The organism is Puniceicoccales bacterium (assembly GCA_031283585.1).
GTDB lineage: Bacteria > Verrucomicrobiota > Verrucomicrobiia > Opitutales > LL51 > JAIRTH01.
The window spans coordinates 1-57,671 of record JAITBP010000003.1; the positions used below are offsets into that span (position 1 = coordinate 1).

The following is a 57,671-nucleotide window of genomic DNA, read 5'->3' on the forward strand; positions in this document are numbered from 1 at the left end:
GAGGGAGAAGGTGCTGGTCTAGGGTTTGGCAAGTCGAATCGCAACATGTTGAGTGCGGTGATCGGTGGCCATGTGGAAAGCGACCTATCTTTCGGAAGAGTCTTTGCTGAAGTGGGTTACAAGCGTGAGCTCTGGCGGAAAAACAAGATCGACGACTTCAGTTACGCGGGTCTAGAGTACGCTCCGACCATCGGGACGGCTTCGAAAAACCTCTGTATCGTCCGACTCGGCTACGATTTTTCTCGGGACAAATGGGGCCTGGGAATCGGCTTAGAAGGCCAGTTTAGCAACAATTGGAAGGATTATCTCGGCAACATCGTGGCCACCTATTCGTTCTGATTTTTCCAGTTTTTTTAGTTTTTTCACTTTTCATTTTAGTTACCTATTCGGCGTCGGTTCACCTCTCGGACCGGCGCTTTTTTATTGAACTTTCCAGGCCTCTTTAGCAGAATTTTCCCAGGTACCTGGATTTTTTTATAATTTTTTGGGATTTTTTGATCCAGTAGGGATATTTTTGGCAAAATAGGAATCATTCAGGAACTGAAAGTCACTGGGCCGAAGTATTACTGCAGGTTTTGTAATATTGTTCATATTTTTTATTTTTTTTCTTGCGCAGTGCTGTAGATATGAGAATATGTCAAAATGGTGTGTTGGTTAGATTTAGCCATAGCGCCAGATTATATTAGATAGAAGGAATATAGAGAGGTTATATATGAATAATAAAAGAATTAAAGAAATGTTAGAACAGCGGCTGAAGCAGCTTGGATTGCTGGGTGTTTTAGGCCTAGGTTTTGGTGTCCTAGGTACTGTAAGTTCCCAGGCGGCGTTGCCTGCTAGCGTTAATGATCAAGGCGTTACGTCCGCTGATCTTAATGCCACCACTGGTGCTGTGACCTATAATGCCAGCGCAGCTGATAAATTTGCGGTGTTGAATCTAAGTGCACCTGCTACTATAGCTGGCAATGACGTAACACTTAGTGGTCCGGGTACCATCGGTATGACTTTCGCTGCCGCTGGCGAATACGGGCTTGGTGGTTCTGGTAAGGCTGTGAAGATTGCTGGCGATCCGAAGTTATTGTTTTTTAGCAATGTGGCCAATGGTGATGTGACGATTAAAGGTGATAATATCGATGATTCGGTTTCTAAGGCTATCCGGCCTTTGCTCCTCACAACCGGTGAAAATAAATTGATTTTCGGATCATTGAGTCCTAATGGTGGCGATTCTCTGCGTATTATAAGCGGGAAAGCTGGTCTTATCCAGATGATAGCTCCAGAGGGTGTTAATGTTAAGGCATTGGTGCTTGGTGCGGCGGCCGAAGAAAAGGTGCCAGTGGTTAGGTATAAAGTCGGTGTGGCTGGAACTATTGAGATCACCGAACAGCCGGCTTCCGGTGGTAATCTGCTGGTTATATCTGGTGGAGCCAGCAAGAGTGTCCTGGCTTCGGAAGGTGGTGTGGTCTATGGTGAAAGCTCGCTGAAGATCGGTAATGCTAATGCAGTAAACAATGTGCTGAATCTGGGCAGAGACCTGGTGGTAACCGAGGGCGCAATCCTGACCCTGGCCGGTACGGATATGACTGGTAACACAGCTAGTTCAATTACAATCAAGGCTTCGAAGACTTTGGACGGCAGTGCGTCGGCGGATAAAAGTGGCAATATAGTTATTTCCAAGGGTGCTACGGTAAGATTGCTTAGCAATGTGATTCTGAGCGATACGACTGGCAAAAAGCTGACCAGTGGCTTTGTGCTAAGCGGTGACGACGATGCGGAAAACAAAACCATCGCCAAGCTGTTGGCCGACGGCGGAGCTCGCACGATTACCATTCAGAACGAATCCTCGGTGCCGGTGATCCAGGTGGCCGATGGCAGTGCCGGTTTGATCGGCGGCAATCAACCATTGATACTGAGTAGCGTCGATGGTAAGGATGTGTTGGTACAAGTGGGTGCCGGTGGTATGCTGAAGATCGATGGCTTAGTTACATTGGATTCCAAGGCACGGAACGAAGGCTCTTTTCAGGTTAAAGATAAGGCCACATTGGTGTTTATCAATGCGCCCAAATCACAATTAAATGTCGGTGCGAATGATAGGATAGTTTTTGCAGCTAAATCTGGAGGTATTTCCTTTGATGCTCCGGAAAAAGGTTCAGATGTCCCCCAGTTGATATTGGCAAGTGTTGATAGTCTTGTTAACGTTGGTGATACCAAAATCCCCATTGATCTAGAAGGTAAATCATTCATTGATTTAGGGTTGGAAAGCCCAGGTAAACATGATTACAAGGTCGTATTAATCGGTCTAGGTGATGGTAAATTTGATGATTTGATGAATAAAATCGATTGTGAAAAATTTTCCAACAGTATAGTCGCCGATGTCAATATTGGTGTAATTGGTCAAAACCTGTACGGCATCAATGGTTATGAATCCATTGCCTATGGTGATGCGTTGGCTGATAATGCTGAGTCTGTCTCAGGTATATCCGAAGATTTTGTTGATGTCATTGAATCTATGCAGGGAGCTGGAAAGCCGACAACTAATCGTAAAAAACTTTTCGGTATGTTGACAGCGAGATACGATGAAGAAGAAGAAGGGTTCGATAATGGTGACCTAGCGCGTTCAATATCACGCAGTACGGCTGCCGAGCGTAATCGTGTGACCATGGCAATTGCCAATATGGCTCGCGGTGCTGCCTATTCCCATATGTGCCGAGAAATTGGTGATAAGGAGCTATGGGCTGCTGGTATGGGCGATCTTCTTCGTCAAAAAGAAGTCAATGGCTACGGTATGCGTGCCGGATTATGGGGCCTGGCCATAGGCTACGACATGAACCTCTCGGATGAGTCGGTACTTGGTCTGTTAGCTGGTTATGGGCATGCTAAAATGAAATACAATGGGTCGACGTTACTCGATGGCAATAATGGAAGTCAACGGTCATTCTTTGGTGGTGTCTATGGTGAATGGAATTCTCTGGAAAATGCCATACGTACCAAATTTTCCGCATTAATGGGTCGTTCAAAATATAAAGAGTGGGGAAATAGACCTGTGCCTGGCACGAAACAGGAAGACTATTCGGCCGAAATAGCTAGATTCTCATCCTCTCACAGAGGCTATTGGGCATCTCTTAACGTAGATTGTGTTTATTTACCATGGGAATATAACAACATAAAGTTTGGTCCATGGGTTGCTTTGACCTATGATTATGTGAACCAAAAGAATGGGTCAGAATCCGTGGATGCAGGGCTTGATGAATCTGATGATAACCCCACCGAGCCAACCGCAACCAGCCCAGGGGCAGAAACAGCAAAATCTGATAATAATGTTGCCAAAGAAAGTGAAGACTGGGATCCGGCAGATGGGCTTATCTATAGCAAGTCCAAATGTCATATGTTGAGTCCTGTGATCGGTATTCATGCCGAAACGGATCTTTCTTTAGGTAAAGTCTTTGCTGAAGTTGGCTATAAACGCGAGCTTTGGAAGAAAAATAAAGTCGGTACCGTGGAGTATTACGATGAAGAATATTCTCCTGCCCTAGGAAATGTAGGAAAGAATTCCTGTGTAGTCAGGCTTGGCTATGGGTTAACAAAAAATAACTGGGGCTTCGATCTCGGCTTAGAAGGTCAATTTAGTAAAAACTGGAAAGATTATTCAGCCAACATAGCTGCGACCTATTCATTCTAATGAATAGTTAGATTATATTAGTGTGTTTTGTAGCACCATCCATCAGCGGGTGGTGCTTTTTTTGATGTGATGGCTTTTGATTGACAATACCTGTGGTTTGGTTGTATATTGTGCACCATTCTATGAAGTTCGTAGCTAATAAGGAAGCCGTGTTAGCGGCATTGCAACAGGTATCTAATATTGTTGGAAATAGACCGGCCATGCCCATTTTATCAAATGTACTAATAGAAGCAGACCTGGATAAAGGTGTTGTTTTTTTTACAACTACAAATCTTGATATCGGGATTCACTGTGGCATAAAATCAGAAGTTTTGGCAATGGGTGGAATTACATTGCCGGCAAAAAAGCTATCTATGATCGTCAAGTCATTGCCGGGTAATGAGTTGAGTGTTGAACTAGTAAATGATCTCAAGGTCAAGATTTCATCAAATGGTTCTGTTTTCATACTATCCGGCCTGGATCAATCTGAATTTCCTAGATTGTCAAAAATCGATGAAACTAATGGCATTACGATGAAGCAATACGATTTTGTATCGATGCTTAAGAATGTTTCCTATGCCCAGTCAAAGGATGAAAATAGGTATGTTCTAAATGGGGTGTATTTTTCGACGGAAGATGATAGGGTCAACCTTGTTGCTACCGACGGCCGGCGCTTGAGCCTTATTTCTAGAAAATTCGATGGGGCAATCAATTTCAAATCTGTTATAATTCCGGCGAAGACTGTGCTGGAATTGGAACGTATGCTTATCTTTGGTAGTGATGTAAACATCTATTCGGACGATAGGCAGATATGGTTTAGGATCCAGGTGGATAGGGAAGACAATTCCGGATTGACTGGAGACATCAGTGTTGTTTCGAAAATCGTTGAAGGCAAATACCCTAATTATAAGCAAGTGATACCAGTCACCACGGAACATCGAATAAGGTTGGATCGGGAAAGGTTTCTGGAAATGGTTCAAAGGGTTTCAATTGTTGCCGATGAGAGAAATTGTTCCATAAGATTTAAAATAGCTAATAATTCAATAGAAGCACGTTCGTTCAGCCAGTCCTGTGGTGAAGCCAATGAATCTTTGTCTATTGCCTATGAAGAAGTTCCAATAGAATTAGCCTTCAACCCGAAATTTGTGGCAGATCCACTCAGGGCTTTATTGAAGGACGAGGTGTATTTTGAGTTCAAAGATGAGCTTAGCCCCGGAGTGTTTAAAGATACCGACGGCCTGGTATGCGTTGTTATGCCATTGAGACTTAACTAGTTATATGGTACGTAGATGGGTTAGCTATGGCCGAAACGCTCATTGGTCTTGGTTATGTGTTATTGCTGATGACGGTTTTTTCCAATTTATTTAGGACACCGTTCGAGATTGGTAAAAATCGATGTCCATTGCCGGCTATTAGGATTAGCCAGGCCAGTGTTTTTATTGCTTTGATATCTTTTGCCCTGTACACTTTTCTAGGACATTTATCTTTTAAGCTGCATGAAAGTGTATTTCATGTCGAAGTCGACGAGATGACGAAGCGCTTGGTTTGTGGAACCGTTACCTATATCTGTGTGTTGGCTTTAGTTATTTTTATAATAAAAAAAGAATCTCTTACAGAATTTCTGATCCAGGATTTTGACCATTTGACCAATAAAATCTTCTCGGCCATTGGCTGTGGTCTGGTTGGTTTTTTTGTGATGGCGCCTCTGGTTGTTATTAGTATGAAGTTGACGACGCTCTTGATAGAGTCTGTAACCCACCGGAGTATTGCCCAGGAGATTGGTTCGCAGTATCTTGTTCGTCACTATTCCGATATTAATTCGATTTTCAAAAAATGTCTATCCTGGATAAATCTAATCCTATTGGCTCCAATGGTCGAAGAAATTGTTTTTAGGTTTTTGTTATATAGATTTCTTAGATGGCGAATGGTTCCCTGGGCGGCAATGCTCATCAGCTCGATGGTATTTTCCTCCATGCATGATGGCCCACGAGCCCTGTTTCCTTTGTTTATAATGGGCCTATCATTGGTGTTTATTTATGATCGTTTTGGGAATATACTTGTGCCGATGGTAACCCATGCGCTCTTTAACGCGTTTAGCATAATTTTCCTAATCCCTAGTATAACCACAGATAATTTTAACGGTATTTAGCTATGGATGTTATTAATAGGTTTCTTTCTGGCTATGAATCCAATTCCATTGAGGAAACTATCGAAGCTGGCAGGATTTTTGGAAGTATTATTGCAGAGAATTCGGTGGTTTCTATGCGTGGCGATCTCGGCGCAGGCAAGACCACATTTGTGAAAGGTATAGCTGAGTTTTTCGATATCAGTGATAATATTACCAGCCCAACTTTTAACATATTTTCACTTTATTCTGGGCGGATCAATCTATTACATGTGGATGCCTATCGACTGAATGATCCAAAAGAAGCCGAAGATATTGCTTTGGAAGATTTTTTAATACCTCCATTCCTGATGTTGGTTGAATGGCCAGAGAACCTTGGTCTATTGAATGATTGTGATTATCTGCTGAATTTTTCCCTAGGTCCTGATTGTCACAGGACAATAACCTTAGAAATTGACGAAACGTCATTACAATGTAGCATAAACTAATGGATAGGGATTTTTTCAGAAAATATTTTTGGAATGAACAACTCGGAATTGGTGTGGACCTAGGCCGTATTCGAAATTATTCAAGTACCTACACGGATCTAGAACAGAAGATAACCAAGGCTTTTAATGCCATGGCTGCACTGGAAAGCGGTGGTATTGCCAACCCGAGTGAGAACCGGATGGTTGGCCATTATTGGCTTAGGAATCCTGGGCTGGCTCCGACCGTGGAGATAAAATCCGAAATAGAAAATAGCATTACCCAGATCGAAAGGTTTGCCCAGGCTGTGCATAAGGGTGATATTGTTGGCCAGGATGGTCGTTTTGAAAACATTTTATGTCTTGGAATCGGCGGTTCTGCGCTTGGCCCAAGATTGATTTCCTCGGCCCTTACGGAGCCAATAAAGGATAAAATGAAGCTGTATTTCATTGATAATACCGATCCGGATGGCATCGATTATGTGGCAAAGGTTTTAGATGGAAAACTGGGAAAAACCCTGGTGATTGTGATGTCAAAGTCTGGTGGTACTCAGGAGACGAAAAATGCGATGCTTGAAGTCGAGCATCTGTATTACAATCATAAGATTACGTTTTCAAGACAGGCCGTTGCCGTGACCTGCAAGGATAGTAAATTGGACAGGCAATCCAGGGCAGATGGCTGGCTAAGTCGCTTCCCCATGTGGGACTGGGTTGGTGGTCGGACCAGCGTTACGTCGGTGGTTGGTCTACTGCCGGCGGCGTTGCAAGGTCTCGATTTTAAGAAATTTTTGGCCGGTGCCCGGGATATGGATTCGCTTACCCGTCGGCCTGGTCCGGATAATCTGGCAATGGTTTTAGCCGTGGCCTGGTATTCGGCTTCCCAGGGCCAGGGTAAAAAAGACATGGTGGTGATTCCCTATAAGGACAGGCTATCATTGTTTACTTCCTATTTACAACAATTGATAATGGAGTCACTTGGTAAGCGTAACGATATTAATGGACTGGAGGTACATCAAGGGATTTCCGTCTATGGAAATAAAGGATCAACGGATCAGCATGCCTATGTGCAACAGTTGAGAGACGGTCTGGATAATTTTTTCGTTACATTCATCGAGGTACTGAAAAGCAGGGTTGGCGAGTCCATCGATATTGAACCCGGCGTTAAGACCGGTGATTATCTCGAAGGATTTTTACTTGGCACACGGCTTGCTCTGTCCGAATCTGGCCGCGAATCGATTACGCTGACAATCCGCGAAGTGAATGCCTATTATATGGGTATTTTGATTGCTTTATATGAGCGTGCCGTAGGGTTTTATGCGTCGCTGATCGATGTAAATGCCTATGACCAACCAGGTGTCGAAGCCGGAAAGAAAGCGGCAAATGAGGTGTTACATACTCAACAATTGCTGTTGGAATCCCTGTCATCAAAACCTACTCCCATGACATCCGAGGAGATTGCAAAGGCCATTGATGCTGATAATGAATTGGTGTTTAAATTACTAGAATACTTGGCTGCCAATGACCGTGTGGTCCGTGAATCCACCGGCGATATCCGTAGCATAAAATATATGGCAAAAGTTGGTAATTAGCCTTGACATTATCGCTGGTGATCTAATCTTAAAAGCGATTTGGAGGTTAAATAGGTGTCAGTTCGTATTATTTTGCGTAAAGGTGAAACGGTGGTGAATGCACTGAGGCGTTTGAAAAGATGGCTCGATGTTGAAAATGTTTTCGCAGATGTGCGTGGAAGACGTTATTATGTGAAGCCTTCGGAAAAAAATAGGAAGAAAAAGAAAGATGCCATATTCAACAACAAGGTGAGGATGCGTCGCGAGGACGGTTATGAAAGTCCCTATGGCAAGAATATCAAGAAGAAAAAAGTTGCCAGGTCTGGCAATACATTGCGGATGCGGCGTGAAAATACCTATGGCACTTGATGGCTGGTTCTTTAAGATCGAACTTTTAAATTTGTTGTAATAGGCGCTGTAATCTGTATAATCAGCATTGTTAGGATGCGGATATTGGTGACAGGTGGCGCTGGATTTTTAGGAAGATGTTGTGCAAAAAGATTATCGTCCGTTGGCAATCAAGTCGTTGTTGTTGATAACTTTAGCAATTGCAATCGCGGTTTTATCGACGCCAATGTAAGGGTTTACGAAGGAGATTGCGGTAATATAGCGTTTATACGGTCGATTTTGAAAAATGATGGCATCGATTGCGTTATACATTTGGCTGATTATAACGATGTTAGTGAATCTAACCAGTTGCCACTGAAGTACTATATGAACAACCTTGTGTGTACAATGTTTTTGCTTCAGGCCGTTGTGAATGAAAATGTAAAAAAATTTATCTTTGCTTCCTCGGCCCAGGTCTATGGAAACGCCAGTGATCACCTTATTACCGAAGATACTGCTGCGGAGCCAATCAGTGTATATGGTGAGACTAAGTTGTTTTGCGAGAAGATGTTACGCGCGATTGCCCAGCAAAATAATATCAATTACGCAATATTTCGGCATTTTGATGTGGCTGGATCCTATTGTACCCGTGACCTGGCTCCTGTTAAAAATGGCCAGGATTTTAAAATATTTGGGACGGACTACAATACAGTTGACGGCACCAAGGAACGGGATTATATCCATGTGGACGACGCCGTTGAGCCCTATGCATTGGTCCTGCCGCTTCTGTCAACTTATAGATTTGCAAGTATTTATAATCTGAGCACCGGTCGATCCACATCGATGAAAGATCTGGTAGACATTACGACCAGAGCCGTTGGATTTGAGGTGAAGGTGCTTGAAAATGCCAAAAATGTTCTCGAGCCGGCCCGGTTGGTTTCTGAACCAAGAAAGGCCCAGAAAGAACTCGGTTGGCACTTGAACCACAACAACATAGACGCTATTGTCCGATCAGTGTTTGAGGCTGGAAAATAAAATACATGGTACTGGTTGGTGCTAGGGTTAGTTCCACCGATTGCTTGTATTTATGTGAGCCGATGGCGACGGTTTCGCTGAAGCCAAGATTGCCCACGTTGGTTCCTCCAAAGATGGATGAGTCGGTGTTCAGTATCTCCAGCCATCGGCCATTTTTTGGTACGCCTATTCTGTAACCTGTTCGTGTAACAGGAGTTAGATTGCAGACAACCAGCATGAATTCGTCAACGGTGCCCTTTCTTAGGAAACTCAGCACGCTGTTGTTGTGATCGTCAACCACGAGCCACTCGAAGCCATGGCAGCTGAAATCGCCTTTGGCCAGAAATGGATAGTTTGTGTATATGGTATTTAGCGATTCTATCAATGCCTGAATTCCCGAATGGTCTTGGTATTGAAGCAAGTGCCAATCAAGGCTTTGGCGATAATTCCATTCGCTGGATTGGCCAAATTCGCAGCCCATGAATAGGCATTTTTTCCCTGGCCAGGCGAACATCAAACCATACAAAGATCGAAGATGATTGGCCTTTTCAGTCATGTTGTATCCGGGCATCTTGTGTATCATAGCTTTTTTGCCATGAACGACTTCGTCATGCGAAAACGCCAGTATGAAGTTTTCCGAGTATTGGTAGAGTATGCCAAATGTGAGCTCGTTATGGTGGTGCTTCCTAAAAATCGGATCTTTCGAAAAATAATTTATCGTGTCATGCATCCAGCCCATGTTCCACTTGAGATCAAAGCCCAGGCCATGAAATTCTGTTGGTCTGGTGACTCCACCAAAGGACGTGGATTCCTCAGCGATGCTGATTACTCCGGGGAAGTTGTTGTGAATCAAATTGTTAGTTTCCCGCAAAAATTCTATTGCGGCGATGTTTTCGTGGCCACCGTACCTGTTAGGGACCCATTCGCCAGGGTTACGTGAGTAGTCCAGGTATAGCATCGATGCCACGGCATCAACCCGTAGGCCATCTATGTGAAATTTATCCAGCCAGAATAACGCGCTGCCTGTCAAGAAGTTGCGAACTTCATGTCTTTCGTAATTGAAGATCAATGTGTCCCAATCCTGGTGGATTCCCTGCTTTGGGTCCGAGTGTTCATACAAACAGGTCCCGTCGAAATTTGCCAGCGCAAAGGAATCTTTTGGAAAATGGCCAGGCACCCAATCCATGATCACGCCAATGCCGTTTTGATGAAAATGGTCGACCAAAAACATAAAATCCTTCGGATTTCCATACCTACAGGTTGGGGCGAAAAAGCCAGTAACCTGGTAGCCCCAGGATCCAAGATAGGGATATTCTGTAATGGGCATGAGTTCTATGTGTGAGAAGCCCAATGACTTAACATAGGTGCATAGCTGTATGGCTATTTCACGATAGGTCAATGGCCTGTGGTTTTCCTCCAGAACCCGCTTCCAGGAATCCAGATGTACTTCATAGATCGAGATCTTATTTTTTTTGAAATCCGTTGCTGCTCGCAGGAAAAGCCATTCGCTATCATTCCATTTATAATCATAGAGTTGGGTAACTATCGAAGCATTGTTCGGTGGTGGTTCAAAAAAGTTTCCGTAGGGATCAGTCTTAAGCACTAGCGATCCATCCCGGCATAGTATTTCGTATTTGTACCTAAAATTTTCCAGGTTTGTTGGCAGAAAAATTTCCCATATGCCAGATAACCCGATTGGTCGCATAGGGTTATATCTTCCGTCCCAGTTATTGAAATCACCAACAATCGACACACGCCTGGCATTGGGAGCCCAGAGGGCGAAACTAGTACCAAGCACTCCCTGATGTGTAATCAGGTGAGCGCCAAGCTTTTCGTAAATTTTGTGGTGATTGCCTTCGTTAAATAGATGGGTATCGAGATCTGACAGAGTCGGTAGAAATGTATATGGGTCGAAGCATTCGTAGTACCTACCTTCTTTGGTGGTGATTTGCAGTTTATATCTGAATGGATTTTTAGTATTTTTTATAAATACCTCAAAAAATCCAGTTTCGTGAATTTTTTCCAGCTCCTGGGATTGACCGGAGTCAAGATTCAGCACTTGGCAACTTTGGGCGTTCTGTAAATAGGCACGAATTACCATGCCAGTGGACCCATCATTGCTGCTCACTTCATGGATGCCAAGCAGGTCGTGGGGTGCGGAATTTTTTGCAGCAACAAAAGACGCTAATTCATCCCTGCTTATGATCATGTGTAACAGTAAATAAAAAAATAGAGTATTGACCAGATAGTTTTTTTGATCTGGAAATAAAATTATCTCAAAATTCTTCATGCTTGCGTTTGCCATAGGATTTTTAGAAGAAATCCGTGCAGGTTGGTGAAAAGATTTTTGTGCCGGAACATGTTGCCATAGTTATGGATGGCAATGGTCGCTGGGCAAAAGCTCGTGGATTTGAACGTATCTATGGCCATTATAATGGAGTCAAAGCTGTCAAGTCTGTCATAAGGTCAGCTAGGAAATTTGGTGTAAAATTCCTAACCTTGTATGCATTTTCTACGGAAAATTGGTTGCGGTCAGAGGACGAGATACGCGGCCTTATGTCATTGTATGGCAGGGTAATGTTGAAATATTCCAGGTCATTGGTTAAACAGAATATACGGTTCGGAACCATAGGCGATTTGCCAGGGCTACCCCAGATACTTCGTGACAGGATAGATTGGCTGAAAAAATATACCGCCCATTGCAATGGCTTGCTATTAACGGTTGCGTTGAATTATGGAAGCCGTGACGAGCTGCTGAGGGCGATAAATAAAGCCAATCAGGCCGGTGTGAGAACTTTTTCAGACTGGAGTGAATTTGAGAAATATTTAGATACCAGCGGACTCCCGGACGTCGATTTATTGATCCGGACATCCGGCGAGCAGAGAATTAGCAATTTTTTATTATTGCAGTCTGCCTATGCCGAACTATATTTTCCAAAAAAATATTGGCCTGATTTTTCGGATGAGGATTTTTTTGAAGCAATTAGTGAGTTCCAGCACAGACAACGTAGATTTGGAAGGGTAATAGATGCTGAGTAGGTTTTTAAGCACCATAGGTTTGTGGTTTGTTGTTTTTGCAACTTTATATTTATTTGGAGTACAAGGTGGCTTTTTTCTGCTAATTTTGGCATCAATCCTGACCCAACTTGAACTATATGCACTATTAAAAAAGATGGAATATAATTCCCTCGGCTGGGTTGGATTAATAATCGGAGTAGTAATGCTTATTGTTCCTATCTTCCTATCCAGTCCCTATGATTGTTTCGAAGTAATGGTTTCATGCTTTGTTATTTCGATTGTACTGATATTGTCATATATAGTTGTGGTAGGAACACCGTCATCGATACTGGAAGTTTTTGTTCCAACGGTACTTGGAATAGTTTACGTGCCGCTGATGTTTTCGTTGCCTGTGGCGTTCATTCGTTATATAGAGTTTATCCATGGAAGCGGCAATCCGGCTTTATATATGATAGTTTGGATGGTTGCCGTGGCAAAATCCAGCGATATTGGCGGATTGGTCATTGGCTCTCTGATAGGCGGAAAAAAGATGTCTCCCTATTTTAGTCCTAACAAGACCGTCGGAGGACTGGTCGGTGCAATTCTGTTTGCTGTAACAATTGGTGCCACAGCTCAACTGGTTATGATGCGTAACCTTGGTGTGTTTTCGATGAAATGGGCGGTGATCATTTCCGCCGTGTTGTCCCTGGTTGCCGTGGTTGGTGATTTGATAGAATCTGCACTGAAAAGACTGGCCAATGTCAAGGATTCCGGGAAAATTATACCTGGTATAGGTGGAGTTTTCGATCTGACCGATAGTGTCGTTCTGTCATTGCCGGTTGGTATTATATTAGTTAAGTGGTTGGTATTGTGAGAGATAGCGGAAAGCTATTTGTAATTTCCACACCCATTGGCAATCTGTCCGATATTACTCTACGAGCCATCGATACATTGAAATCCTGTGACCTGGTTGCCTGTGAAGATACCCGCAACACAAAGATTCTGCTAGATCATTTTAATATATGCACGAAGCTTCTGAGTTACCATGAACACAATGAAATCACAAGAGCTGCCGAGATCGTTGCCAGGATCAAAACAGGTATGAGCATCGGCCTGGTCTGTGATGCCGGAACTCCAACCATTTCTGATCCGGGGTTCAGAGTGGTGCGTGAGTGCCGGAGAAATAGTATAGAAGTTATTCCAATTCCAGGAGTTAGCGCCTTCGTCGCCGCTTTATCCGTGGCCGGGTTGCCAACGAGTTCATTCCTATTTTCAGGGTTTCTTCCTACGAAAAGTGTCCAAAGGATCAAAGCCCTACATAAATACAAAGCCAGCGATATTACGATTATATTCTACGAATCTTGCCATAGAATTTCAAGGTCCCTGAATGATATGTTATGTGTCTATGGCCCCGGGAGAGTTATTTCTATCTCTAGGGAAATAACAAAATTACATGAATTTACATTTGTGGGCTGTATTTCTGAAGCGGTAGAACGATTTACTGGTGAACAGCGAGGTGAATTTGTTATTGTTGTTTCTTCGGAAGATTATAGCCTATAGCTCATTGTGCTAGGGTTAGATTTTTCTGATTTTTTAAAATACATTGAGGTTCATAGAGGACTATCGATCAACACCATAAATACCTATAAAATTTCTCTGGAGCAGTTTGTGAAGTTCCTGGGTAGAAATGGTGTTGTAAAGAAATGGAGCGATGTGCGCAATTCTCACCTAAGATCGTTCATCATCTATCTTATGGCTGAACATAGCCGTTCCTCGGTTCTCACACGTCTTTTCGCAGTGCGTGCCATGTTTAAATTTATGCAGACGAATGGTGTTATTCAGGACAACCCAACGGATAACCTGGTCCTGCCAAAAAAAGAAAAGTCTCTTCCGAAATTTTTGTCAAAGAGCGATGTGCTGATTTTGTTAGAAAAACCCCTTGCTATGCTGGCAAGTAAGAAAATTACCGAATTTTTGGCCTACCGGGACAGTCTAATTCTGGAACTGCTATATGGTGGAGGACTGCGTGTTAGCGAACTGGTTAACCTGAAGTACAATGACATAGATTTTGAACAAGGTGTGGCCCGGATCACCGGTAAGGGTAATAAGCAGAGGCTTTGTCCCCTGGGTCGCATGGCTATCAAAGCAATAGAACGCTTCCTGGCCAAGTTCCAAATAAATACCGTAGGTAACATTGTCCGCTCTACAACTAGCAATAAATTAACAATCAGGCAGGTACAGAACCGTCTAAAGTTTTACCTAGCCGCCTGTGGGCTTCCGGCAGATATATCGCCACACAAGATCAGACATAGCTATGCCACCCATCTGCTAAATAATGGGGCCGATTTGCGTATGGTGCAGGAACTGCTTGGTCATGAAAACCTTTCAACGACCCAGATCTATACCCATGTGGAGTTCGACAAGCTGAAGGATATCCATAAAAATGCCCATCCACGAAGCTAGGTCCTATTCATAGCGCTTCCAAAAGGTTGGAGCAAATATCAGTAGGGCTGCATATATTTCTACTCGGCCTATTATCATCACTGCACTGAGAAAAAATTTGCCCAGGTTGGAAATGGTCGCGTATCTGGCTGGCTGGCTTAGTTCTCCAAATTCGACGCCGGTATTAAAAAAATTTGACGTGATGATGGAAAATATGCCCTCCAGGCTGATTTGTCTCTCTAGGAATGAAAAGATGATCACCAAAATTGAAAGCAACGCAAAGCTTGTTACACAATAATTGAAAACGGAAACCTGGTCCTCGGGCTGTATTATCTTACCGTTGATGTAGGTTTGCCGTACGACTCTTGGGCGAAATATTTTTTCCATATGCTCTGTTATGCCCTTTAGCATTATCACCACCCTCGAAACCTTCAATCCGCCGGAAGTTGATCCAGCGCAACCGCCTATGAACATCGTTGTGATTAAAATTATCTGGGCTGCCGGCACCGATATGTGGTAGTCATGAGCCGAAAAACCGGTGGACGTCAACACCGAAGAGACTGTAAACAGGCTCTTCTGGATGGAATGGAAGCCATTGGCTGGGCCTCCATTGCCTAGCTGCACCAGAGTTAGCGCCACGCTGGCAAATCCTATGATCCCCAAATAGGCCTTCAATTCTGAGTTTTCGCGAATTTTTTCATACTTTCCGGTAAAAAGATGTGTCATTAATACGAAATTTATCCCACCAAGTGTCATGAAAATAGTCAAAATAATCTCTATATATACGGAATTAAAATACCCAATGCTTTCGCTGTGGGTACTAAAGCCACCGGTGGCCAGTGTGGTTAGGGAATGACATAGGCTGTCAAACCAGTCCATGCCAAATAATCTGAGCATTAGGATACATAATCCGGTCAATATCAAGTAGATACGTATTATGGTCAATACATTGTCGCGCAGATGTCCAAACTCAAATTCCTCCACCAGTGACACCGCATCGTTGGAGTATAAAAATTTAGTTCCTGGTCCAGAAAATGGCACCAATGCTATGAAAAATACAACTATTCCCAGTCCGCCAATCCATTGACTTACCGATCGCCATAGTAGTATGCATTTGGATAGAGCCTCCGGGTGAGAAAATATGGTCGATCCGGTGGAAGTTAGTCCGGCGGTGGATTCGAAAAACGAGTCGGCCAGGCTGCAATCATTTACAAATAGATAGGGTAGGGCACCGAAAAAGCAGGCTAGTAGCCAGGATAACCCTATGGTTGCCAAGGCTTCTCGGCGGAACATATGCTTCTTGTAGCCGATGGATGCAGCATAAAATGCGCCCGAGGCAAGGGATGTTATAAAGATCGACTTTGCCCAGCCGATGGCGTTCTTGCATCCAGAAAACCCATAGAAGCCAAGTAAAAAACATAGTAGAAATGTTATGGCTAAAATCAGCAAAACGCTGGACAATGTCCTGGCGATTATTTTGAGGTTCATCGAGGCCAATCAAATGCGAACCGTTGGATTGTTCAAGTAATAAATTTGATAGAAATTGCTTGAAAAATTATTCCATAGTGTAATCTATCCAGCCAGTTGGTGATGATTGCATCGCCGAGTGTTTTATATCATGTCAAAGGTAAGTTATTTAGATAAGAGTAGTGTGATTAGTGGCTATAAAACCCATGCGAGCGATACCGGTTCGAGTGAGGTCCAGGTTGCGTTGTTGACGGCTAGAATTAATCATCTGACAGAACATCTTAGAACCCATACCAAGGATTATCATACCCGTCGAGGTCTGATTGCAATGGCAAACCGTCGTAGAAAATTGCTTAATTACATAAAAAGGTCTAATTTTACCAAATATAACGAGATGCTTCAACGCCTTGGTCTACGTCATTAATTTACCGTTTACCGATCTCATCGAAATGAGGTAGGACCTGGGGCTGTTCTGTGGAGAAGCATGAGCAGGATGTTATCGTCGTTGGAGCTGGCCATGCCGGCTGTGAGGCCGCTCTTGCTGCAGCTCGATGTGGGGCAAAGGTTCTGCTGCTCACAGGCAATATGGATAACATTGCCCAGATGAGTTGTAATCCGGCCATAGGTGGCCAGGCAAAAGGTCAAATAGTGCGAGAAATTGATGCCCTTGGCGGTGCGATGGCTATCAATGCTGATTTGACGGCCTTACAGTTTAAACTTTTGAACAGATCGAAGGGTTCTGCGGTGCAATCACCCAGGGCCCAGTGCGATAAAAAGGCCTATCAGCTTAGGATGAAACACATCCTGGAGGCCGAAGAAAACCTTGGGCTGTTCCAGGCTATAGTTACTGAGCTAATCATAGACACAGATAAAAATGTTGTCATCGGAGTGCGTACAAACCTCGGAGTTGATTTCCATGGCAAGACGGTGATTCTTACCACCGGCACATTCCTGAATGGCCTCATGCATGTTGGCCGAAGCAAAATAGAGGGAGGACGGTTGGGAGATTTTTCTTCCAAGTCTCTGGCCGATAGTTTGGCAAGAAGTGGTATCTCCATTGGCCGCATGAAAACTGGTACGCCTCCACGGATACTTGGACGTTCGATAGATTTCTCCAAATGCGAGGAGCAGCCAACGGACCAGGACGCAGTCAGGTTCGGATTTTATGATACAAGAGATGGATCCTGGGACGATGAAGATCCAAGGTCCTGGGTCGATAAACAGGATCATTCCTGCTGGATAACCTATACATCAAAAGAAACCAGGGAATTGATCCTTCATAATTTGGACAAATCGCCACTATATTCCGGGGAAATATCTGGCATCGGGCCGAGGTATTGCCCAAGCATAGAAGATAAGTGTAAAAAATTTGCCGATAGGGAAAGGCATCGATTATTCCTCGAACCGGAAGGGTGTCGGACCGATGAATGGTATATAAATGGGCTGTCGACAAGCCTGCCATTGGAGATTCAGCAGGAGATTTTGAAAACAATACCCGGTCTGGAAAACGCTATCATTGTCAGACCGGCCTATGCCGTGGAATATGATTACCTGCCACCAACCCAGCTGATGCGTTCGTTGGAGTCGAAGATTGTGCAGAATTTGTTCTGCGCCGGCCAAATAAATGGCACATCGGGTTATGAAGAGGCTGCCTGTCAAGGACTTATCGCAGGTGTGAATGCGGTCGCTAGGATAAATGGTCAGCCGCCGATGGTTTTAGGCCGAGATCAGGCCTATATCGGTGTCCTGATAGATGATCTGGTCACCAAAGGTACCTTTGAGCCCTACCGGATGTTCACCAGTCGAGCGGAGTATCGGTTGCTGCTGAACCATGGTAGTGCCGAATTGAGATTATTAAATGTGGCAAGGAACTATTCACTGCTGACCAGTCAGCGTATTTCTAGAATAGAAAAAAAATTAAAGTCAGTGGAGTTTTGGACCCAGGAGTTTTGCCATATCAGATCCGATGGCGAAAGGTTATTTGACATAGTGAAAAGACCAGATTCGGAGCCATCCTATCCGGGAGAATTTGTAGCGCTTACAAGAGAGATCAAAGACGAGGTATTGTACAGGGTGAAATTTTCTGGCTATCTCAGCCGAGAGCTTAAGCAGGTCCATAAAATGAAGGAGATGGACAGGGTCCCGATTCCGTTGAACTTTAACTATGATTCGGTGAAAAGCCTCCGGATTGAGAGTCGTCAAAAGTTTAGTAGCCTTAGGCCGGAAACCATCGGCCAGGCATCCAGGATCAGCGGCGTCAGCCCGGCCGACGTAAATTTGCTTTGGATGGCAATTGAACTGGCAAAAGCAAAAAGTCATGAAAAGTCATGAACAATGAAACAAAATTGACTGCAAAAATTTTTTTTACATAATAAATCCATGAGTCTGGATGGGTTGATTCCGTCAAAACGTGTCAGTGCCGAGGTGATGCGCGATTTCAGTGAAGATGGAAGCGCTGCCCGGGTATTTTTTGATAGTCTTAGGGCCAACGCACTGGATTGTTTTCGTAGTGGAGACAAGGTGGCATCCGATAACATATGGAAGCTCTATGATTACGTTGCTTCTTTAGACATAACAACCAGGGACTTGTTTATTGCCACCGATCCGGCCTGGCTATTATCAAAAATGATAGATAAATTGATGCCGGATTCCCAGGAAGCCCTGTGTGAAATGCCCGAGATGTTCTATAAGCATCAGAATACCAACGGCGATATCCAGGACAGATCAAAATCGATGCTATACAATATTGCTGATAAATTAGGTGGAGTTACGTCCGATGAGGCTCAAAAGTTGTTTTTTAAGTCTGTCAATGGCCTGGGTCCACTAACCGATGAGGGCGGTTTTTTGGCAAATGTTGTAAAAAATATTGGAGATAACTTTGGAAAAGTCCCGGTGGTTAGCCAAAATTCCTGCATTTCCCTGATTGGTAACGGTGCAACCCAATGCGCCCATATGCCCCAGATTGCACAGCAAAATTTTTCCAGAGGCGTGGCGGAGATGCTAAGATCCACCAGGTTTCCATATAAATTTGACAAAGATTCGCTGCGAGAGGCGTTGTTTCGTATGCCGGATTATTTGATGTCCAAGGAGCTAGACAGTGCCATAGAGGACTTTGATAGTAACGTTTCCGCCGATGTTTGATGCTGAATAGCCGGTTTTTTGGCTAGATAAAAAATCTGTATTATTTCTTGAAAATTGCAGTCAATGTAGTAAGTTCTGGTCGAAGAATTTCTATAATTATGGTGAAAAAGGCTAGTGCAACTATTGCGGATCCAAGGGACACAAAAGCTAAAGATACTTCCACATCGTCACAAAATTCCTACGATGTGATTAAATATGAAAGTAGAGTATTCCATGAGTCCAGTCCACAGCATCTACGAATGATGGCCAGGTTGTTTGGTATGAATGCTCCGAAGGCGTCAAAGGCTAGGGTGTTAGAATTGGGTTGTGGTGTCGGTGGAAATATAATGCCATTGGCTGTCCTATTCCCCGAAGCGAAGTTCGTCGGTGTTGATCTGTCGGAGGTCCAGATAACCGAAGGGAAAAAGGATATCGATGCACTGGGATTGAAGAACATAGAACTGACGCATATGTCCATATCGGATATCGATATCGATTTTGGTGAATTTGATTACATAATTTGCCACGGCGTTTTTTCCTGGGTACCGAAACAGGTACAATGGGATATAATCCGGGTGTGTAAAGAAAACCTGTCGAAACATGGCGTGGCCTATGTCAGCTATAACACATTGCCCGGCTGGGGAGTGGTGAGTACTATCCGGGACATGATGGTCTATCACACCAAGGATTTTTCCGATCCCAAGGAAAAGGTTTCCCAGGCCATAACTATGCTAAAGTTTGCTTTGGAAAACCAGACAGGTGAAACCAATCATTGGAAGGTTGCACTGGAAAAGGAGCTGAAGATATTGACGAATACTACAGCTGATTATGTTTTTCATGAACATCTGGAGGAAAACAACAATCCGATGTATTTTTACCAGTTTATTGAGATGGCTAATAAGGCAGGATTAAAGTATTTGGGAGATTCTTCATTGGCTTCGATGTATGTGGGCAATATGACGGCCAAGGCGGCTGATACCTTGAAAGGTCTAACGAACCAGGTGCATCAGGAGCAGTATATGGATTTTGTCAGAAATAGACGGTTTCGAAGTACATTGCTGTGCCATGATTCAAATAATCTAAACTTTAACCTGTCCGCGGAAAAAGCGTTTGAGTTTTATCTGTCGTTAAATTCAAGTGTTAAGCCGGATTTCGATCCGACTTTGGAGGACTGGACCAAGGAAGGTCCACGTTCATTTAACAATGGTGACATGGTGGCAAATGATAGGATCATAGCCCTGGCTATGATAGTGTTGATGGAAAAGAATGGTCATAGGATCTCGGCGAATGAATTGGTTACCGAAACCACCAAAAGACTTGGCTGGAACAATGAATTGGCCGTGCATGCGATGCTAGGCAACTGTGTTATGGAGTTGGCCATGCGAGGAGGAATTTTTCTGTATGATGGCCCGGAACACTGCGTGCGAACAATTTCAGAAAAGCCCGAGGTTTGGCGCTATGCCTGGCATAGGGCTGAAGCCGGCAATATTTTGGTCAATGTGGATTTGAAATCCGCTAGAGTAGATTTTTTTTATGCGGAATTTGCAAAGCTCTTGGATGGTAACCGGACGAAGAACGAAGCCATCGACGAACTTAAAAAAAATTTAAAAAAACTAAAAGTCGCTGTCAAAGCTAATGATGGCAGTAAGATTACCGATGAGGCCACCATCGATGGTGAGATAGAAGCATTTGCCCTGAAGGCACTTGATTATTTTTTAGCAGAATCATTTCTTGTTGCCTAGCATGGAAATTTTGTCCATTTATAATACATTAGCGAGGAGTAACCAGGAATTGGTGGCCGCCGAAGGGCGGCCATTTGGTGTATATTGCTGTGGACCAACGGTTTATAACTACGCTCACCTGGGAAACTTTCGTACATTTATTCTCCAGGATATTCTGGTTCGAGTATTGAAAGTCGCAGGCTACGATGTGAAGTTCGTCAGAAACCTGACCGATGTGGATGACAAAACCATAAAAAATTCCCTGGCCCTGGGGATGAAGTTGAAGGAATTCACAGGGGAATGGGAGAACGTGTTTCGGGATGATTGTCAGCGGTTGAATTTGCTGCGACCTGATGTGGAACCGCGTGCCACAGAACATATTAAGGAGCAGATAGCGCTGATAGAAAAACTGATTGCCGGTGGTCATGCCTATGTTACCCAGGATGGTTCGGTTTATTACGACGTATCCAGTTTTAAAGATTATGGAAAGCTTTCTGGCGTAAATGTTTCCGATTTGAAAACCCAGTCTTCCAATAGTGCCGGTGAGAGAAATGAGGCCGATGAATATGTCCGGGAAAATGCCTGTGACTTTGCCCTATGGAAAGCAAGAAAAGCCTCCGATGGTGAGAATTTTTGGCCAAGTCCCTGGGGTGATGGCCGCCCGGGTTGGCATATAGAGTGCAGCGCCATGTCGATGCTATACCTTGGCAATACCATCGATTTACACTGCGGTGGGGTTGATCTATGTTTCCCTCACCATGAGAACGAGATAGCACAATCTGAAGCCGCCACCGGTGAGATCTTTTCCAGGTACTGGTTTCATACGGCCCATCTTCTTATGGATGGCGAAAAAATGTCAAAGAGCCTGGGCAACATATTTGCGCTCAATGACATAATGGCGAAGGGCTTTTCCCCCATAGTGATTAGATATGTCCTGGCCTCCTGCCACTATCGCCAGCAGCTAAATTTTACAGTCGATGGGCTACGTTCAGCCACCGGTGCAATCCACAGAATCATCTCGACCCTCTCCAGGCTGAAAACGATGGCCGGGTGTGCCGACATAACCAGCGTGCCCTTTGTTGGCTGGAAATATTTTAAGGAAGCCTGGGAGGCTCTGAAAACTGACCTAAATATACCCCAATGCCTGGGCAATATTTTTTCCGTTCTAAATGAACTGGATCTGGAGTCCCTGGCCGTCGACCAGAGTAAGTATTGCCTGGCAGAAATATACAGGTTGCTCTATGCTCTGGGGTTGGATAATCTGTCGGACTTTGTCGATGCCAATGTTCCCGATGACCTGCGAATCATGGCAGAAGAACGTTGGACCGCAAAATTGGGTAAAAATTTCGCCCTGGCAGATACGCTAAGGTTGAAAATTAACGAATCAGGTTGGGAAATAAACGATTCCAAGACCTATTATACCGTCTTTAAGTCTCTCTAGCTGAACGCTCCTCTATTTATTAAAGAGGCTAAGTCAATAAATAATTGTAACTAGCGATATAATTATTAAACTTTCGTAACGCTGGCTTAGGCTTTGGATGGATAATAGTCAGAAAGAATTCTTGATGGTTTTGGCGTACTTGTACATACGATATAGCAAGTACGATGAGGCATTTTTGTTGCTCAAAGGGTTAAAGGAATTTTTTCCTGATGATATCGATTTAGGGTTAAGTTATGCCAATGCCTGTTTCGCAACTCAGAGACCGAAAGATGCTTTTGCGGAACTGGAGGCTTTGGATGGCAAGGAATTAGATAATCAGCAAAAGAAGTTATTTTATATATTGCGTAGCAAAACCATGTGGGCCCTTGGGCATGATAGCGAAGCAAGATCTGCTCTGGTTCATTTCCTTGGAATTGAAGAACGAGAGGCGCGATTGGCCGAGGTAACAAGAAAAAAAAGTAGGGAAAAGTGAAATTAACAACAAGAATAAGTGGAGCTATAAGTACTGTAACTAATTGCAGTGACGTACTCTTAGCATTGCTGGTAGTGGCGGTTATCATGTTGATGGTGGTGCCAATACCCACCGCATTTTTGGACCTGCTATTGGCTGTAAACCTGTCTATCAGCATCACGTTGTTGATGATATCGTTGTACATTCCAAGGGTTTTGTCCATATCCACGTTCCCCAGCATACTGCTATTCACTACCCTGTTTCGATTAGCCCTAAGTATAACAACAACAAGGCTTATATTGATAGATGCCGATGCGGGTGAAATTATAGAAACCTTTGGTAATTTTGTCGTGGCCGGCAATTTCGTTGTCGGTGCTGTCATATTTTTAATCCTATTGATTGTTCAGTTTGTGGTTATAACCAAGGGTGCCGAGCGTGTATCCGAGGTCACCGCAAGGTTCACATTGGACGCGATGCCCGGTAAACAAATGAGTATTGATGCCGATCTGCGAGCCGGAAGTATAGATACCGACCAGGCAAAACTCAAGCGTACAGAGCTGGAGCAGGAGAATCAACTCTATGGGTCGCTGGACGGAGCAATGAAATTTGTCAAAGGTGATGCCATCGCTGGCCTTATAATAACATTCATCGACATAGTTGCCGGTCTCATAATCGGTGTTTTCCAGAAGGGAATGGAGCCGGGCAAAGCTATAGAGGTGTATTCGATTCTAACCATAGGTGATGGCCTTGTTTCACAAATACCTGCACTGCTGATATCTATTACCGCCGGCGTAATCGTGACCAGGGTATCATCCGATGCGGCAAATCCACTGGGCCGAGACATAGGTAAGCAGTTGCTGTCAAGACCCAAAGCGCTGGTTATCGGCGGTTGTTTGATCGTTGGATTTATGTTAATACCTGGGTTCCCCAAGATACCATTTGTGATTATCGGTATTATTTCGTTCATTACTGGTCGTTCGCTTATGAAATCGGAGGATGAACAGAAGGGAGGCGGAACCAAGGCGGCGAAGCTTGCCAAGGCCACGGGTATGCCATCCGATGTGGCACCAAATATACCTACATTTAAAGAGGAAAAAGAGGAATTTTCTGTTACGGTGCCATTGCTGATTGATGTGGCAACATCCATAGAGGAATCTGTGGATCCCGGCGCGTTGAATGATCAGCTAATCCAGGTCAGGAAAGCCCTATACTACGATCTAGGTGTACCGTTCCCTGGCATACATCTTAGGTTCAATGAAAACCTGAGCGATGGCATATATCAGATTCTATTGCAGGAGGTACCGATTTCTCAAGGTAAGATTCTTAAGGATCATGTGCTTGTCCGTGAATCCAAGGAAAGCCTAGGAATTCTGAATATTCAATATCAGGAAGAGAAGGCATTTTTACCAAATATACCGTCCCTATGGGTACACAAGGGCCTCAGGCCACAGATGGACAAGGCCAGCATTAGCTATATGACTACACCTCAAATATTTACTTATCATCTATCATTTATATTAAAGAAATATTCCGGTGAATTTATTGGGTTGCAGGAAACGAGATTTATACTGGAAAATATGGAGAAAAATTTCCCGGAACTGGTCAAGGAAGTCCAAAGGGTGTTGCCGGTACAGAAGATAGGAGAGGTGCTGCAACGCCTGGTTCAAGAAGACATTTCTATAAGAAATTTGAGGCTCATCATCCAATGCCTAATAGACTGGGGTCAGAAGGAAAAAGAGCCGGTATTATTAGCCGATTATGTCAGATCTAGCCTAAAAAGATATATCAGTTATAAATACAGTGGTGGCCAAAATATCCTGGCCGTATATCTGCTGGATCCATCGGTCGAGGATGTGGTGAGAAAAGCCATAAGGCAAACCTCTGCAGGGAGTTATTTGGCACTCGAACCGGACACGGCTAAGAAAATTGTTCATAAGGTTAAGGAAGAAGTTGGCGACTTTTCACGGGAATCAAACCGTCCTGTGTTGCTAACATCAATGGACATAAGACGTTACCTGCGTAAGTTGATAGAGCTGGAGCTTTACGAACTGCCAGTGCTATCCCACCAGGAACTGACCGAGGAGATAACAATTCAACCACTGGGGAGAATTTCACTTGTGTAATTTGTAATTGGAGAGGGTTATGCTATGGCAAATGGGTTCGAAGATTCAATGGATGAAAAAAACAGCAGCAGCACACGGGTTTCTGAGGCCAGAAATCTTTTAGTGATTGCTGATAAGATGTTTAATGAGTACGGCCTGGGTAACGATACCATCGATAAGCTTTTTGAACTTGAGTTTGTGAAACCGTATAAGTCTGACGTGATTGAAGCCATAAAGGATGAGCGCAATCGCTTTGAAATGATGGGCTTGGTTCCGGAAGGTGGCTGGGAGAAATTGCCCCTAGAGGTCGATGAGCAAAATGACGAAAAGTCCCAGGAAATGCTCAAGCGTAGGGCTAAAACGCCAGGGAAAGATAAACCGGAAATCGCTGTTAATAAAGAAGATAAGCGTAGCTCTTTGCAGCAAATGGCTGTTGTAAAGAACAAATTGGAAGAGTTTATCGAAAACGTAAAGGCTTCCGAAGCAGAACTGAAAGACGCGATGGCCGAACCACAAAAACTGGCATTGCAAAAGAAGTCCGAGCCGGTTTCGGATAGTAGTCTGCCACTGGCCTATGACGGCAAGGCTGATAAAGCTAAAATAGCTGAGTCAGTCAGGTCCGATGAATATAAAGAGGTTTCGATTTCCGAGTATTCTGAAAAAATCGAGCAGACTGACGATTACCAGAAAATTTCTACTAGTCAGGCGATAAAGAAGGTTGCCGATGAACTGGAAAAAGCCGGTGTTATGGTTCCAGAATGTCGTTGTGATGCTTTAAAGAAAGATCCGGAAGATGTTGAAGTAGATAATATTACGGAATCTGCACCAAAATCACCTGCCCAGGGCAATAAAGCCTATCGTTCCAGTCGCACTAGGGGTACCGTAATATCGGCCCTGAGGTCCAGCATAAATCGTTATAGATCAATCGAACCAGGTTTAGTGAAAGAAAAAAATGAAGGTCTGCAACAAGTTAGAGAACCAAGCAACTTGTCAGATGTGCCAACACAGCCAATTGCTATCGAAGGAAGCACTGATAGCAAAAATGCCGATGTCAGCAAGAAGGTGAAAATTAGGAGAAGGCTGAAATTGTAGTTAATAAAGGAGGAATTTAGGTATATGATAAAGATAAATCCAGCAGATTTTGCGCCAGGCACCGGCGGTGCCTTGGCTCCAAATTTTGAGGATCCAAACGATCCACGGAATAACGTTTTCAATAAGGGCAAGCATGTGGCATTCTATGAATATGAGGCCAATATTCTTGATGGAGGTCTTGTGCCACGGCCAAGCCCCACCGAGGTGAAAACGTCACCTGGAGATGTACCAGATGCTTGGCAGCTTGGAATTAAAGAGCCAGTCGAATATAATGCGCCAATCCCTTCAGCAGCAGTGGCTAACACATTGTTTCCGAATTTTGATGAACCTATCGCGCCGGCTGCTCCGGTGCCAAGGGAATCGGCGGTGAACAACGATCTGGACGCAATTCTTGATACATTGCCTGAATATGCGTTGCATAATATTGATAAGCTTCCGGATCAATCCCAGGCTCCCGATGTTAGCAACTTTAAGTTTTCAACCCAGGCCCCATTGGTACCGTCATCCACAGCCTATGCCTGGGCCAATGCAGAAGAGTATGGATTTGATAAGAAAAGCGTTGAAGAATTAACGTTCATGGAGCAACAAAAACACCTGGATAATGTTGCCTATGGCTTGGATAGCAGTGATATTATTTCAATAGATAACTCGGCTGCGGTACGACTTAGAGCGCAACAACAATGGAACGATATGAAATACCCAGTCCAGGAATCATTTTCCATGATACCATCGTTGCCAAGTAATTATACCTGGGCCCAGATAGTTAGTTATGTAAATTACTATCTGCTCAAAGATTCGTTTACCTACAACAGTGAAATATCTGAAACCATCGGTGAAACCGTAGGTGAAAAAATAGTCAATGCCGTATTGGCCAGATTTCCCGAGTCTATAATTGAAGACAAGTTAAGTCTTATACAAAACGATAGCCTGAGGGAAGAGGCGAGTGCTGTGTTAGCAGCCACGGAAGATGATTCGCTGTCGTTGGTTGCGCAGATAGTTACTGAGGCGGTTAAGGCTGCAATTGACGAGTCAAAAACCGAGAGATCGGATATGTCGACAGCGATTTCATCAAAAATTGCTTCGGAAATAGATGAATTACTCGAAGGTGTAACCATTAGCGAAGTAAGATCACAGCTGAAGATGCTGTTTGGTGGTAATGCGTCGGCAACTTCAACTGTGCCACTCGATATCAGAAAGGCAATCATCGAGGAGGTGAATAAAAGTAAACTCGATGTAAAAATAAAAAAGCTCTCAAATGTAATTGCCAATGCCAGTCAAAATGGGATCAGGATTAGTGATGCTGCGATGGTGGAAGATGACGTCGACGGATTTAAAGAGTGCTTGAAATATTGTCTTGAAAAATTAAAGGTCCAAAGGTCTGGTTTTCCGTTAGAAACCGAGTTAATGGCCGACGATATGGTAGACGGTAAGCCATCAAGTAGGAATTTGGATAAAATCACAGAATCACTTAATAGCGAAGAGTTTAACATAGACAAATTCATCAAAGACGAGATAAGTGGTGGCATATTTTCTGTGGTAAAATCCCAGGTCTCAAGCCGCCTTACCTCAGAAAAAATACTCAATGAATTAGGTGAAAGAAAACTAGATCCTAGGAATCCTTTGGATGTAAATTTAGCAGAAGATATTAGATATTCGATTACAGATTCTCTGATAGCTAATCTAATCAATACAATAGGCCAAAAAGTTGTGCATTTGGTTTCTGACTCATTGGTTTCTACCAATGAAGTCTTTAGTCAAAATATTATCGACAAAATAAGAGAAGCCATAGCCGAGGTCGTTGGATCTACCATAACTTACTACGGTTCGGACCAGCAACTTATTGTGGACGGACTTATCGATGTACTAAACAGTCTGATAATTCCAAATAATGAGAGCAACACCTTGTCAATTGCCTATGAAATCATTGGTAAAATAGCACACAACGCAGTCGCAAACGCTAGCAAGAAGAAAATTGAGGCCAAGCTTACCTATATTAAAGATTTACTGGCAGGTAAAAGAGAAATGTTTTCCATAGACCAGGGTGATGAAACCGAAACGAAGTGGAATTTAGAATATGCTTACAGTAGGTTGCTTAAGGATAGTTACGTGCTCGTGCTGAAGAACGAATTGCTTGCGGCGGCAGCGGCGATAACAGATTGGACAGCAACCACTGGTAGTAAGCCGGTAGCCTGTATCACCATCGAGAATAAAATCGCTGAACTTAGACAGCAATACGGTGTGTTTTACGAAGCAATGCAAGACTTCCAACATAAGGGTAAATGTTTTTTAGAGGGTGGAAGCTATGTAAGATTCCGAGGATTGACGAACCAATACGATTTATTTTCTGAGCTTTTTACCGATGGGAAGCTGAGCATGGAACAAGTCCTGTCAAGGTACATAACTGCCTATAAAAATTTTGGTGAAAAATGCTATGCTTCACGTGAAAAATTTGATCTAAGCGATTATAACCGAGAGTTAGAAAAAATCCTAAGTTCCTTTACGAGTTCTTCCGATGGAATTGAAGACCTATTCAGGAATAAAATTGAAAGCGAAAAGACAGGATTAATCGTAGAGCTTCGTGAGATAGATGCTTACATTGCCTATGTGAAAGCGAATTATTTTAAGCAAGATTTCTCCTTAGTACTCACGGATGACTCTGTCAAAGATTGGCGTACGGATGATGTTAAAAGACAGCTGTTGTTGAATAAGGTCTATGAGATAGCCGTTGACTATGGCATATTGAAGTTGAACGAGAATAACAATTTTGATTCTGCCACCACGATCGATTCACCCGATTACATGTACATTAGGGGTATTTCTGACACGATCAAGGAATATAGTCAGGAGAACGATCCGCAGGTCATCGTTTCACAGATTCTAAAAACAATCCAAAATTACACCAATACAGATTTGTATACGAATGAAAAATTTTTAACAGAATTACATTCACTTCTGACCAGCGGTGATAGGATAAAATTTGATCCCGAGGATCCATTACTCAAAGATATTGCTAAGTATATCGACTCAAATGTCATAGACTTTACACTACGAAAGCTATTGACCGATGTGATGCCTGAAATCAAAGGAGCCAATGTCACTCCGGGTATCCTTTCCCTTGAGAGCTCGGTAAATTTTAGCCTAAGTAATGATATGCAGGCCCAGATGACCATCTGTAAGGATGGTATATCCACATTAAATGAGCAATTTGCCAGATTATCTATAATTACATCGAAAAATGATGTGGATGAAATAATAAATGTTATCAATGCCATGCCGATGGCCAGTGATGTACTGGATGACAGTGGAACTAAAGCAGTTCTAGTCTCAAAATTTGTCAACAGATATAACAGCATTCTGAGTAAAATAAAGTTAGAAATCTTGCCTAAATTAACTGACTATGGTAGTAAATTGGATTCAAGTGGACCAGCCGATGTTGGTATTTTAAATAGTGTCCGTAGTATAATATCAGCCGTGAATGACGTCATAGGATCGATAAATACTGAAATAACGGCATTGGAATCAACTCCACTTAAAGATGACAAAAAAATAGCCGATGTCCTCAAAGATATAAAAAATATCCTAAGCCACAATGCGCTAAATATTCTGCTGACTAATCTGCAAAATGTATATTCAAATTGGGCAATTAATGAAACCACAAAAAATTCTATAATCAATGAAATAAGTACTAATTATAGCGGGATTGCTTGGTTAAATCCGACTCAACTGGTAGATAGCATAAGTAATTTCGATGCCGATAATATTTCCATAGCCAAAATATTTGGAAATATGCTCGAAATAGATCCATCGAAGTATTACAAACCTGTACATAATAGCGATGATAGCATAGCCACCAGATTTCCGAATATAAAGGTGATTGAAACCATGTTCGAGGGTTTAGGTGGTGGAATAATTGATGTCTATAACGACTATATTGAAAAATTTGTAAAACTTGATGGTCTAATCGGCGAAATATGTAGAGCTGATTCATACAACATACTTTCTGTTTGTTCGATAGCAAGAAACATGCAACCACTGGACATGGTCAGTGGCAATAACAATGCTGTTAAGATGGTAAACATGGTGGCCGGTGCCTATAATAGAATTATCGAAACATTGAGGCTCTATACTAATAATAATGAGGTACTGGCATTGTATTTAGATGCGCTAATAACCTGTTCAAATAATCGCACGGAAGCTAATTTAGATTCATTAAAATCCGCCTTTAATAATCTCGCCGATAAGTTTTTCGGTTCAGATGGAATTAAGAAAATGCTGAATGATTACAAGGATGGGTTATCTGGCATTGGTGCGGATAAACTAAATGCGGTCAAGGGCCTGATTGGTGATATGACCCTGGCGCTGGATAGCCACAAACAAGAGATGCTAGGGTTAATAATCGATGCTTTATATCCAAATTGGGCAACGAATTCCGAGCAATATACAAATTCCAAGGCGTATATCTCTACTAACCCATTGTCATTATCAGGAGATGTTATCAATAGTATGCTGAACGAAATGGAGGTTAATCTGTGGCTGAGAGATGGAGATGAATATTCCTGGGATGAAATAATAAATGATGTGCTTACGGCCAACCCCTACCACGAACCGGTGGGTGTTGTTAACAGAACCATGAAGGATGCGCTTGCTGATATCTATGCAAGGATTTCTGCGTGTTCATCGAATTGTAATTCGATGAATGGTTTTATTAACAACATAACCAATGCATCGCTGAGCAGTGCCTCGAGTGCCATAGAGAGCGCAATAACCAACATATCTTTATTTTCTCCAGTTTCACCGGTTACAAGCTATCCACCTGGCTATTTAACTAACGATATCAAAAAAGATGCCTATATAGCCAACAGTCTTGCCGGGGTATGGAATGGAGCTTTAGCTGCGTGTACATCAGAAAATGGGTTAATTTCAGCTCTTGCTGCCTATAAAACTGCGTTGGATAATTATGCCGGCTCTTCTTCTACTGCTGACCTCGACGCGGTAATGGAAGCCTATAATACTCTAAGTGAGGTATTGTTAACCATAACTACGCAGATCAATGATTCGGTAATCCAGGAAGGATATGTCCAGAGCGAAGGCATAACCCTTAGCGCTGAGGATGTTTCAAAAGCAAACGAGATCATAGCCAGCTTTGGAAATGTATTCAGTCGTTTAAATAAGATGCACTTCATGTATATTTTACAAGAACGTGAAAAGGATGGCAGTTGGCTGAATTATGAAGGTATAGATCGGGTTATTAACATCATAAATAGTAGTACTATTTTCACGGATGTGGAAAAAGCTAGCCTGATTATTAAAGTTGGTGGCAAGGTTCCATGGACACCAACGACGTCATCGAGATCGCTAGATGAAATCTTTGACTATTGTATTCCGCCTATTGATTTATCCAGTCTTAATTTTGGTAGTAATTATGAATTTCTCCATATTTACTCTGACGACATCATAAAAGTGTTGGCTACTAATAGGGATCAAGTTGCCAGCAAATTGGGTGATTGGACTGGTTCGCTTCGGTCGGCATTGGACCATAGTATGTTTAGCCTTAATAGGGCTAGTGTGCCAACTGTTAGTAGGCTAATAAATGATATAACTTATCTAATTGATGGTGATTATAGGACCGCATTGTTAGAGTATGCCGATGTCTATGGTACCGGTAATCCATCCGAGAATGAGAAGAGGCAAGCACTAGCCTCAGCAATAAATGGATTAATGACCCTGGTGGATAGATGTAAAAATGAAAGATCAATCGAGGATGAAGATATAATAAGGTACTATGTTGGTGCCGAAACCAATATCGATCTCTTCTATTCAACAACATATGATATACTCAAAAGATTAGTAAAAGGGATGGTTGTGGCCCAAAATGCTGTAATAGTGCCTAACTGGTCTAAGGGTATCGAACCAGTTGTTGATAATATAAATGATAGTACTATTTTCACATATACAGAAAAAGTTGCCCTGATTACAGAACTTGGTGGTAAGGTTCCAGGGACATCAACGACGTCATCGAAGTCGCTAGCTGAAATTTTCATCGAGGTAATGCCCACTATTGACCGAACGGTATCAGAGATTAGAGGGACGATCCCAGGCATTGATGAGCTGGACAGTCAGAATCCCAGCGATGGGGCTGTTATTGATGCCATAAATTTACTCCTTGGAAATATTACAGCTGTCAAAGATCTTATTGAAGATATTATGAAGCTGCTGGCCAACGGTAAGAGTCTTGATACATTGGATGATAAATTTTATGAGCTTGGTAATCTATTGACATCTCAACAAGCCCTTGAGTATGCTAATGTGGGCGACCTTTCCAGTGATAGGAAAATAGGAGCGGTTTTTGTAGTAAACAAGATTGTAGAACTATTTAACCTGGCTGGTTCTGAAATAAAGTCTAGTGGGAGCATTAATGATTACAAGGATGCATTGTTAGCCTATGCCCAGGTCTACGGCACCGGCGATTCATCCGAAAATGAGAAGAAGCAAGCCCTTGAATCGGCCATGGATGGATTAAACTCGATGTTCGGCGACATTAGTTTTTATATCTTTGGTAGGAAGAGTGTTGACATTGGGATGGGTACCGGTAGCGAGGCTGTTTTTAATTGGGGTAATTCGTCCATTAATGTAAATAATGATTATGGAAGAGCGAGAGATGCCGCAAAGAATATAGGTTTCATGTTCATGGATACATTCGGAAGGCTACCGATGGGGATAGCCGTAGCCCAAAATGGTGCGATAATGCCAGACTGGTTTAAATCTGACGATTTAAAAAATGTACTAATCAATGCATTGAGAAGTACAGGCGACTATCTCAATTTGGGTCGCTTATTCGATTATTATAATAATGAAAAAGAATCCATTATAGAAGCTATCCTTGCCCAACGGCCAGTGCCCGCTAAAAATCAGGACCAGCCATCGGGCCCGCTGGGCGGTGGTAAGGTTGTGATGCCGGACTCGCTAGCTGATGTCTTTGATGATTGCATACCGGCTATTGATTTATCCAGTATATCAGGCCTTAGGGAAATGATAGGTAATGAGGAGATGTTTAATGAGCTGTCAGAATTGTTCACAGCTGTAGATAATGCCCTCGGAGAGGTTCGAAAATCAATGACCAGCGGTCAGGATGAGAATGATTTAAAAGAGAAGATTAGCGATTTTAAAAGCCTTATCTCTCCTATTGATTCAAGTTCACTATTCTATGCGAAGATGAATAGAATACAGGAATTGCTTTTAGGTCTTACTGAAAAGGAGCAATGGGCGGTAGCTGCGGTTTTTAATCCTCTTAACGATTTAGTTCAACAGCTATATCTTGATTATGATACCGAGTTCGACAATAGTTGCTATAGTTATAAGCACGAATTATTATATTATCTCAATAATCCAGATGACCCACATAGTGATGATCAAGTTAACTATGAAATGGATATCCTAATTCAATGGATGAACTCAACGATAGAGCATATTGAAAGACATATCAACGATTATGATGGGTTTAATGATGATGAAAAAGAAATCGCACTCAAGTCCAGTGGCGTATACAAGGATATACTCCAAAGGTTTATTAAGGGAGTATTTTTGACCCAATATGATCTAATAATGCCCGATTGGGTTAACTCCACCGAATCAGTTGCTGATAATATAAATGATAGTACTATTTTCACAAATGAAGAAAAAGCTGCACTGATTGCGGGAATTGGTGGTAAGGTTGTGGATACAGGCTCCCTGGCTGCAGTCTTTGCCAATTGTATTCCGGCTGCTAATTTATCCAGTCTTAATTTTGGAGAAGAGCATGGTGACCCAAAACAAGACCTTAAAAAGCTCAATGGTGCCTTTGATCGTATTATAGAATTGTTAGATACTAACAAAGATCAGTTTGCCAATAAATTAGATGGTAGAATTGATTCGTTCAAGAAAGCATTGAAGGGTACGGTACTTAGGGATCTTTATTTTGGCAATGTGATGGACAATGTGGCTAACGTAATTGCTGGTCCATATAAAGACGCATTGTTAGAGTACGCCAATGTCTATGGTACCGGTGACCCATCCGAGGATGAGAAGAAGCAAGCCGTTGAATCAGTACTATATGAATTAATGGACCTGTTGGATAGGTGTAAAAATGAAGATCCACATTTGTATGAAGACATAATCAAAAAGGAATTTGGTTATGGAGTTGATGCCAGACTCTTCTATTCAACGGCGTGTGATGTGGTCGAAAGATTTATAAAAGGTATAGTTGTGGCCCAAAATGCCGTAATAGTGCCTAACTGGACTAACTCTATCGGATCAGTCATTGATAATATAAATGATAGTCTTTATTTAAAAGAGTCGGAAAAAGCTGCCCTGATCACGGACCTTGGTGGTGGTATGGCGCCGAGGTCGCTGTCAAAGATCTTTGACGATAATTTCCCAGAGGTTGGCCTATTATCCGCCGTATCCAATCTTGAACCCATGCTGGGATCTGCTGCCACGGCTGCTACGAAAGAATTTCTCGCAAGGTTCGATGGTTCTCTGAAAGGTATGCTAGAAGCAATGTTTGATGGCAGTCAATCTGACGCTGATTTTAGTGCTAATCTCGCAGAGTTTAACAATGTACTTTTTGGATTATCTTCTTACACATTTATGCTTTCCACCCCTATATATAATTTAATTAATGATAACTTTTCTGAAGATGAAGTAGCCAAAGATAAAGCAAAAGACATAATATATGAAATTAAAAGTGCTTTCAATTACATGACTCCTAATAATTTTCTTATTAATAATTATAGGAATGCATTGTTAGCCTATGCCCAGGTCTATGGCAGCGGTGATCCCTCGGAGGAATCCAAGAGGCAAGCCTTTGAATCAGAGCTGAATATTATACTTAACAATATAACCTATACTAATAGGATTACCGACAATAGTACCGATTTCCGTCCTGGCAGTCTAACTAAATTTAGTCAAGATGAAATAGAACTCATACTCAATGTTCGCTATGCAATCACTGCCACGTTAACAAGATTTATGAGAAAAATACTTGTAGCCCAATACGATGTGCTAACTCCTGACTGGTTTAGATACGATAGATTAAAGCAGATCTTAAAAGATAAGATAGGCGGATTAGATTATAAAACTATTTCTAATTATTATGACTACTATGAACAATATTATGAACGCATGCTGGGTGAGCCCTATAAGAGTAAAATCGCTGATGTTATAGCTGCTATTGATGCTCCTGTTTTTGCAGATCCGATGGCGGTGAGGTCGCTGGCAGAAACTTTTGACGATAATGTGCCAGAGATCGATCTAGATGCAAGATTTAACACATCGGTTTTTAAAGGCATACTGGGCTCATCTACTGCCACGGCCGCTCTGAAAAGAATGATAGTAGGGTTAAGCAATACCCTGGAAGGTGTCCGAGAATCGATGACTGCTGACAGTCAATCTGGTACGGACCTAAATGATAAACTCATAGACTTTTTGAAGGCAATTAGTAGAGAAAACTTTGGCACCATAAAAAATTTAGTTCCGTCCGAATTTTCAGTTAAGGCAGCTTATGCATTAGACTGGCTTGGAGATGCTTTTAATCATAATAGGTTGCTGCGCTTTACTGATAATATAGAGCAAACTGTAGAGCAAATTAAGACTAATATTGACAATTATACCTGGGCAACCAATGTTAAAGCTTATAGAGCTGCGTTGGTGGACTATGCCCAGGTCTACGGCAGCGGTGACCCATCCGAGGAGACCAAGAAGCAAGCCTTTGAATCAAAGCTAGACTCGGTAATTGATGATATACTTGGCCCTAGAAATATCATAATAAATCAAGATATTAGTAACATGTATGATCGCCAAGGGGCCGAGCTATTCAGTGATACCGAAAAAATGGCCGTAAAAGATGTCTTTACCATAATCTGTGACATATTACAGAGACACATAAGAAAGTTATATATATCACAATACGATGTGCTAATTCCAAACTGGATTGAATCCGACGAATTAAAACAGACATTGGCAGATGAGATATTAAAACGGGAATCACTATTTGATAAAAATAACCTCGACGCTATTATGGCTGTTGTCCAAAAGCCGGTGCCAAAATTTACGGACATGATAAGAGAGCTTATGCCATCGGATAATCTGTATGACCTGTCCAATGACTTGGTTGATAGCGTTGATATCAAAAGTGATAGCCTGGCTCTTATCGATGAATTCGCCACCCCATTACTGAATAATATCACTAAACTGAATTCTGTAATGGAACAGCTATGCAATGTCACCACGAGACAAGATATTAACGCCGTAAACATCAATATTGATCAACTTGACGACCTATTAATTATCAACAATTCCATCTATGAAAAATACGCTGGTTATAAAAATGTGGTCAACGACCTTATCAATAAATATAACACGGTGCTTGGTAGTATCCAGTCCAGTGAACTGTCAGCCTACACAACGACTCTAAGCACCTACCTTAGTAATAAAAATGAAACCAATCTTACGGAGCTTAATAATGCATTCACTGGTATGATTGAGGCGGTTAACGATATTATTCCGAGCCTAAATACAAGTCCGAGTGATTTGAGTAGCCTGGCTCCCGATGAAAGGAGTAGATATGACGAGGTCGTAAATGTGCTGAAGGAAACGTTACGAAAGCTGGAGGCTGGTCTGTTCACATCGATTAACAAAGCAATATATGGTGATATCCGCTCGACCAATGAAGCCATCTGGGATGGCATTACTGGCGAATTGGTTGAATATATTAAGAAATACATGGAGACTTCGCAGGTTGCGACGATCTCCGGTCAACTAACCATTAACAAAAGATTCATACCAAGGGATGGTAATATTTCCAGTCTTTGTACCATCGCGAGCAGTTTGACCACTCCTGTGGAGTTCACAACCCTTGAAAGCGAAAATCTAGAAGATGCAGGTAGTCTGACCATGAAAAAAGGAATGGCTTACTACACCGACATAGTACGAGAAATGGCAGATGGTCTTGTCGATGCCACAGGTAACATAATCAATGGTATAGATAACGGTACAATTTTCACTAACATAATAGCAAAGCTAGGGGCCGACATTACAATTCAAAGCCTAAACGATGTGGATAGCTCATATGCGGACGCCATTACGTTGCTAGGTGATAGCCTTAAAGCAATTAGCCCAGAATTATCTGCGTTAGATACAACCCTAGGTAACACATCGGGTAACCCTATCGAAATAAACAATACGGTGATAACGACCCTGAGAGCCATATATGATAAATTGCAACAACAGATACAGGGTGCTGGTTCTGCACCACAGATCAAAGCTGTAGCGGATTTATTGCAGAATATGTGCGATTTTATCAAAAGAGCACAGGTTGAAATGTCATTGATGATTCTTCAGCGGGCCTACACTTCCTGGGCGGTGGACGATAACGTTAGGCAGAGCTTTGTTGATAGTTTGAGTTCGGAACAAGAGCGTAGTCAAATAATCGACGAAGATTTCCTTAATAGTATTATAGCGAGGTTAGACAATTATTCGAATCTAAGGTTAGTCGACATGTTTATGCCAGAAATAACTAACTATGGTGAAGGTTTTATAACTGGTACAAACAGCATGTCGCGGTGGGCTATGCCGATCCAGTCAGGCGATGTTAAAAACGGCACTTTGGGTAATATAAGGACCAATATAGCAACTCTTGGTTCGTTAATGTGGAACATCATATCTTCAGCCAATCAGAATGATATTTTGGATGATATTTCCAGTATTGCTAGTCTACCGCGGTTGAATAGTTTAACGGATCCAGGAGATTTGTCTGCAGTAGCAGTCGGTGCTATGGATAAAATCAACAAAGCCGTGGCTGCCTATAATGCTGTTATAGACAAGTTTAAAACGGATGTAGATGATACTTTTGTAAAAGCTCTAAAGGATTTCTATTCTAACATGGCCGGTGATATACCCTATAAGGATTTGATTGATAAAATTAATGAAATTTTGGCTTCAACCGCCACTATTGGATCGGTAGATGGTGTGGCAGAGATCTTCAGGAGGTTTGGCTGTGGTATCGTGATGAATTATCTCCAGGCCAAATATCCTGACTGGAATTACAATGAAGATTCATTGGCTAAGGTACGTGAGGTTCTGTTTGATGCGCTTAATATAGAAAATGCCACAGAAGCCATAAAAGATTATGCCAAGCTGGCCAACGGTGAGAAGGACATAAATCTGAAAAGTGGCCCACATATTATGGGAGATGCGTCCAAGATCAAGCGGCTGCTTTCAATTATAAAGCCATACATAGGTTATATGAAAATAACCGATTCGGTTTCTCGCCTGGAAATGCCAATTGGTAGTGGTAATTTTGTTACCGTCGATGACTCCAAAGGTTGGTACTATAAATCGCAAGATATAGAAGAGGATGTATATTACGATGTGAATCAAAAAAATAAATTTATAAACATCGGCGGTACTATGTATGAACTGCTGAACAATGGAGTTGCTGTTTCTTTGCAAGACAATGGGGATGTATTTCGTGTTTTTAGCCCGGAAGTAAGATATAATAGCACTAGGGAAATAGCTCAAGATGGTAACTATGTGCTGTGTGAAGATGGTGAAATTAGATTAGCCAGTAGCCTATGTTTTAAGGTAAGATCACCGGACGACAACATCGAATATAAGCCCTATAAAAAGCTTTCTGATGAGGCCATTCGAGATACAACGCCTGGCCAGTCAAAAAACAATGAATATCCTGTTTATTACCAAGCAACCCACCGAGGGTATAACGCCGTTGATAAAGACAAGTACCCTGATATGAACGATCCGGCCAGGGAAGCTAAGGGTGATTATTATATCTACTCGGAAGGTGTCTACATAAAGGCAGATGATCCATATCAACGGTATATTATGGATAAAGGTGTTTATTATAAAGTCATAGCCAATGGAGAGAATAATAGCTTGCTAATTGAAGATGGTTCTTTCCATGATGTAGACAGTAACACGGTATTTTTCTATTCTTCCAGCATTGGAGATAAAATATCTTTTGGATCGATTTTGTATCAATGGACGAACGACACTGAATATGTGACCAAAAGCGAAGTAGTGGTGCCGGTGGAGTACGATACACATGTAAAATACAATGAACAGGATAAGGATTTTACGATTAGCAGCAATAAGGTGTATATAAGAAGCGGTGACGATTACATCGAAATAGGTAATCCAAATGACTTATTTATTGTAGATTCTAATGAAAAAGAAAGAAGAGTGGAGTTTCCTGGCCGTAAATATGTGGAGGAAGGAAATAACAACTATCTTTATGTTCCAAAAATTTCCGATAGATATACCTGTTTGGTGAAGAATGATACAGCTCAAGATAGTCAGGTCATAAAAGTTAGCGGTGGATTTATCAATCCAGCTAAGGCTGGTGGCAATTTAGTTTATGGTTCACTTGAAAGTGCCACTGATGGTAACCATGTGCTTGGGTCTGATGGTGGCTATTATCCGTTGAGTTCTGTAAAAATAAGAGCAGGACTAGAAGAAGAAAATGATATAGATTTCAATGGCGCCAAATATTGGTATAACGACAGAGAGCTTGCCATAACTAATTGGACAGCCTATGATTTGCAGAATGTATATGCCAAGGATTTGTATGTAAAAAGTGGTGATAATGTTTCTAATTCACCAATGATGACCGGAACCACGGTTACTCCGATTAGGGAAGAGAATGGCGAATATTTACTGGGTAGTAATGGCGTATACTACAAAAAAAACGATACCTCGTTGGTCTGGTATGTAGATTACAATAGTAATAACCATAATCCGGCGAGTAATTCTATTTATGTTTTGGTTAACGGCACAGCTGAAAAAGCGGTAAATGTCGCTAATAGCAAGATCACCGAATACTGTAAATTTAACAGTGCTTTTTACGAAATAAAGACCGTTCCGGCTAAAGAACAAAAAATCACATCAAATAATAAGACTATTATCCAGGGCCAGAGATATATCGAGGTTAACGGCTCTATAGTGCAGGTTACCGAGGCCGATAGTATATATGTAAGATCAGGCTCTGACGCAGCTGCGGAGTATCATAAAATATCAGGAACCGATGCTGTTCAATTGAAAGTCAAACTGGCAGGCGGTAATCTAGAGAGCTGGATGACCGGTGTGGTTGGTATAAAGGATGGAAAATCCATAAGTTTCTCGACAGCAGATGGATACTATAATTTCAAAGACGTTAATGTTCGGGATGAAGATGGCGCATTACAAAAATTGTCGGCTCTCAAAATATCCATTGGTGGATTTAATTATGATGCTGTCGATGACCTGGGGAACAGCAGGGTATATGTGAAGAAGGATGGATTAGCCGAGACCATGGTGCAGTATCCTGGTGTGCAATATAACCCAAGAGAAAATGCATCTGGTACACACGTAAAATTTGATAATAGGTACTACAATTTGACCAATGGCGAAATTGGCTTAAAAGTTCAATATAAAAACGATATCGGCACGTCTTCCTATTATGATTTGCCTAATAATGTACCGCCAACGGTTTACTACCTGGACGAAAACATACCTCCTCTAACAACGTCGGACCTCTATAACCAGAAAACCATCAATGCCACCTCGTTTAATCAGGGGGAAAAGTCCTATACATCAACTATCGTCGGCAGAGAAGATGTCAGGGTGATGGAGGACGCTAAGTATTATAAACATAGCGATGGCCAATACTACAAAGTGAATGTGGCAACGGCAACTATTAGCAGTGATGTAGCGGCTGGTGATAAATATTATGTAAAAGATAATGTATCTTTCAAGATTGACTATAGAAACATAGATAGCCTATATAGTGTCAATAACTTTGCTGTTGATGGTAAATACTATAGAGATGATGACGGGAAGTTATACGAACTAAAAACAGCAACCATGGCCATTGGCTCAACCATAAAGGTTGGTGACAAATATATCACAAAAGGTACTGAAAATATTAAAGCTACGGACGAAACTAAATTTGGCAATGTCACTAGTCTTATTGATAGCAAGTATTACAAGCATACGGATGGTAAGCTGTACGAAGTGAGAATAGCAACGGCGGATGATATAGCATCACCGGAGGCCCAGGGTCTAAATCTAAGCGTTGGCAGTAAATATATTGTAAAAAAGAACGATATAATGGATGAATACATCCCGGTCAGTGACGTGACCAGTCTGTGCAATGTTGAATTTTCAGCCGTAAGAGTCGGAGAGAGATACTATGATCTGTCAAAATGTAAGCTTTATATAGGAAAGGCCACTCCGGGTGTCAGTGAGTTGGCCTACACCCAATACAAAGGAACCCCTGAGTTCGAAGGTTCAGGAAATGACATATTGTATGACAATATATATGTGGAATCCAATGGAAAATATACGAAATTACTCGATAGAGATGAGAACACTGGGCAGGTAAAATATTATATGATGAGTGATAGGGATCCAAGTGTTACGCCCATGGCTACATCTGATTCCAACACATTTATATTTGGATCCGATGATGCCTATCATCGTGCTTCGGATATCAAGGTAAAGATTGGCGATAAATATTACCTATATAAGGGGCTTTTTGCTGCTATTCCGAGTAGTAGTATGAGCGACTATAAAAAGATCAATTCGCCGATGGAAAGATTTTCATTCGTGCAAAATACCGAAGATGAGAATTTCATTGGTGAAGATAATTTTGTGAAAGATGTGGACGGCATGTATCACAATAGTGGTGTGTTTATAAAGGACGGTAGTAATAATGAGGTTGAGATATCAACTGGCAATGAATTTTCTTTCATAGCTAATAATGGTAAGAAGGTTCCAAATCCTGGTAATTTTGTTGCGGAGCGCCAAGCCAAAGGTGGTGACTTTATAAAGGTAGGTGATTCATCATATTACAGGACCGATGAATTAAAAGTCAATGTAGGATCTTCTAAGGAAAAGATCATAGGGTTTTATGCAATAGATTCGCAAGGAACCAAATCCAGTGTAAATGATGTACTGAGCAGATACAAAATAGGTAACCCAGTCGGGGCAGCAGGATTATTGAAAGGAGAAAATGGCGCATATTATGGCTCAGCAAGCCTGGTAAAAATCAAGGCCAGTGGTGCCCTGTATGGCCAGGATGCCAATGGCGAATATGTCCGTGCCGAAGAACAAGGTTATTTCAAACTTAGCGATGTAGATGGTGACCCAAATTTCACCAGATTACAGGATGTGTATTATAAATCGGATAACGGAAACCCTCCGACCTATTCGGTGGTTGGTGTTACCAGTGGCGAGGTTTATGTATTTGGAACCATGTACAAGTTCATAAACGTAGGTGAAGGAACTGATAAAATCCATTATAAGTCGGAAGGTGATTTTTCGAGATTAGATGATGATCTTTATGTAGAAATTTCTGGCGCTAAGGTCAAAGGCGAAGATGGTGTGCTTTATAGCCCAGACGATATATATGTCGCTGGCAAGAAGTTCGAATACAGGAGCATTGGTGATGTTAAGGTTATTGCTGAAAAGTCAACCGGTGTTGAAGCAGATAAAGTGTTCGTAAAATCTTTGTTCGATAGTCTGGATGACCTGAAGAAAATTACCGTTGATAACCCTGAAATAACCAAGGTTGATAAATTTAGTGATGTGATTGATAAATTGCAGGGATATCTGACATCGTTATCTGGCGATTTGTCGGCCTATTCAAAGGAAATTGCCTATTATAATGGGGCCAAAACTATCATTGACGATACCGTTGAAAGGAACAAGGATTTCATATCCATTGGTGGGGACAGACTTGCCGATGAATTGGATAAGTTGCTCGATAGGTTCGATGGCCTTGGATCTGATGATATTGGTGATGTGGAGTGGCGTAAGAAATATAGCGGCGAATTCGAGAGCTATGTTAGAAATATAAGAAACGAGATAAGTAACTACAAAATATCGTCCAGTGAAAGAAATGTCTATATGCGCAGACTGGCCGAAGCGAACGATATAATTTCCTATGCCTTTGGTAATGCCATTACGCCGAGTGAGTTCTTTGGGAATAATCTCGTGGACGTGGTTGAAAGTCTTGTAAAGACTATCAAGTCTACCAGTGGTGCCAGTACAGATGAAAATGAAAGGATTAAGCTAGCTTATCAGATGTTCTTTGACTGTGCTAACAAACTTGACACTTTGACTAGGAGCTGGGAGTTGCAGGATAAGGATCTTGGCCGGGGCACGGAATTACTGGCGCTAACTACCAAAGTAAAAGAGATCTCTAGCACATTAAGCCAGGTAAGCTTCGTGTCTTTCAGGAACGTCAATATCCAGCAGGATGCCTATGGTAAGATGATGATGTTGGAGTATGTTTTTGGAAATTATGGCAAGGTTGGTGATGAGATGCAATTCCTGGAAGATAGTGAGCAAGTGAAGAATGACAAGAAAATCTACGTCCAATTCAGGAATATGGACGGGAGTGCTATAGCTATCAATGATAACTCCTATGGTAATAAACTGCTGTATGTGGAAGATAAGTCCAGTGGCATACCATTAAAATTTTACTACAGATATAACTTTTCCGAGTCAAAGGTTGAGAAGTGTGTCGCTAATGCGTCTGGCAAGCCATCAAACTACTGGATTGATGCCAGGAGCAATACCGATGCCAAACCCTGGGATGTGAACAGTTTGTACTTTAGAGATGCGCTGAGGCATACGGACATGGCCAAGGTGTTAGAGGGTTATTTCATTAAAAATACCAAGGTGCTTGGTGAGAAGGATCCGGTGACCAATTTCCTAAGAGAAGTTAAATGGATGATGGACGTACCGATCTACCAGGTAAACGAAAAGCTGGGATTTTTTACGATGAATGGTATATCCGAGCCGAAGATATTGGAGTTTGGCACTGGCAAGACCGCTGCCATGGAGTATGAGCCGGCCACAACCACTGATCCATCCCAAAATAGGCCGAATCCGATAATAGATGAGATTAATAATCTTATACCAAGGGAATCCATTGCCTATCCGACGGAGCTGGAAGCTTGTTTGATGGCGGTTGACAAGAGCGAGGGTTTACTTGGTAAATTGGTATCCTATATGGTCTCCAATGACGATGCTTCTGATCTGAAGATCGTTCCAAGTGTAAACACAATGAATAATATAAGTACTAACTATCTTTCTGGAACTGGAGAGGCATTCAACCCTTATATTTATGCTATGCCGAGCATATCGCCACTTGATCAGTACCCGGTAACCATAGCCACAGAGTTTGATGGTGCGATAGATAGTTTTAGAGAGGATACAAACACAGGCTTCAATCATGTTTATGAACCAATGAGGTTATATACAGCTGGTGTTGCTAATGGAGTTGGTGGATGGACGATCAAAGATCATACTAGTAACCAGGATGGGTACGGCAATGAGAGTGATTGGGGTGAACCTGGTGGATGTCATATTGGTGGTCAAGAATCTCAAAGACATATCAAACTGAATAATATATGGCAATCTGGTGCAGATAACAACAATGTTAAACGTGATTTAACCAGATTAAAAGACCATATATCCGGGGCGAATGTATCAATAAGTAGTGATGCGAGGTTAGAAAGAATTGAACAGGTGCTTGCCTACCTTAATAAGAATAAGGATTGTGATTTCAATTACAATGTTTACACCCATACAACTGGAACTGGTTCTAATTATTGGGGTTGGCGAGATAAAGGTGCTATAGAGGGTGGTGCTGGCCAAGAGGGATATGGTACTAGTGATACGAATAACTCTCACTGGCATAAAGGGACTATAATATCCATGCAAAGAGGCTATAAGGAAAACATGCATAATGCCTATGGAAATGCCCATGGAAACAGGTACTTATCGAAATTAAAAGATTTGCTTGGGTTATCGAACAGCCAAGCTACTAATTTAGCTAAATTGCTGGAAGAAATCGATGCACCGGGCATTGAGGCCACCATCAGAAACGCGAAAATCACCGGAACTGCTGTCAAAGCAGCCGACGACGACGCCAAAGCCGCCAGAGCCGTTGCCGACGTCTTAGCCAATATCGACGCCGCCTCCTCCGCCGCCGTCAGAGCCGCCAGAGACGCCGCCACCGCCGCTGAAACTGCCGCCGCCGCCAACGCCATTGCCTCCTCCGCCGAAGCCGAAGATGCCGAAGCCGCCACCGCCGCCTACACCGCTGCCAAAGACGAAGCCAGAATTGCTGCCGACGCCGCCAAAGCCGCTGCCGACGCCGCCAAAGCCGCTGCCAACGCCGCCGCCAACGCCGTCAACGCTGGAACTGTCAGAGGCGTCACCGAAGCCATCAACGCCTGCTCTTTCATCTTCAGCAGAGCCATGGCCGTAGTCGCCTCCACCGCCACCACCGCCAACCCCGCCACCACCGCCGCCGCCGCCGCCACCGCCGCCGCCACCGCCGCCGCCAACGTCGCCGAAGCCGAAGCCAAATACGGCGTAGTCGGAGGCGCTGCTGCCAGAGCCGAAGCCGACGCAAAAACCGCCGAAACTGCCGCTGCCGAAGCCAAAGCCGAAGCCGCTGTTGTCGACATTACCACTGAAGATATCATTGCCTATAAGGCTGCCGACGTCGCCAAAGAATCCAAAGCCGAAGCCGCTGCTGATGCTGCCACCGCTGCCGCCGAAGCCGCCAGATACGCTGCTGACGCCGCCAAAGAAGCCGTCGTCAAGGTCAACGTCTTCAGGACCGACATCACCAGCGACACCGCTATAATAACCGCCGCCACCAACGCCGCCACCGCTGCTGAAACTGCCGCCGCCGCCGCTGAAACTGCCGCTAACAACGTCTCAGGCTTCCCAGCCGTCGCCGAAGCCACCAGAATCGCCGCCGCCAAAGCCAGGGCCGTTGCCAATGTCGTCAAAAACATCGCCTCCAGCCACATAGACAGAATTAATGTCGCCAACGGAATCATCGACGGCTACGCCACCGAATCCGAAACCGCTGCTGCCAGAGCCAAAGCCGCTGTCACAGCCGACATCAGAGCCGCCCTCCAGAAATATAATTCATCTTTATATGGATTAAAGGAAAAATACGAAAGTTGGCATGCAGAGCGCGAAGCCAAAAAACCTGCTGCCCAGGAGGAGATTGCCAAGATTAGCGCTATTATGACGGCACTGGGCAATGCGAGTGCCTGGGAAGCTGAGACTACATCGACTAATTCCTTGGTACTTATGCTTGGCAACCTGGCTGGCGATGTCAGTGCCAATAAAACGACCAAGAATAAATCCGGTGACGGAGGCTTTACAAAAGAGATAAACAGCGTATGGGAGGTGAGCGGTGCCCTGAAGAATTTGTTGGATAAGGATAGTACATTTGCCAATTTTATCGGATATGTAAAGGAATTTAGTAATGCAAAAACACCAGATATGAGGGGTTTTGCCGCTAATGAAATCGTAAAGCTCGAAACAGAGTTAATTGGGGACAGTGTGAGTCACGGGATAATTGGAGATGCGATAAACGCTGCCTTAAATGCTAAAAATAATGCAAAGGGCAGTGGGACGGCAAGTTTTACCGAAAATATCTATAAAGGGCTATCTAATTTAAAGAAAAGAGTAACGGACATCATAGATTCAGCAGGCCAACAGAAACTGATTGTCCAGTCAAAAGTCTTCTGTAATTTCCTGCAGACCATGGAAGCCTCCTATCTGAACTGGCGAACCAATGAACCCGAACGTGAAAAATTAATCAATATCCTGGATTCATTATGTGATAGTAATGGTAAGCTCAATGAATCCAGTGGGTTTAAGTTACTGGAAGATGAATTCAAAGTAGTAAAGAATTTCATAGTTAATTATAAGATGGTTGACAGCCTGATAAATTTCACTTCCGCCGGAGTGCCCGAGGATGTTCTGAAAAATTTACAGGTCAACTATCCCAACTGGGCAAAGAGTTCTTCCATGAAAAATCAGCTGCTGGAAAAGATAAGGACAGCTTCATATGGTGATTTAGGTTTAAAATTAACTGAAAACATTAATGAAATCAAAAATAATCTAATCAGCTTGATTAATGGCTATCCGACAAATGATCTGGATGTTATTCCAAATAGACCCGGGGTTTATACGGTTGGCGATACCATCGCGAATTTTAAGTCAATTCCTGTGTATGGAACCAAACTAGCTGCATTCACAATGATCGAAGAACCAACCATCTTTGATACGCCACCACGGGGTGCCATCGGATCCTTTGAATGGAAAACGGTGGAATCGATTGTCGATGCCATTGGCATAACCGGGTCGGATACCATGTTGGAGTACCTAAATCGTCAATTTACCTATCTAGCCGAGAATGGCATAGATTCCGGCCAGGCGAACAACAATGGTCTCGAAAACCTAGGAAAGGTCCTAAATGAATTGCACGAAAGAATCAAAACCTATGCGGCCAGGGGAAGTAATGGATCCAGTAATGCCGGCTCAGATAAAATGATAGCCAATGGGCTTATAAAGTGGTATAACGCGATTGTAGAGTCCACCGCAGGTTATATAAAAAAGAGCCTTCAATTAAGCATAAACGATAATAATGGCAATTCTTCCAAGTGGGATTATCCGGTTGGATGGGAAAATGAAAGTCTCTTGAGGAATATAGAGATGAATAATAACGGGACCATAGCCTTTGCATCGGTAAGTAATTTGGCGAATACCACTGCCAATAGGATACTTAATCTGAAGGATCACTATGGCACCGGCAACAACAACATCATATCTGGCAGCATAATCACCAATCTAAAGAGCTATCAGACGTCTTTTTTGAATCTTTTAAATCAGTACACCGAGATGGCCGAAAGCAAAAAGCAAAACTACGACTCTACGGTTATTAGGTACTATATATCAGTATTAAAAGAAGAAATAAAGAAATTCATAGACTTCACCATAACTACCGATTCCAATGGGCAAGAAACTATAACCTACTCAAAAGGAAATAATTTGCCTATTGAAATGAAGGATATGTATGTGGACTATGTTAGCCAACTTACCGAAATAGATAAAATTTTCACCTCAAAGATGGAGGTTAGTCAATCTGAGTTATTCTATAATTGGTTCACAAGGTTGGAACTCCTCTATCCGGATTGGAGGGTCAATTCAAAGAGCCGGGAAATAGTTTTAAATCAACTCGATCTATTTGCTAATACGAAGGTGGCATTTACCCTGCCGCGAACCATTGCTGACAGTAAGCTTGATGTTGCCAAAGAAGACATTCTGCTGAAGGATGGCACAAATGTCGTTAATTTATCAAGTAAACTTGCCGATATCAATGCTAATATTGTAAATGTTTATGCAGACATAGAGAAAGTATTTTTTGAAGACACATTGGATACCAGCGATCTAGCTGGGATTATAACGAATTTAGGCGATATAATAACAAGTATTGGTAACGCTAAAGATAAAGCAACATCAACAGCATATGGCTATCTCAATGAAGTTATAACCTTAGGTGAATTTAGATCCATCGATGATCAGAATGCCTGTAAGACAATGATTGATGAGATGTCCAGTGCTATCAGTAGTACAATGTTGCTCATGAAGGTAATAAAGAATTATGCATCTAATTCTAATTTATCATCTAATTTGAATGACTCCGACAAGGAAGATCTATGTACAATGCTTGGTGTTCCATTCATAAAGGACGCTCCTTTGGATAACATCCGAAGTATCATATTAGATAATCTTTCAAAATTTGCTACTGACAATGCAGCCTTTGTTAAAGCCATTACTCCAGTTAGGAATGCAATTTTGTCACAAAAGAGTTTATGTACCGGTGGTACATTGCAAATGATGTTGTCCAGAGGTGGCAACTATTTTTCAAAAGACCTGATTGAGCATATAAAAGGCACTCCTAATGATGGATTAAGCATCAAGAGTTACATTGGACAGTATAACACAAAGACTGATGAGGCGAATGTTGACCCTGACAAAAAGGCATTGTCACTTTCTGCTGTATATGGAGTGACCGGTGATATAAATTCGGATCAGGTAGCCGTAATAAACCTTATGGAAAATATGCGTGCAGCTGTCTATAAACAATATAACGATGTTATTGCCAAAAGACCGAAACTGCTAGCAACACAAATTTCCGGTGATGCAGCCAAATTGGATACCAGGACATTGGCCAGTAGCCCAGAGTTGTTTAATTTGTATTATGAAGCGATGCTGGAATTTGAAAGAAATTCGTCTATAGTTGTCCTAAATTTTATAAAAAAGAAAGCATCCGTACTTGGATTAGACAGCACCTACAGTAATATATTGGACAAAATTATAAAAGGTACATACGCCACTGGCAGTAATAAGATTTCAACATTGAGCGAACTTTTTTCATATAAAGGCGCTGATGTTGAATTGAATGATATTATTAAGTGCCTTAATGGTTTGGCTGGTAAAACAATAAATTTAGGTAAAGACACAAAAGATCCATTCCTGGATGTAATAACCAAATATAAAGAATTATTCGTCGATAAAGGTTCAATAATGAACAATGTTGAAACCTATATGGTTCAACACGCTTCATGGGAATTTTTCACGAAAGAGATAGATAGGTTATTTTCTAAGTATAAAAATTGGAGAATTGATCAGGATGATGAAGATAAACTGCGTTCAGAATTAACTGTTATGCAAAATGCGGTCTATTACCATAAGATTAAGGGTGATACATGGGAAGTGCCATCTAAGCCTATAGCTTCATTAAACAATATGGATTATGAATGTGATAATAACGCGTTTGTAACTAGATCCGCATCTTCGATCAGGGTGGAAGGTATATCTCCATTTGGTGATATGCCAGCCACCGGTGAAGATGGGGCCGAAGCCGGAGGTGAAAAAGGTATAACAATGGCCGAGCATATAGAAAATCTTCTATCTGAAATCCGGGATTACAATGCGAATAGTGATCCAAAGACCGTATATGATATAAGGAAGGGTGAGCTGGACTCGGTCATTAAGGCAATTTTGGGTGGTGATGGAACCAATAGTAGTGCTGTCTTAGATACCAATAAGACAAATTTACTCATAGGTAATGGCTTGATTAAAGCAGACAATAGCATGTTACTGTTAATAAAACAACTGGAAGATTTGGTTTCCGTTTGGAATGTAAGGGATACGACCGTTAATAAGCAGGCTATTGTTGAACTCAATAAAAACAAAAGTCCGGATGAGCCGGGTAAGCGCATAGTTACGGATACGGTGCTGGCATTGATCGATGATCTAAAGATGAGCTATACACACGGCGAAGCTTATAATTTCTGCTCCGTATTTAATGATAGGCTCAGCATGGCAGAATATATATTTTCTATCATGGATGGGCAGGTATTGGATTTAACCTGGCACAATAGAGATACATCGAAAAGTGACATGATGCTATTAAAAACCACTGGCGTTTACACGTTTAAAGACGCCCAGAATAACATTTATGCATGCTCAATGTATAATGGAGAAACGAAGGTGATAGAGCTTGCTTCTTTAGAAAACCCAGACCCTAGTGTTATAGCAGCCTATGTTAGTAATTTGACCAAGACGTCGTTTTATGATGCAGAAAACCTCCAGGGTATATTTTTTAAGATTGATGCAGGTGGTAATATAACAAACACAAGATTGGCCATCACCGTTGGTGGGGAAACCTACACATCTACCCATGTTGGGCTGGTGGATTCCCGTGGCGATTCATTAACCACCGATGATGAGGGATTTTTCATAAATAAAGATGGTGAACGGATTGTTATGGATAACCAGTCAGTTAATGCCAGTGACGTGGCATACAAGATAGATATGGCATCGGGGAAAATTATTGCCGTTGAATATGATGCACAGTCCGAGTCATCAAAAATTGGCTCCTATAAGGTGATAGAATCCTATGGCCCTAGATTCAATTACGTAGCAAAAGAGTTCTCTCCATCGGCGCGATATTTGGTAGAAGAGAGTGTGCGGCAGTCATTCCTAAGCGAAATCATGACAATTGGCTCAGAATTGGAACAAAGACTCAATATTTGGAAGGCCGGTATTAGTTCCATTGATGCTGAGTATACATCATCGGCATTGAGTGCTGTAAGTGAATTTACCGCAATGTTTTCGAGGCTAAGCGATAGATTAGCAACCCATGATGTCAGGATGTACAACGAAAAATTGAATTTTGGCGATGAGGAGGTCATGATTTCCAACGTAAATATGGCTTTAAAAAACCTCAGTGGCGGTAGTGATCTGCAGAATTTCGCTGGGCTTGCTGAGAAAGCTAGGCAGTTATATGATGCAGCCCATAATCTTGCTAAAGCCAATGCCAATGGTATGATAAATGAGATAAAGACACTCGGTCCAATTTATGAGACGGCAAAAAGAGAGTATGAAAATGCCAAGAAAAATACTTCATCTGGCTATGGAAATTATGAATTGTACGTGGAGTCACTGAAAAAATTATTAGATGAAGCCGAAATAGATCTGAAGTACAATATGTCAGTCCAGCTGGAAAAGGCCGAAAAAGGTGAATTGGTGTCTTCCTATGTGTTTTCCAGCGAAAAATATAAGGCTGCCAAGGAAGTCCTTTCCATTGTAAAGTCCGTGGATAAAGTAACCAGTGAACTTGATGGTTGCATAGAATCGATGGCTCAAAGAAAAGATTTTCTGTCACTGCTGGATGTAATAGAAAATGGAACATCGGAGTATTCCCAGGAGGCGATACTGCCATTTACAAAGGCTTGGATTATTGAAAAGTCATCTAAAATGAGGACCTACCAGGGGTGGCGTGGCGATTCCATGGACGCTTCGCTGTATAAATCTGCCCTAGCAACTATCAGAGAGGCTACATATTTTGCTAATTCTGAAGAGATCAAATTAATTTCAACCGAATCGCTAAATGAGTACTTGGTGGCCATGGATTCTGCCCTGGATGATTACGTCAAAGAAATGAAAGACTATGAGCTATATGATGGGTTGCTCAATAATGTGTACGGCTTAGATGTATATAACAATGGTAGGGTTCGTGAAATAGTTGGCATTGGAATAAATACAATTATAGCAAACAATGTCGATTGGGTGTTTTCCCAGGCTGGCAAAGAAGCATTTTTGAAAGAACTGGCAGACTATAGCAAATCGTTGGACCTGATCATAGAATCCTATGATACCGGTGGCATGCTAAATGGTAAGATGAATGCCGCGGTATTGAATAAAATAAAGGCACTGCGTAAGTATATAGGAACAGAAGGATCTAACACAAAGAATGACTATATTGGCAGCGTTAATTTGTTCGAGGCCTATGATAGTAGTAACTATTCGAAGCTTCAACAGATGTATAAAAGACAGGCAACCACGATAAAGAAAATAGTTAGTGATTATAAGGCTAATAAAATTTCCCTTGAGGATTATATGGCAAAAATCGATGAATTACCTTTGGAAGGTGGCCCGTTGGATGATTATGTGACCTCGCTAAAAGAGTTTCTTCAATACTCAAAAGCTTTGCAAGATTATCAGGTTTCTCTGCTACAGTTACAACCCAAATATTATGTTTACGACAAAAAGCAATCATCCTGGATTACATTGGATGAAAGCGGCATGAACGAGAAACAGATAAAGGATGCTGGTGGTAAATTTATTAGATTGGTCAAAGGCTACGATGGAGGTGGCAACCCGATCTATCTTGAAAATTATAGTCTAACAGATAGCATCACCAAACCTGTATTTGTAAGTGCCACTGCCATATGGCATGGAGATTACGAGAGCTATGGTGTTGTAATACAATTACTGGCTACATTGTACGAAAAATTTACAACCCAAAAGCAATTACTTGCTGACATCATAAAACAGGTAGAGGAAAATAATGAAAAAATCAAAGAGGCGAATATGATACTGCAAGATATAAATAAAGTCCAGGCATCAGCCGCTAAGGCCGGCGAGGATGCAAAGGTAGCCATACCGGCAAACGTGGTGTTGTATTTTGGTAAAAATAAAATTAAGGCACCGACGAACCTGTTTTCCAATGACGAAGAACTGGAGAGGTATGATAATTCCAGTTTCAATAAAAGGATGGAATATTTGTCATCCAGTGGTACAGATGCATCGCTCTTTTTATCCTACATAACCCAGGGACAATTGAAGGTGAAGGATGGCATGAGCCTGATGTTAAGCGATTTGACATCCACCGATTTGCTAGAATTGGGGACTATGAAGGAAATGTATGACAAGGTCAGTGGCATCGATAATAAATTCGGAGATGTGGCCAAGTCAATTCAGTCTAAGAATTCTGGCAGAAATATCGCCATATTTGCAGCCTTTGCCGCGCCATTTGCGTTACCATTTTTATTGGCTGGACCTCTTGGGATGGCAATTCTTGGTGGTGCGATTCTTGGCCCAGCACTTGGTCTATCCATGACAGGTAATCCGGAGAAACTATCCGGTGCAAAGTATTTAACTGCTGGGACAGGAGACAAGTTATTGAAAGCCTATTGGCGGATAAGGACCGAGCTGGAAGGTAGCTCAACATTACCCAAGGGAGTGATGGATAATTATCTCCAGGGAATGTTTAATGTCATGAACGAGGATGTCCGGGGCTATGCCTTTCCGTCAAATGATATAACGCCGAATAGAACGAAGAACGATAGTGCAACCGGAGATAATATCAATGGATTTGAAACGGACAGCTATCCTCCTATTACCAATGACTGGGGAGGCACAGGTCATTATAGCTACGTATCAACCGATACAGCCAGAGCAGGTGGACTTAGCGACGATGAATATAAAAATAACCAAGACGCTGCTAAGATGATAGAAGCCATGGAATTGCTAACTCACCAAAAGTTTTTTCACGGCGATGCTGGCGCTCATAAGGAAAATTTCACTGCACCGGACTATGACTATAATGCGTTTATCATGATGTATAAGTTGGAAGCCATGGTGGATATGTTTGGCGTAGAAGCAACTAATATTGCTGTTAAATATTTAATAGGAGAAAAAAATCGTGCCCAGACAGTCCTGGCCTTGGATTCTTTGGCCGATGCATCACGGGATACTGGTAGTGGCGATGGGAAAAAGCCCCGGGTATACACCCAGGAAGAAATAACGAAACTGAAGGCTTATATAGATGGAACGAAATTGTTTTCTTCGGATGATACGGCACCAATTGAACAGAGAATGCCATTGACACATTTCTGGACCCACAGCGATATTGAAACAAAAGATAATGAGATAAAAAACATACTGAATAAGTGTTATGGCTCTGGAAAGTCTGGCCTTGGAGCAGATGAGGTATCTCTGTGGAGCGAAAGCCTTCGAATATATATAGATAAGCTGAATTCGAACGGAGCAATCATTTCAACTAACATGCAACGTACCATGCAGATATGTAATGAGACCACGTCTATCGCTACCCAGATGCTCAAGAATAACGGTGATACGCTGAGACAGATATATTCGAATATTAGGTAATATTTTTACAAATGGATGGTGATGGTAAATTAAAGATTGATAAATCTTTTGATGAGTTGTTAACTAAGTACTTCTCTGACAAAGATCCGAACGTGGCATTGTATGAAAAGATTCCAGGTATCTCTGATATAAATCTGGAGGCAGCCTATGGCATTGGCTATGATTTATTTCAAAAGAAAAAATACGACAAGGCTCATAGCATTTTTTACTTTTTGTGCATACTTAATCATTTCCAAAAGAAATACTGGAAGGCACTGGCCTTGACCTGCTATATGATGAGGAAATATGAAGAGTCCAGAATGATGTACTTCACAGCGTTCATGCTAGATCCAACGGATATAGAGTTGGTTTCTGCCATGGCTGATTGTTCGGTTGCACTGGGAGATGCGGATAATGCCAAAACTTTTTTTGAAATAACCTGCGAGATGGGAGAAAATTACGGTAAAAATAAACGCCTATGCAAACGAGCTAAAACCATCCTGGACGTGATAAATGATCTGGCTAATAACGATCCAAACACTGGAAAGTCCTAGGTGTTAAAATTGGTCAATGATTGCCTTTTATGTCATTTTTAATATAATTATAACCAGTGCTATGTGATGTATGGGAGATTCTGTTGATATCAATGTTCGTTCGCTGACAGACATATTGTTGTCCGACGAAAAAAAGCGGCTTAGTAATCCTAAAGAAGCAATTACATTGTCGGATATTGTATCAGCAAGGCTGGAGAAAAATATGTTCGCCAGCACGATGATGTATACTCCCCATGACCACATAAATGAAGTATATCAACCAACTAAATTAGATATCTCAAAAATCGGCACAATAAGCAATGCGGTGGCCATGCTAATCCTCTCGGCCGTCAGTGCCCAGTTGATGCTGGAGACCCAGATGCAGGGTGTGGAAACCACAATGAATCAGCGTATTTCATCCAGTAATACGACGATGAAACAGATAAAGAATAAAATAAAACAGGCAAGGATAAAGACACCGTTTCAGAGGTTTATGAAGTGGCTTAATGGTACGGCCTTCATGAAGTTTATGCAGACGGAAGCCGGTAAGATAATTATGTTTGCCTTTAGTGTGGTAGCTACGATTGCAGCGGCGGTTGTTACCGTAGTTACCGGTGGAGCAGCTGCTCCGGCCCTAATCATTATGGCTGCTGCATTGGCGATGCAAATAACGGAGTTTGCCGCGGATAAAAGCATGGGTGAATTGATTACCAGCGGTATGAATGATGATAATAAGGCTAAGCTTGCACTTCAAATGGCAATAGACATTGGGTTGATGATTGGTATGAGTGTGGCTTCGGCAAATGCTGCCAAAGTTGGAAATGCCGCTGTAAAGGTTGGAACAGCGACGGTTAAAGTGGCTGCAAATATTTCTAGTGGTGTATCTAAATTAGCATCAGTTGCTAATGCCATATCAAGGATAGGCGGTAGTCTTGCAAGGTCTATAGATATTGTTCAAAAGATCCAGAGGGCCTTTTCATCCGTTATGCAAATTTACGGTGCTTTGTATCAACTTGCAGCGGGGATGGAACAGGCATCACTTACTAAAAACGCCATGGAAATTGATGCGATAAAAACTAGGTCTGATTCCTATGATAAATTCATGAATACTATCCAGGAAGGTCAGATGGCAGACATACAATCGTTGGTTAATCTTGTAAAGGACGCTTTTGCCAGAGCTGCCCAGGCAATCCAGGAAAGCGGCGAGGCCGAAAAAGCCATTGCAAGAAATATCAATGTCTAGAAGATCTCTATTTACCTATACAAAATTGGCCAAACAATTCGTCTAGCATGCTTTCATTGTCGTACTTGCCAATTATCTCACCAAGTGTTTCAAGGCTAGATCTAAGGTCACTGGCTGCCAGCTCGAGATCATTTCCTTTGGCAAGTCTTTCGAGAGTGAAGCCGATATAATCTTTGGCTTTGGTTAAAATTTGCGCATGTCTAGAGTTTACAATGAATTCATCTTCCGATGGCATCAGATTTTTTTCAATGATGATTCTGGCCATGGCTGCTTTTAAATTGTCTATGCCATAACCAGTTTTTGCAGAAACAACTACCATTTCAGCACTGGGTGGAGTTTTTATTTCCTGGCCATCCCCAAGATCGATTTTATTCAATACCAGCAGAGATGGTTTTTCGGCCAATAATTGCTTAAATTCTGTTAAATCATAATTTTTTGTAGCCGCATCGAGCACAAGAAGCATCAGATCACAGCTGGATGCAATTTCGAAGGTTTTGGCTATGCCTATTTTTTCTGGGATCGATTCCGGTGATCTTATTCCAGCCGTATCGGAAATTTTTACCATGTCTGGACCTAACCTTATGGTTTCAGAAATAAAGTCCCTGGTGGTTCCAGGTTCGGAACTGACTATGGCTCGATCAGTATTTAGTAGAGCGTTCATCAGGCTGCTTTTGCCCACATTTGGCCTGCCAACCAGTACCACATTTATACCATTCTCCAGGGAATTTTTATAAAAATTAGTATTGATTAGTCTCTGCAGGTCTTGGAATGTTTTCAGTGCAATTTGGTGTATATTTTGGTCAAATCCTGTTTCCTCATCAGGAAAATCTATGTGAGCTTCTATGGCTGCGAGAATTTTGATAATGGTCGAACTTAGGTCGGAGATTTTATTTCCAAGAGTCCCACCGAGCTGTCGTTGGGCTATTGCCAGGGCTCTTTCGCTTTTGGCATGAATGACATCCAGGACGGCTTCTGCCTGGCATAGGTCCAGCTTTCGATGCAGAAACGCGCGTCGAGTGAATTCACCTGGCTTCGCAATCCGACAGCCAATATGGCACAGAGTATCAGTTATCTTCGCCACAATAATAGGGTTTCCATGGCAATCTATTTCCAGACTATCTTCGCCGGTATAGGAATGAGATGCGTCGAAAAACAGGAATATGACCTGATCAACAACCTCGCCATTTGACGTTACAAAATTATCTAAATAGGCGTACCGTGGCTCTATTTCGTTTTTAGAAAATACAGCTGCTAGGATTGTACGACAGAGAGGGCCGCTGGCTCTTATTTTGGCTATAGCAGAGTACCCAATCGGCGTGGCCAGAGCTACAACTGTGTCATCCATAACCTATAACGGAACCAATAGTATCTAGATGAACTAATTATGTCCCGGTCCAAAGCTGCGAATGGGCGTATTTTTTGGGACAAAAGCATTTTTCAACCTAAAAATAATCCGCGCCTTCTCCAGATCATGGGGACACATCTCCATACGAACCTTATCCCCTATGGTGAGCTTGATGAAATTTTTCCTAAGTTTACCTGATATATGGGCTAGA

26 protein-coding genes and 1 pseudogene (1 of these 27 running past the window's edge) are annotated in these 57,671 nt (G+C 42.2%); 23 read left to right on the forward strand and 4 right to left on the reverse strand.

The features are described 5' to 3' along the window. The 8 genes from LBB20_00420 to LBB20_00455 form a co-directional block, all read left to right on the forward strand. Nucleotides 1-339 (forward strand): autotransporter outer membrane beta-barrel domain-containing protein (locus LBB20_00420; GenBank protein ID MDR2735296.1); only part of this gene is annotated, 339 nt, incomplete at its 5' end. A 373-nt stretch (nucleotides 340-712) separates the two neighbouring features. Further along, nucleotides 713-3,673, forward strand: a complete 2,961-nt coding sequence (locus LBB20_00425) for an autotransporter outer membrane beta-barrel domain-containing protein (protein MDR2735297.1) — start codon at nucleotides 713-715, stop codon at nucleotides 3,671-3,673. 122 nt (nucleotides 3,674-3,795) lie between these two features. Next, a complete protein-coding gene (gene dnaN, locus LBB20_00430) occupies nucleotides 3,796-4,926 on the forward strand; it encodes a DNA polymerase III subunit beta (protein MDR2735298.1) in 1,131 nt (376 codons plus the stop codon). Nucleotides 4,927-4,952: 26 nt separating this feature from the next. Next, nucleotides 4,953-5,801 carry a CPBP family intramembrane metalloprotease gene (locus tag LBB20_00435; protein ID MDR2735299.1) on the forward strand — a complete coding sequence of 283 codons (849 nt, stop codon included), beginning with the start codon at nucleotides 4,953-4,955 and terminating at the stop codon, nucleotides 5,799-5,801. 2 nt (nucleotides 5,802-5,803) lie between these two features. Beyond that, nucleotides 5,804-6,265, forward strand: a complete 462-nt coding sequence (gene tsaE / locus LBB20_00440) for a tRNA (adenosine(37)-N6)-threonylcarbamoyltransferase complex ATPase subunit type 1 TsaE (protein MDR2735300.1) — start codon at nucleotides 5,804-5,806, stop codon at nucleotides 6,263-6,265. Next, a complete protein-coding gene (locus LBB20_00445; protein ID MDR2735301.1) occupies nucleotides 6,265-7,830 on the forward strand; it encodes a glucose-6-phosphate isomerase in 1,566 nt (521 codons plus the stop codon). The genes tsaE and LBB20_00445 overlap by 1 nt, the downstream gene beginning before the upstream one ends. 54 nt (nucleotides 7,831-7,884) lie before the next feature. Beyond that, complete coding sequence (gene rpsU, locus LBB20_00450; protein MDR2735302.1) at nucleotides 7,885-8,178, forward strand: 30S ribosomal protein S21; 294 nt, start codon at nucleotides 7,885-7,887, stop codon at nucleotides 8,176-8,178. Nucleotides 8,179-8,253: 75 nt separating this feature from the next. After that, nucleotides 8,254-9,171, forward strand: coding sequence for an NAD-dependent epimerase/dehydratase family protein (locus LBB20_00455; GenBank protein MDR2735303.1), 918 nt, complete (start codon nucleotides 8,254-8,256; stop codon nucleotides 9,169-9,171). Here LBB20_00455 and glgB read toward each other — a convergent pair. Next, entirely contained in the window at nucleotides 9,137-11,455 is a 2,319-nt protein-coding gene (gene glgB, locus LBB20_00460) for a 1,4-alpha-glucan branching protein GlgB (protein MDR2735304.1), read from the reverse strand. The genes LBB20_00455 and glgB overlap by 35 nt on opposite strands. Nucleotides 11,456-11,475: 20 nt before the next feature. Between glgB and uppS the strand changes: the two genes are divergently transcribed. Genes uppS through LBB20_00480 form a run of 4 tightly spaced genes read left to right on the forward strand, consistent with a single transcriptional unit; the run spans nucleotide 11,476 to nucleotide 14,610 of the window. Beyond that, nucleotides 11,476-12,189 carry a di-trans,poly-cis-decaprenylcistransferase gene (gene uppS / locus LBB20_00465; GenBank protein MDR2735305.1) on the forward strand — a complete coding sequence of 238 codons (714 nt, stop codon included), beginning with the start codon at nucleotides 11,476-11,478 and terminating at the stop codon, nucleotides 12,187-12,189. Continuing rightward, nucleotides 12,179-13,021 carry a phosphatidate cytidylyltransferase gene (locus LBB20_00470; protein ID MDR2735306.1) on the forward strand — a complete coding sequence of 281 codons (843 nt, stop codon included), beginning with the start codon at nucleotides 12,179-12,181 and terminating at the stop codon, nucleotides 13,019-13,021. The genes uppS and LBB20_00470 overlap by 11 nt, the downstream gene beginning before the upstream one ends. After that, complete coding sequence (gene rsmI / locus LBB20_00475; protein MDR2735307.1) at nucleotides 13,018-13,707, forward strand: 16S rRNA (cytidine(1402)-2'-O)-methyltransferase; 690 nt, start codon at nucleotides 13,018-13,020, stop codon at nucleotides 13,705-13,707. Before LBB20_00470 ends, rsmI begins: the two co-directional genes overlap by 4 nt. Before the next feature lie 6 nt (nucleotides 13,708-13,713). Further along, nucleotides 13,714-14,610: a tyrosine recombinase gene (locus tag LBB20_00480; GenBank protein MDR2735308.1), complete on the forward strand. Its 897-nt coding sequence runs from the start codon at nucleotides 13,714-13,716 to the stop codon at nucleotides 14,608-14,610. A 3-nt stretch (nucleotides 14,611-14,613) separates the two neighbouring features. On the opposite strand, the gene LBB20_00485 is transcribed toward LBB20_00480, so the two are convergent. Further along, a complete protein-coding gene (locus tag LBB20_00485; GenBank protein MDR2735309.1) occupies nucleotides 14,614-16,077 on the reverse strand; it encodes a TrkH family potassium uptake protein in 1,464 nt (487 codons plus the stop codon). A 130-nt stretch (nucleotides 16,078-16,207) separates the two neighbouring features. Here LBB20_00485 and rpsO point away from each other — a divergent pair, with 130 nt between their 5' ends. From rpsO to LBB20_00540, 11 genes are all read left to right on the forward strand, one after another. Further along, nucleotides 16,208-16,480 carry a 30S ribosomal protein S15 gene (gene rpsO / locus LBB20_00490; GenBank protein MDR2735310.1) on the forward strand — a complete coding sequence of 91 codons (273 nt, stop codon included), beginning with the start codon at nucleotides 16,208-16,210 and terminating at the stop codon, nucleotides 16,478-16,480. 50 nt (nucleotides 16,481-16,530) lie between these two features. Then, the gene (gene mnmG / locus LBB20_00495) at nucleotides 16,531-18,387 is read left to right on the forward strand and encodes a tRNA uridine-5-carboxymethylaminomethyl(34) synthesis enzyme MnmG (protein ID MDR2735311.1); all 1,857 of its coding nucleotides are present in this window, start codon (nucleotides 16,531-16,533) and stop codon (nucleotides 18,385-18,387) included. Between the two features lie 48 nt (nucleotides 18,388-18,435). Continuing rightward, nucleotides 18,436-19,197 carry a hypothetical protein gene (locus LBB20_00500; protein MDR2735312.1) on the forward strand — a complete coding sequence of 254 codons (762 nt, stop codon included), beginning with the start codon at nucleotides 18,436-18,438 and terminating at the stop codon, nucleotides 19,195-19,197. A gap of 98 nt (nucleotides 19,198-19,295) precedes the next feature. Further along, entirely contained in the window at nucleotides 19,296-20,918 is a 1,623-nt protein-coding gene (locus LBB20_00505; GenBank protein ID MDR2735313.1) for a class I SAM-dependent methyltransferase, read from the forward strand. Nucleotide 20,919: 1 nt separating this feature from the next. After that, on the forward strand, nucleotides 20,920-22,338 hold the full coding sequence (gene cysS, locus LBB20_00510) for a cysteine--tRNA ligase (GenBank protein ID MDR2735314.1): 1,419 nt from the start codon (nucleotides 20,920-20,922) through the stop codon (nucleotides 22,336-22,338). A 97-nt stretch (nucleotides 22,339-22,435) separates the two neighbouring features. Continuing rightward, nucleotides 22,436-22,810: a hypothetical protein gene (locus LBB20_00515; GenBank protein MDR2735315.1), complete on the forward strand. Its 375-nt coding sequence runs from the start codon at nucleotides 22,436-22,438 to the stop codon at nucleotides 22,808-22,810. Next, nucleotides 22,807-24,912: a type III secretion system export apparatus subunit SctV gene (gene sctV / locus LBB20_00520; protein ID MDR2735316.1), complete on the forward strand. Its 2,106-nt coding sequence runs from the start codon at nucleotides 22,807-22,809 to the stop codon at nucleotides 24,910-24,912. The genes LBB20_00515 and sctV overlap by 4 nt, the downstream gene beginning before the upstream one ends. A gap of 24 nt (nucleotides 24,913-24,936) precedes the next feature. Then, nucleotides 24,937-25,983: a hypothetical protein gene (locus tag LBB20_00525; GenBank protein ID MDR2735317.1), complete on the forward strand. Its 1,047-nt coding sequence runs from the start codon at nucleotides 24,937-24,939 to the stop codon at nucleotides 25,981-25,983. Between the two features lie 24 nt (nucleotides 25,984-26,007). Then, entirely contained in the window at nucleotides 26,008-54,360 is a 28,353-nt protein-coding gene (locus LBB20_00530; GenBank protein ID MDR2735318.1) for a hypothetical protein, read from the forward strand. 11 nt (nucleotides 54,361-54,371) lie between these two features. Next, complete coding sequence (locus LBB20_00535) at nucleotides 54,372-54,893, forward strand: SycD/LcrH family type III secretion system chaperone (GenBank protein ID MDR2735319.1); 522 nt, start codon at nucleotides 54,372-54,374, stop codon at nucleotides 54,891-54,893. A 70-nt stretch (nucleotides 54,894-54,963) separates the two neighbouring features. Continuing rightward, complete coding sequence (locus LBB20_00540; GenBank protein MDR2735320.1) at nucleotides 54,964-56,115, forward strand: hypothetical protein; 1,152 nt, start codon at nucleotides 54,964-54,966, stop codon at nucleotides 56,113-56,115. Between the two features lie 7 nt (nucleotides 56,116-56,122). On the opposite strand, the gene mnmE is transcribed toward LBB20_00540, so the two are convergent. Both mnmE and infA read right to left on the reverse strand, forming a co-directional pair. Then, nucleotides 56,123-57,460, reverse strand: a complete 1,338-nt coding sequence (gene mnmE / locus LBB20_00545) for a tRNA uridine-5-carboxymethylaminomethyl(34) synthesis GTPase MnmE (protein ID MDR2735321.1) — start codon at nucleotides 57,458-57,460, stop codon at nucleotides 56,123-56,125. A 90-nt stretch (nucleotides 57,461-57,550) separates the two neighbouring features. Beyond that, a pseudogene (gene infA / locus LBB20_00550) lies at nucleotides 57,551-57,671 on the reverse strand (translation initiation factor IF-1); it runs 92 nt beyond the window's last position.

Coding starts and splice junctions, on each gene's coding strand:
- LBB20_00425 (MDR2735297.1), top strand. CDS start 713: ATGAATAATAAAAGAATTAAAGAAATGTTAGAACAGCGGCTGAAGCAG.
- dnaN (MDR2735298.1), top strand. CDS start 3,796: ATGAAGTTCGTAGCTAATAAGGAAGCCGTGTTAGCGGCATTGCAACAG.
- LBB20_00435 (MDR2735299.1), top strand. CDS start 4,953: ATGGCCGAAACGCTCATTGGTCTTGGTTATGTGTTATTGCTGATGACG.
- tsaE (MDR2735300.1), top strand. CDS start 5,804: ATGGATGTTATTAATAGGTTTCTTTCTGGCTATGAATCCAATTCCATT.
- LBB20_00445 (MDR2735301.1), top strand. CDS start 6,265: ATGGATAGGGATTTTTTCAGAAAATATTTTTGGAATGAACAACTCGGA.
- LBB20_00455 (MDR2735303.1), top strand. CDS start 8,254: ATGCGGATATTGGTGACAGGTGGCGCTGGATTTTTAGGAAGATGTTGT.
- glgB (MDR2735304.1), bottom strand. CDS start 11,455: ATGGCAAACGCAAGCATGAAGAATTTTGAGATAATTTTATTTCCAGAT.
- LBB20_00470 (MDR2735306.1), top strand. CDS start 12,179: ATGCTGAGTAGGTTTTTAAGCACCATAGGTTTGTGGTTTGTTGTTTTT.
- LBB20_00485 (MDR2735309.1), bottom strand. CDS start 16,077: ATGAACCTCAAAATAATCGCCAGGACATTGTCCAGCGTTTTGCTGATT.
- rpsO (MDR2735310.1), top strand. CDS start 16,208: ATGTCAAAGGTAAGTTATTTAGATAAGAGTAGTGTGATTAGTGGCTAT.
- LBB20_00500 (MDR2735312.1), top strand. CDS start 18,436: ATGAGTCTGGATGGGTTGATTCCGTCAAAACGTGTCAGTGCCGAGGTG.
- LBB20_00505 (MDR2735313.1), top strand. CDS start 19,296: ATGGTGAAAAAGGCTAGTGCAACTATTGCGGATCCAAGGGACACAAAA.
- cysS (MDR2735314.1), top strand. CDS start 20,920: ATGGAAATTTTGTCCATTTATAATACATTAGCGAGGAGTAACCAGGAA.
- LBB20_00515 (MDR2735315.1), top strand. CDS start 22,436: ATGGATAATAGTCAGAAAGAATTCTTGATGGTTTTGGCGTACTTGTAC.
- LBB20_00525 (MDR2735317.1), top strand. CDS start 24,937: ATGGCAAATGGGTTCGAAGATTCAATGGATGAAAAAAACAGCAGCAGC.
- LBB20_00530 (MDR2735318.1), top strand. CDS start 26,008: ATGATAAAGATAAATCCAGCAGATTTTGCGCCAGGCACCGGCGGTGCC.
- LBB20_00535 (MDR2735319.1), top strand. CDS start 54,372: ATGGATGGTGATGGTAAATTAAAGATTGATAAATCTTTTGATGAGTTG.
- LBB20_00540 (MDR2735320.1), top strand. CDS start 54,964: ATGGGAGATTCTGTTGATATCAATGTTCGTTCGCTGACAGACATATTG.
- mnmE (MDR2735321.1), bottom strand. CDS start 57,460: ATGGATGACACAGTTGTAGCTCTGGCCACGCCGATTGGGTACTCTGCT.